57 protein-coding genes and 1 tRNA gene (2 of these 58 only partly in view) are annotated in these 57,671 nt (G+C 41.4%); 25 read left to right on the top strand and 33 right to left on the bottom strand.

Going from position 1 to position 57,671, the window contains the following annotated elements; all coding sequences use genetic code 11:
* A protein-coding gene (locus tag ACMVDV_RS15545; protein WP_416158713.1) for an EAL and HDOD domain-containing protein crosses the window boundary here: on the bottom strand, nt 1–725 show its 5' portion. 550 nt of this gene lie to the left of the window's left edge; only the first 725 of its 1,275 coding nucleotides appear in the window; its start codon is at nt 723–725; its stop codon lies beyond the left edge, outside the window.
* A 260-nt stretch (nt 726–985) separates the two neighbouring features.
* On the opposite strand from ACMVDV_RS15545, the gene ACMVDV_RS15540 reads away from it, so the two are divergent.
* Together ACMVDV_RS15540 and ACMVDV_RS15535 are read left to right on the top strand one after the other, a co-directional pair.
* Nucleotides 986–1,552 carry a PhnA domain-containing protein gene (locus ACMVDV_RS15540; RefSeq protein WP_304183997.1) on the top strand — a complete coding sequence of 189 codons (567 nt, stop codon included), beginning with the start codon at nt 986–988 and terminating at the stop codon, nt 1,550–1,552.
* A gap of 150 nt (nt 1,553–1,702) precedes the next feature.
* Nucleotides 1,703–2,515, top strand: coding sequence for an META domain-containing protein (locus tag ACMVDV_RS15535; RefSeq protein ID WP_416158712.1), 813 nt, complete (start codon nt 1,703–1,705; stop codon nt 2,513–2,515).
* Nucleotides 2,516–2,566: 51 nt separating this feature from the next.
* Here ACMVDV_RS15535 and ACMVDV_RS15530 read toward each other — a convergent pair whose 3' ends face one another.
* Complete coding sequence (locus ACMVDV_RS15530; RefSeq protein ID WP_416158711.1) at nt 2,567–3,406, bottom strand: 23S rRNA (adenine(2030)-N(6))-methyltransferase RlmJ; 840 nt, start codon at nt 3,404–3,406, stop codon at nt 2,567–2,569.
* A gap of 248 nt (nt 3,407–3,654) precedes the next feature.
* Here ACMVDV_RS15530 and zapB point away from each other — a divergent pair, with 248 nt between their 5' ends.
* The 9 genes from zapB to ACMVDV_RS15485 all read left to right on the top strand — a co-directional run bounded on the left by zapB (nt 3,655) and on the right by ACMVDV_RS15485 (nt 11,009).
* A complete protein-coding gene (gene zapB, locus ACMVDV_RS15525; protein ID WP_304183991.1) occupies nt 3,655–3,885 on the top strand; it encodes a cell division protein ZapB in 231 nt (76 codons plus the stop codon).
* Nucleotides 3,885–4,184, top strand: a complete 300-nt coding sequence (locus tag ACMVDV_RS15520; RefSeq protein WP_304183990.1) for a cell division protein ZapA — start codon at nt 3,885–3,887, stop codon at nt 4,182–4,184. The genes zapB and ACMVDV_RS15520 overlap by 1 nt, the downstream gene beginning before the upstream one ends.
* Nucleotides 4,185–4,291: 107 nt before the next feature.
* Nucleotides 4,292–5,308, top strand: coding sequence for an MBL fold metallo-hydrolase (locus tag ACMVDV_RS15515; RefSeq protein WP_416158710.1), 1,017 nt, complete (start codon nt 4,292–4,294; stop codon nt 5,306–5,308).
* Between the two features lie 54 nt (nt 5,309–5,362).
* Entirely contained in the window at nt 5,363–6,853 is a 1,491-nt protein-coding gene (locus ACMVDV_RS15510) for a LysM peptidoglycan-binding domain-containing protein (RefSeq protein WP_416158709.1), read from the top strand.
* A gap of 71 nt (nt 6,854–6,924) precedes the next feature.
* The gene (locus tag ACMVDV_RS15505; RefSeq protein WP_416158708.1) at nt 6,925–7,413 is read left to right on the top strand and encodes an FKBP-type peptidyl-prolyl cis-trans isomerase; all 489 of its coding nucleotides are present in this window, start codon (nt 6,925–6,927) and stop codon (nt 7,411–7,413) included.
* 9 nt (nt 7,414–7,422) lie between these two features.
* Nucleotides 7,423–8,151, top strand: a complete 729-nt coding sequence (locus ACMVDV_RS15500; protein ID WP_304183983.1) for an SDR family NAD(P)-dependent oxidoreductase — start codon at nt 7,423–7,425, stop codon at nt 8,149–8,151.
* Nucleotides 8,148–8,990: an amidohydrolase family protein gene (locus tag ACMVDV_RS15495; protein ID WP_416158707.1), complete on the top strand. Its 843-nt coding sequence runs from the start codon at nt 8,148–8,150 to the stop codon at nt 8,988–8,990. Before ACMVDV_RS15500 ends, ACMVDV_RS15495 begins: the two co-directional genes overlap by 4 nt.
* Nucleotides 8,991–9,038: 48 nt before the next feature.
* A complete protein-coding gene (locus ACMVDV_RS15490) occupies nt 9,039–10,613 on the top strand; it encodes a S41 family peptidase (protein ID WP_416158706.1) in 1,575 nt (524 codons plus the stop codon).
* A gap of 18 nt (nt 10,614–10,631) precedes the next feature.
* Nucleotides 10,632–11,009, top strand: a complete 378-nt coding sequence (locus ACMVDV_RS15485; protein WP_304183977.1) for a hypothetical protein — start codon at nt 10,632–10,634, stop codon at nt 11,007–11,009.
* 161 nt (nt 11,010–11,170) lie between these two features.
* Here ACMVDV_RS15485 and ACMVDV_RS15480 read toward each other — a convergent pair whose 3' ends face one another.
* From ACMVDV_RS15480 to ACMVDV_RS15465, 4 genes are all read right to left on the bottom strand, one after another.
* Nucleotides 11,171–12,346, bottom strand: a complete 1,176-nt coding sequence (locus ACMVDV_RS15480; protein ID WP_304183975.1) for a mandelate racemase/muconate lactonizing enzyme family protein — start codon at nt 12,344–12,346, stop codon at nt 11,171–11,173.
* 26 nt (nt 12,347–12,372) lie between these two features.
* Nucleotides 12,373–13,140 carry a class II aldolase/adducin family protein gene (locus tag ACMVDV_RS15475; protein ID WP_416158705.1) on the bottom strand — a complete coding sequence of 256 codons (768 nt, stop codon included), beginning with the start codon at nt 13,138–13,140 and terminating at the stop codon, nt 12,373–12,375.
* A gap of 155 nt (nt 13,141–13,295) precedes the next feature.
* Nucleotides 13,296–13,619 (bottom strand): c-type cytochrome, encoded by a 324-nt coding sequence (locus ACMVDV_RS15470; RefSeq protein WP_416158704.1) that lies wholly within the window; start codon nt 13,617–13,619, stop codon nt 13,296–13,298.
* Nucleotides 13,620–13,795: 176 nt separating this feature from the next.
* Nucleotides 13,796–14,335, bottom strand: a complete 540-nt coding sequence (locus tag ACMVDV_RS15465) for a DUF2058 domain-containing protein (RefSeq protein WP_416158703.1) — start codon at nt 14,333–14,335, stop codon at nt 13,796–13,798.
* Nucleotides 14,336–14,820: 485 nt separating this feature from the next.
* On the opposite strand from ACMVDV_RS15465, the gene ACMVDV_RS15460 reads away from it, so the two are divergent.
* Nucleotides 14,821–15,963: an MFS transporter gene (locus ACMVDV_RS15460; protein WP_304179620.1), complete on the top strand. Its 1,143-nt coding sequence runs from the start codon at nt 14,821–14,823 to the stop codon at nt 15,961–15,963.
* On the opposite strand, the gene ACMVDV_RS15455 is transcribed toward ACMVDV_RS15460, so the two are convergent.
* Nucleotides 15,930–16,430 (bottom strand): prolyl-tRNA synthetase associated domain-containing protein, encoded by a 501-nt coding sequence (locus tag ACMVDV_RS15455; protein ID WP_416158702.1) that lies wholly within the window; start codon nt 16,428–16,430, stop codon nt 15,930–15,932. The two genes, ACMVDV_RS15460 and ACMVDV_RS15455, sit on opposite strands and share 34 nt — an antisense overlap.
* Nucleotides 16,431–16,817, bottom strand: a complete 387-nt coding sequence (locus tag ACMVDV_RS15450; protein ID WP_416158701.1) for a hypothetical protein — start codon at nt 16,815–16,817, stop codon at nt 16,431–16,433. It lies immediately after the preceding gene.
* Between the two features lie 175 nt (nt 16,818–16,992).
* Here ACMVDV_RS15450 and ACMVDV_RS15445 point away from each other — a divergent pair.
* Nucleotides 16,993–17,068 (top strand) — tRNA-Ala (locus tag ACMVDV_RS15445).
* Nucleotides 17,069–17,319: 251 nt separating this feature from the next.
* Here ACMVDV_RS15445 and ACMVDV_RS15440 read toward each other — a convergent pair.
* Entirely contained in the window at nt 17,320–18,567 is a 1,248-nt protein-coding gene (locus tag ACMVDV_RS15440; protein ID WP_416158700.1) for a glutamate-5-semialdehyde dehydrogenase, read from the bottom strand.
* Complete coding sequence (proB, locus tag ACMVDV_RS15435) at nt 18,564–19,670, bottom strand: glutamate 5-kinase (RefSeq protein WP_304179611.1); 1,107 nt, start codon at nt 19,668–19,670, stop codon at nt 18,564–18,566. Before proB ends, ACMVDV_RS15440 begins: the two co-directional genes overlap by 4 nt.
* Before the next feature lie 910 nt (nt 19,671–20,580).
* Here proB and ACMVDV_RS15430 point away from each other — a divergent pair.
* Nucleotides 20,581–22,443, top strand: coding sequence for a cation:proton antiporter (locus ACMVDV_RS15430; RefSeq protein WP_416158699.1), 1,863 nt, complete (start codon nt 20,581–20,583; stop codon nt 22,441–22,443).
* A gap of 176 nt (nt 22,444–22,619) precedes the next feature.
* On the opposite strand, the gene ACMVDV_RS15425 is transcribed toward ACMVDV_RS15430, so the two are convergent.
* From ACMVDV_RS15425 to cutA, 15 genes are all read right to left on the bottom strand, one after another.
* Nucleotides 22,620–23,243, bottom strand: a complete 624-nt coding sequence (locus ACMVDV_RS15425; RefSeq protein WP_304179218.1) for a tetratricopeptide repeat protein — start codon at nt 23,241–23,243, stop codon at nt 22,620–22,622.
* 146 nt (nt 23,244–23,389) lie between these two features.
* The gene (locus ACMVDV_RS15420; RefSeq protein ID WP_416158698.1) at nt 23,390–24,703 is read right to left on the bottom strand and encodes an adenylosuccinate synthase; all 1,314 of its coding nucleotides are present in this window, start codon (nt 24,701–24,703) and stop codon (nt 23,390–23,392) included.
* Nucleotides 24,704–24,919: 216 nt separating this feature from the next.
* The gene (gene hflC / locus ACMVDV_RS15415) at nt 24,920–25,798 is read right to left on the bottom strand and encodes a protease modulator HflC (RefSeq protein ID WP_416158697.1); all 879 of its coding nucleotides are present in this window, start codon (nt 25,796–25,798) and stop codon (nt 24,920–24,922) included.
* A 5-nt stretch (nt 25,799–25,803) separates the two neighbouring features.
* On the bottom strand, nt 25,804–26,970 hold the full coding sequence (gene hflK, locus ACMVDV_RS15410; RefSeq protein ID WP_304179214.1) for an FtsH protease activity modulator HflK: 1,167 nt from the start codon (nt 26,968–26,970) through the stop codon (nt 25,804–25,806).
* 106 nt (nt 26,971–27,076) lie between these two features.
* Nucleotides 27,077–28,360, bottom strand: a complete 1,284-nt coding sequence (gene hflX, locus ACMVDV_RS15405; RefSeq protein ID WP_304179212.1) for a ribosome rescue GTPase HflX — start codon at nt 28,358–28,360, stop codon at nt 27,077–27,079.
* A gap of 16 nt (nt 28,361–28,376) precedes the next feature.
* Nucleotides 28,377–28,640 carry an RNA chaperone Hfq gene (hfq, locus tag ACMVDV_RS15400; protein WP_064668197.1) on the bottom strand — a complete coding sequence of 88 codons (264 nt, stop codon included), beginning with the start codon at nt 28,638–28,640 and terminating at the stop codon, nt 28,377–28,379.
* 80 nt (nt 28,641–28,720) lie between these two features.
* Entirely contained in the window at nt 28,721–29,638 is a 918-nt protein-coding gene (gene miaA / locus ACMVDV_RS15395; protein ID WP_304179207.1) for a tRNA (adenosine(37)-N6)-dimethylallyltransferase MiaA, read from the bottom strand.
* 10 nt (nt 29,639–29,648) lie between these two features.
* Complete coding sequence (gene mutL / locus ACMVDV_RS15390) at nt 29,649–31,505, bottom strand: DNA mismatch repair endonuclease MutL (protein ID WP_416158696.1); 1,857 nt, start codon at nt 31,503–31,505, stop codon at nt 29,649–29,651.
* A gap of 38 nt (nt 31,506–31,543) precedes the next feature.
* Entirely contained in the window at nt 31,544–32,887 is a 1,344-nt protein-coding gene (locus ACMVDV_RS15385; RefSeq protein ID WP_416158695.1) for an N-acetylmuramoyl-L-alanine amidase, read from the bottom strand.
* Between the two features lie 37 nt (nt 32,888–32,924).
* A complete protein-coding gene (gene tsaE / locus ACMVDV_RS15380; RefSeq protein ID WP_416158694.1) occupies nt 32,925–33,386 on the bottom strand; it encodes a tRNA (adenosine(37)-N6)-threonylcarbamoyltransferase complex ATPase subunit type 1 TsaE in 462 nt (153 codons plus the stop codon).
* Nucleotides 33,387–33,514: 128 nt separating this feature from the next.
* Nucleotides 33,515–34,855 (bottom strand): acetyl-CoA carboxylase biotin carboxylase subunit, encoded by a 1,341-nt coding sequence (accC, locus tag ACMVDV_RS15375; RefSeq protein WP_416158693.1) that lies wholly within the window; start codon nt 34,853–34,855, stop codon nt 33,515–33,517.
* Between the two features lie 27 nt (nt 34,856–34,882).
* Complete coding sequence (accB, locus tag ACMVDV_RS15370) at nt 34,883–35,344, bottom strand: acetyl-CoA carboxylase biotin carboxyl carrier protein (protein WP_304181608.1); 462 nt, start codon at nt 35,342–35,344, stop codon at nt 34,883–34,885.
* A 32-nt stretch (nt 35,345–35,376) separates the two neighbouring features.
* A complete protein-coding gene (gene aroQ, locus ACMVDV_RS15365) occupies nt 35,377–35,829 on the bottom strand; it encodes a type II 3-dehydroquinate dehydratase (RefSeq protein WP_304181606.1) in 453 nt (150 codons plus the stop codon).
* A 227-nt stretch (nt 35,830–36,056) separates the two neighbouring features.
* Nucleotides 36,057–37,886 carry a protein-disulfide reductase DsbD gene (locus ACMVDV_RS15360; RefSeq protein WP_416158692.1) on the bottom strand — a complete coding sequence of 610 codons (1,830 nt, stop codon included), beginning with the start codon at nt 37,884–37,886 and terminating at the stop codon, nt 36,057–36,059.
* Nucleotides 37,886–38,206 carry a divalent-cation tolerance protein CutA gene (gene cutA / locus ACMVDV_RS15355; protein WP_304179030.1) on the bottom strand — a complete coding sequence of 107 codons (321 nt, stop codon included), beginning with the start codon at nt 38,204–38,206 and terminating at the stop codon, nt 37,886–37,888. Before cutA ends, ACMVDV_RS15360 begins: the two co-directional genes overlap by 1 nt.
* 208 nt (nt 38,207–38,414) lie before the next feature.
* Between cutA and ACMVDV_RS15350 the strand changes: the two genes are divergently transcribed.
* From ACMVDV_RS15350 to ACMVDV_RS15300, 11 genes are all read left to right on the top strand, one after another.
* Complete coding sequence (locus ACMVDV_RS15350) at nt 38,415–38,891, top strand: FxsA family protein (RefSeq protein WP_304179028.1); 477 nt, start codon at nt 38,415–38,417, stop codon at nt 38,889–38,891.
* A 151-nt stretch (nt 38,892–39,042) separates the two neighbouring features.
* Complete coding sequence (locus tag ACMVDV_RS15345; RefSeq protein ID WP_054204533.1) at nt 39,043–39,330, top strand: co-chaperone GroES; 288 nt, start codon at nt 39,043–39,045, stop codon at nt 39,328–39,330.
* Between the two features lie 47 nt (nt 39,331–39,377).
* Nucleotides 39,378–41,024 (top strand): chaperonin GroEL, encoded by a 1,647-nt coding sequence (groL, locus tag ACMVDV_RS15340; protein ID WP_064668205.1) that lies wholly within the window; start codon nt 39,378–39,380, stop codon nt 41,022–41,024.
* Between the two features lie 174 nt (nt 41,025–41,198).
* Nucleotides 41,199–41,612 (top strand): nucleoside diphosphate kinase regulator, encoded by a 414-nt coding sequence (gene rnk, locus ACMVDV_RS15335; protein ID WP_304179023.1) that lies wholly within the window; start codon nt 41,199–41,201, stop codon nt 41,610–41,612.
* A gap of 110 nt (nt 41,613–41,722) precedes the next feature.
* The gene (locus ACMVDV_RS15330; protein ID WP_416159102.1) at nt 41,723–41,851 is read left to right on the top strand and encodes a recombinase family protein; all 129 of its coding nucleotides are present in this window, start codon (nt 41,723–41,725) and stop codon (nt 41,849–41,851) included.
* A gap of 482 nt (nt 41,852–42,333) precedes the next feature.
* The gene (locus tag ACMVDV_RS15325) at nt 42,334–43,767 is read left to right on the top strand and encodes an ABC-three component system protein (protein WP_416158691.1); all 1,434 of its coding nucleotides are present in this window, start codon (nt 42,334–42,336) and stop codon (nt 43,765–43,767) included.
* A complete protein-coding gene (locus ACMVDV_RS15320) occupies nt 43,767–44,480 on the top strand; it encodes an ABC-three component system middle component 1 (RefSeq protein WP_416158690.1) in 714 nt (237 codons plus the stop codon). Before ACMVDV_RS15325 ends, ACMVDV_RS15320 begins: the two co-directional genes overlap by 1 nt.
* A complete protein-coding gene (locus ACMVDV_RS15315) occupies nt 44,477–46,855 on the top strand; it encodes an AAA family ATPase (protein WP_416158689.1) in 2,379 nt (792 codons plus the stop codon). The genes ACMVDV_RS15320 and ACMVDV_RS15315 overlap by 4 nt, the downstream gene beginning before the upstream one ends.
* Nucleotides 46,856–47,207: 352 nt before the next feature.
* The gene (gene rnk, locus ACMVDV_RS15310; protein WP_416158688.1) at nt 47,208–47,621 is read left to right on the top strand and encodes a nucleoside diphosphate kinase regulator; all 414 of its coding nucleotides are present in this window, start codon (nt 47,208–47,210) and stop codon (nt 47,619–47,621) included.
* Nucleotides 47,622–47,858: 237 nt separating this feature from the next.
* The gene (locus tag ACMVDV_RS15305) at nt 47,859–48,257 is read left to right on the top strand and encodes a VOC family protein (RefSeq protein WP_416158687.1); all 399 of its coding nucleotides are present in this window, start codon (nt 47,859–47,861) and stop codon (nt 48,255–48,257) included.
* Nucleotides 48,258–48,383: 126 nt separating this feature from the next.
* Nucleotides 48,384–48,668: a hypothetical protein gene (locus ACMVDV_RS15300; protein ID WP_416158686.1), complete on the top strand. Its 285-nt coding sequence runs from the start codon at nt 48,384–48,386 to the stop codon at nt 48,666–48,668.
* 45 nt (nt 48,669–48,713) lie between these two features.
* Here the strand turns inward: ACMVDV_RS15300 and ACMVDV_RS15295 are convergent, their stop codons facing one another.
* From ACMVDV_RS15295 to ACMVDV_RS15260, 8 genes are all read right to left on the bottom strand, one after another.
* Nucleotides 48,714–50,606, bottom strand: a complete 1,893-nt coding sequence (locus ACMVDV_RS15295; RefSeq protein WP_416158685.1) for a methyl-accepting chemotaxis protein — start codon at nt 50,604–50,606, stop codon at nt 48,714–48,716.
* A 187-nt stretch (nt 50,607–50,793) separates the two neighbouring features.
* The gene (locus ACMVDV_RS15290; protein WP_416158684.1) at nt 50,794–52,284 is read right to left on the bottom strand and encodes an NAD(P)H-hydrate dehydratase; all 1,491 of its coding nucleotides are present in this window, start codon (nt 52,282–52,284) and stop codon (nt 50,794–50,796) included.
* A gap of 220 nt (nt 52,285–52,504) precedes the next feature.
* A complete protein-coding gene (gene speD / locus ACMVDV_RS15285) occupies nt 52,505–53,317 on the bottom strand; it encodes an adenosylmethionine decarboxylase (RefSeq protein WP_304179013.1) in 813 nt (270 codons plus the stop codon).
* A gap of 88 nt (nt 53,318–53,405) precedes the next feature.
* The gene (locus ACMVDV_RS15280) at nt 53,406–53,819 is read right to left on the bottom strand and encodes an OsmC family protein (protein ID WP_416158683.1); all 414 of its coding nucleotides are present in this window, start codon (nt 53,817–53,819) and stop codon (nt 53,406–53,408) included.
* Nucleotides 53,820–53,901: 82 nt separating this feature from the next.
* Nucleotides 53,902–54,249, bottom strand: a complete 348-nt coding sequence (locus ACMVDV_RS15275; RefSeq protein WP_149980484.1) for a DUF3802 family protein — start codon at nt 54,247–54,249, stop codon at nt 53,902–53,904.
* A gap of 139 nt (nt 54,250–54,388) precedes the next feature.
* Complete coding sequence (astD, locus tag ACMVDV_RS15270; RefSeq protein ID WP_416158682.1) at nt 54,389–55,858, bottom strand: succinylglutamate-semialdehyde dehydrogenase; 1,470 nt, start codon at nt 55,856–55,858, stop codon at nt 54,389–54,391.
* A gap of 15 nt (nt 55,859–55,873) precedes the next feature.
* Entirely contained in the window at nt 55,874–56,890 is a 1,017-nt protein-coding gene (gene astA, locus ACMVDV_RS15265; RefSeq protein ID WP_304179006.1) for an arginine N-succinyltransferase, read from the bottom strand.
* An 88-nt stretch (nt 56,891–56,978) separates the two neighbouring features.
* Nucleotides 56,979–57,671 carry the 3' portion of an aspartate aminotransferase family protein gene (locus ACMVDV_RS15260; protein WP_304179004.1) on the bottom strand. The gene runs 513 nt beyond the window's last position, so only the last 693 of its 1,206 coding nucleotides appear in the window; its start codon lies off the right edge, out of view; its stop codon occupies nt 56,979–56,981.

Genomic DNA, 57,671 nt, shown 5'->3' with positions numbered 1-57,671 from the left:
GCAACCCGCTGATGCACTTCGTCAAAGTTAAGGTCTTGGCGCGACGTACAACGCAGTAAATCAAACACAGCAAATTTAGATGGCTCAACATTATGGTAAGTGAGCATTTCTGGACGCGCGAAAAAGAAACCTTGAAAGTAATCACACCCAGCGTTTTTTAAAATCATAAATTGTTCATGGGTTTCAATACGCTCAACTATGATTTTTACATCAGGAAAACGACGTTTTAGCTTTTTTAACAGCATATTGGTTTTAATGATGGGCGCTTCAACTTCAAGCTTTATATAGTCAACTAAATGTAATAATGGCTCCCATTTATCGTCTCCATCATAATCATCGAGAGCAAAAGTATAGCCATCTTTTTTTAGAGCCGTAACTCGATTGGTCACTTTATCGATGTTGCCGGCTCGTTCAACAATTTCTATTACCGCGCTATCTGGTTGCAATAATTTAGGGAAATCGTCTAACAGAGCATCTGAAGAAAGGTTTATAAAAGCGCGTTGGTTCGCAGTAAGTTTACTTATGCCAATAAGCATTAAAGCGTTAAAAAACAACCGCCCAGTCGCTTGACCATCCGTTGTGCCAACAGGGAATGCGTTATTGCTCGAATCTCGATAAAGTAATTCGTACGCATAAATGCCTGTGTCAGCATTAAAAATGGGCTGCCTTGCTATATATTGGGTAACAAGGTTTGGTGCATTCGCTATTATCTGCGTATTCAGCATATTATTTCCTGCTAATAATTCTAGCGACTCATGCCAGCTAAATTGTTGTTATTTTATCGACTCAGTATAGTAAAGTTTTTTCAGCTTACCTAAACTTAACCATCAAGCAATAAAGCTCATTCGGCTATATGTCAGCAAAATCACCTTAACCTAACACAACCACTATACCCACACATAAATGATGGATATGTTCTAATTTGCTCTACAATTGAGTATAATAACGGCTTACCTTTGAGTTAACCTCCCAAAAAGAGCCCGATATGAGCATAGAACAAGCCTTAGTTGAACGCAGCAATAACCAATGTGAGTTATGCGCTGCGACTGAAAATCTTTCTGTATACGAGGTGCCACCTGTCACTGAAGCTCATTCAGATAAATGCATTTATACCTGCCAAACCTGTAAAGACCAAGTTGAAAACAGCACTGATATTACCCCAATTCATTGGCATTGCTTAAACGACAGCATGTGGAGCCAAACACCTGCGGTGCAAGTGGTTGCTTATCGAATGCTAACCCGTTTAGCTGCTGACAATGGTTGGGCACAAGATGCGCTAGATATGATCTACCTTGAAGAAGATACGCTAGCATGGGCTAAAAAAGTACTTGCCGAAAATGATGACATTAAACATGTTGATAGCAATGGCGTTGTACTGCAAGCCGGCGATACAGTCACACTGATTAAAGATTTAGATGTTAAAGGTAGTAGCTTAACCGCGAAACGTGGTACTGCTGTTCGTAACATTGGCTTAACCAGTAATCCTGAACATATAGAAGGACGTGTTGACGGCCAGCGTATTGTTATTTTAACAAAGTTTGTAAAAAAATAACCGCATATTTGCTTTACAAAAGGTGCATTGATGCGCCTTTTTTTGTGCTTAAATAACAGCTAATACAATTAAGCTGTGATTAAGTAAATACGCTGTACACTTAGCACAGTTCAAAAATCCACCGATTCAATTCTGATCAAGGAATAAGCCATGCTATTACATAAACCAAATGCAATGTTAAAATCGATTGTTGGTGTTAGTCTATTAGCCAGCAGTGCTGTTGTGCTTTCAGGATGTCAAAACCAACCTGAACCAATCAAACAAACTATTGAAGATGCAGCTATGGCCACTTTAACCACACAAGTTAGCTACCTTGATCGCAGCATGCTACGTCCTGGTTCACAACTCACTGTGACTTTAGCTGACGTGTCAAAGATGGATACTGAAGCAGAAATAATTAATCAACAAACAATTGATATCAATGGTGCACCACCTTATACGGTAGAGCTTAGCTATGATAAAAGTAAAATGGATCAGCGCCACCGCTACAGTGTGATGGCACGGATCACCAATCAAGACCAACTATTATACGTAAGCACTACACATAACAATCCATTTGAGCAATCACAACAAGCTGCACCTTATGAAGTAATCGTGTCTAAAGTTGCGCCGCAAAAGCCTAATGTCGATTTAGTAAATACCTATTTCAAAGCAATTACGTTAAATGGCGAAAAAGTCACGGTTGACACAAAAGAACCCTTTATTCAATTTAGCGCTGATAACAAAAGCCATGGCTTTTTAGGTTGTAATAACTTTACTGGTAGCTATCAAGTAGAGCAGCAAACACTTAAATTTAGCCCGCAAGCCAGCACAAATAAAATGTGCTTTAAAGGTATGGAACAAGAAGCGGCGATGTCAGCTGTGTTACAAAATACTGCGCAATGGGAAATTAAAGGTGAATCTCTCAGCTTGAAAGATCAACAAGGAAAAGAGCTTGCTACTTTTAAAGCAACTTACTTTTAAATAAAGCACTTAGCTATTAATAAAACGCCCAGCTCTGCTGGGCGTTTTAGTTTATTCTTCGACCAATTGTTCGCTACGGTAAAAACCAGACGAGTCACTTAACAGACTTACCAGTTCAGGTAATATTTTATTCATGGTTTGTTTAAGCTTCCACGGCGGGTTAATTACGATCATTCCCGATGCGGTCATACCGTGCACCTCAGTATCCGCCTCCGTTGCCAGTTCAAATAATTGTATATTACGCATACCTGAGGCTATTAACCCCTGTTCCATCCGCTCAATTCGCTCTCTATCAACCACTGGGTACCAAATCATATAAGTGCCGGTAGAAAAACGCTGATAAGCCTTGGTGAGGGTTTTAACAACGGTATCGTAGTCGTCTTTAATTTCATAAGGAGGGTCAATGAGTACACATGCTCTGCGCGAAGCCGGTGGTAATAACCCCACTAGACCCGCAAAGCCATTCTCACCACGTACTCGTATTGAACGTTTACCGCTCATATTTTCTTGCAGTAATACTAAATCTCGCGGGTGCAATTCAAAAAACCAGCCCTTGTCTTGGCGACGCAAAAAATGCTCGGCAATTTTTGGTGAACCTGGATAAAAAGCTAACTGCTCAGTGTCATTAAATGATTTGATCAACTCGATATAATCATTTAGCTCTTGATGTTTGCTGTTATGTTGATAAAGCTTAGCAATACCATCAAGATATTCTTGGGTCTTTTGCGCATCTGCGCCTGCTAATTCGAAAAAGCCAGCCCCTGAATGAGTATCGATATAGTCCAATGGCTTATCTTTGAGTGTCTGGTAACTTAATACCTGAGCTAGTACCAAATGTTTAACCACATCAGCTGGGTTGCCAGCATGAAATGAGTGTCTATAACTAAGCATAATGTTATTTCGCTATAAATGGTTTATTTAAATAAACCCATTGAAGTTGGCTATATTCTACAACATAAAACCCGCAGGGTCATAAATTGCTGGTCATTAAGTGAATCACTTATGAACAAATAAGCCGCTAGCCTGAACAGCTCATTAACATTAAATAAAAATCAGCTAAAACACACGTAAATGCTGGCATATAAAGCAACTTTGCTTTACATTTGCATGACAATAATCACAGTTTTATGAGCGCCTTAATGAATAACGATACCCTTTCTCAACTAGAACAATTGATCGACCAATTAATTGGTCAAAATTCCCAACTACAAGCTCAGGTTAACGAGCTTAAAGATAAAAATAGTAAGCTAATCGATGAAAATGAAATTCTTCAACTTGAAGTGCTTGAAAGTGAAGAAAAACAAAAAGACACCAGTACAACTTTAACTGGTTTACTCGAGAAGCTACAAAGCGTCCAACAGGCTAGCTAATGTCTGAGCTGCAAAACCAGCGAGTCACCGTTGAGTTGCTTGGTAAAGAGCAGCAATTTGCTTGCCCTGCTGGACAAGAAGATGCCCTCATTGCATCGGCCAAATACTTAAATGACTTGGTTGAACAAATGAAGCAACGCTCAACAGTACGCAATGATCAAAAAGCCTTATTAATGGCCGCCTTGAATATTAGCCACGAGTTACTTGAAGCAAAAACGCAGCAAAACGTTGAACAACAACAACAAGATCAGCTCATTGATAAACTAAGTGCTTACTTAGGACAATCAGCAACTAAATAAAAAAGCGCACAGTGCGCTTTTTTATTATCTCGTTAATTCCAGTATCAATTACAAACAAAATCAGCTAACTTGCCTATTTTATTGTTGGCGACTCAGGCTCTGTCACTATGACCCACTATTTTTATACTCCCGTGAAGTTAATTGCGTTTTTACTGCTAAGTTATCTTGCTTTTGCAGCCAACACCGCTACCGCAACACAATGGCACACTATCTCCGCTAACGTACAATTTTTAGAGCAATCGAGCGCTTTACGCTTTTATGACTCAAACCAAGTGCTTATTCAAGGTGATAAATGCGCGTTAATGTTTGATGCCAGTGGCGACTTTGCCGCTGTTGAAGCCACCGTTACGCAACTAAAAAGCACCTTAAAAACCCCCTTGTGTTACTTAGTTGCCAGTCACTTCCATGACGACCATTTACTGGGCATGGCTATTTTGCAGCATCATTTCCCCGATGCTCAATTAATTGTCCATCAACAGCTTGCTGCTGAGTTTAAGACATTGCAAAAAACCTATACCGATAAACTTGATAATTATGAAAAAAGCATTGAACTGAGCTTGCAGCGCGTATCAGAACAACCAGCAGCGCAACAGCAACAATGGCGCGACAAACTCAACTTAGCAACACAACGATTACTGCGTTGGCGCCAATACCAACTTCAAGCACCTAACATACAAGTCGCGGAGCCACTAACGCTGGAACTTGGTAATTACCCCGTGACTATTAACGCCTATCAAGCTCATACCAATGCTGACTTAACGCTCAGCGCCGAAAACAATGGTATTTTGGTTGCTGCGGATATCGTTGACTGGCTGCCATACCCTGGCCATGGTAATTTTGCTAATTGGTTAAAAGTACTCTCTCAATTGCACCATGATAAGCGTATTAAGGTGATTCTTCCCGGCCACGGAGGCGCCCTTAAAGCCGATGATTTACGTCAACCCTTACGTTTTTTACAGGCTATTCAGGCTCATGTGGCAGCCCACCCGCAACAAGATTTATTGCAATTAGAACAAAGCTTTAATCCGCAGTTCGCTAAGGATTATCAAATCGACGAGATCAGCCAAAAAGCTTACCCACTGTTCTTGCAGGCTGGACTTAAACGAGCGAAACAGTCAAAATAGCGGCTGCACGTGGATGTGCTAGACTTTTAAAAGGATATTAATTTAGTGATTTTTATGCGCAGTTATCTCTTAGCCCTATTAGTGATGTTAGTTTTGCTCTCTGGTTGCCAGAGTACTGAACAACCGTTACAGCCAAGTGATACGCCGCAAGCTCCGATTATTTTTAATCACTTTAAAGCAACAGCAAATACCCTGCCACCACTGACTAACAGCGAGCAGAATAAACAAAAAATCCAATTAACAGCTCCATCGCAGCAAGTAACCAAGCAGCCTCAAGCGAACAATCGCAATCAAGATTTATGGCAACACATTGCTAATAACTTAACCATTGAGGTGTATCTAAATAAAGCCCTCAATAAGCGTATTGCGTGGTACAGCAAACAACCTAACTACTTGCAGATTGTCAGTGCTCGCGCCGCCCCTTATCTTTATCATATTGTCAGTAAAATTGAGCAACGTAAGTTACCGATGGAATTAGCTTTGCTGCCCTTTGTGGAAAGCGATTTTCGGCCAACCATTAGCTCATCAGAACAAGCAGTTGGCGTATGGCAACTAGTCGGAGCAACAGCCCATCACTTTGGTATTAAATCAGATCAGTGGTATGACGGGCGCAAAGATGTATTAGCATCAACTGATGCTGCACTAGCCTATTTAGAATACTTGCATAAACGTTTTGATGGTAATTGGTTGCATGCATTAGCGGCCTATAATAGTGGCGAAGGACGCGTAAAACGCGCCATTGCCGAAAACAAAAAACGCGGCAAAAGCACCGATTACTGGTCGTTAAAATTACCCAAAGAAACCTCTGAATATGTGCCAAAACTAATGGCACTTAGCTACTTAGTGCAACATCCAAAACACGGATTGAACCGCCCAAAATTAGCGAATAAAGCACTAACCACTGAGCTTAATGTTGGCCAACAATTTGACTTTTCAGTGATCGCTAACTTATCAGGCATTGGTCGCAGCCAGCTGCATAAACTCAACCCTGGCTATTTAAAAAATCAAAGCTCCCCCAATGGTCCGCACACTTTACTGCTGCCACTACAGCAGCAAAGCTTATTAAGCAGCCAATTTTTTAAGAATAATTTTACTGGCGAATATACAGTGAAAAAAAATGATACCTTATATTCGATAGCTCGTCGCTTTGGCTTATCAGTTAAAAAGCTTAAAGCCATCAATAATAAGCATTCCAACTTAATCGGGATTGGCGAAACCCTGTTGGTTGGCCAGCCGCGCACCATGCCAGATTCATTAATGATTGAGTATCGGATCAGCCCTTACCTTGAACAAAACGAAGTGGCCATTCCCACTATTGCGATTCAGTATCAAGTAAAGCCTGGCGATACTATTTGGGGAATTAGCCAGCTATATGATGTGCCACACAGCGATTTAGCGCAATGGAATAAACTCACCGCCTCGAGTATTTTAACGCCGGGTACGCAACTAGTATTACATTTGCCGCAAGCAACCAAAACCGTTTCCCACATGCACAATGATGGTTTACTTTCTGAACTTGAAAAAACCTTAAAACAACCACACTAACCAGCAGTTTCACATCATCTGTATTTAGCGTAAAATTAGCTTTTCATTTTAGTTAAATTAAAGAGATCGGCATGCAAATTAGCAAAAACTCGGCAGTTGAATTTCACTACACATTAAGTGAAGCAGGCGAGCAACTAGAAACAAGCACAGGCAGTGAGCCATTAACTTATATTCATGGCCTAGCAGGCATGCTGCCAGGTCTTGAAACGGCTCTTGAAGGTAAAGCCGCTGGTGATAGCTTCAGCGTAACGCTTGAGCCAAGTGAGTCGTACGGTGAACGAGTTGATGATCTAATTCAACGCATTCCACTTAAACACCTGCAAGGTGACACTAAAGTGTGGAAGCCAGGCATGACAGCGATGGTTAGCTCTAATCAAGGTCGTCATCAAGTAACGATCGTAAAAGTAGGTCGTTTTAATGCTGATTGTGATTTAAACCACCCATTTGCTGGCAAAACGCTAACGTTTGATGTGCAAGTACTAAGCGTGCGTGAAGCAACCAGCGAAGAATTATCTCATGGTCATGTACATAGCGAAGGCGGCTGTGGCCACAACCACTAAGGAATTACCATGTCAAAGGTTGCTATCGTAACAGGCGGCAGTAAAGGCATTGGCCGTGCTGTTGTTGAGCGTTTTTTAAATAATGGCTATCAAGTACATAACCTGGATCTTGAAGCTGCCGATTTAGGTATTTGGCACCACTGTGATGTCAGTAATGTCAATGCTGTAAAGCAGCTTATTGCAGACATTGCTAGTCATTCAAAACGCATCGATGTACTGGTCTCGAATGCTGGTCGGCATTTAAGCGCCACCATTGAGGATACAGATGAAGCAACCTTTGATAGTTTGTTTGCACTTAATGTAAAAGGGGCTTACGCGGCAATTCAAAGCGTATTACCAAGCATGAAAGCACAGCAAAATGGGGCGATTATTTTAATCGCCTCAGATCAAGCTATTATTGGCAAAAGCAATTCATTTGCCTATAACCTGACCAAACATGCCTTAGCCTCAATGGCAAAAACCACCGCACTGGATTACGCACAATATAATATTCGCGCTAATGCAGTCTGCCCAGGCACCATAGAAACCCCGCTTTTTCATAATGCTATCGACGCATATTGTGCTCGCAGTGGCGCCGATAAAGCGACCATCGTTGCCGAAGAAGCTGCTTTACAACCGTTAGGTAGACTCGGCCAAGCTGATGAAGTAGCCGCATTAGTTAACTTTTTAGCCAGTGATGATGGCAGTTTTATCACCGGCAGTTTGCAAACCATTGACGGTGGCTACACTGCGCAATGAGTGAACGTATTATAGACCCTCATGTACACTTTTTTAATTTAGTCCAAGGGCAATATGATTGGCTACAAGGCAACAATCCAGTGCCTTGGCCAAATTTAGCGACGATTAAAGCCCCCATCACCGCAGCTCAACTACAGCAACAAACTCAGTTTGAACTTGCGGGGCTTGTACATATTGAAGCAGGCTATGATAACCAACAGCCAATCAACGAGTTATATTGGTTGGCTGAACATTTAGCGGGGCAAAATTATAAAGCCGTCAGCTTTGCCCATATTAATAATCACCCTGCAGATTTTGATGCTGCCATTACTGCGTTAACGCACCCAAGCTTAGTAGGCATTAGAGATATCACCGAAGGCGCTGATGCTGCACGCTTAAAGCATGCTAGATGCTTGGATAACTTAGCACTATTAGCCAGTAAGCAACTGATATTTGAAGCGCAATTTGCAATTGAAAACCTCGCAATTACCCAACAAATGGTGAATTATTGCCAACAACTCCCACATTTGCAGCTCGTTATAAACCATGCAGGCTTGCCTAATTACTTGCCAGATTGGCAACAAGGTATAAGCCAATTAGCGCAAATAGCCAATTGCAGGATCAAGTTTTCAGGATTTGAGCTATTCTCTGATCTAGTTAAAACCCAACAGCAACAGTGCTTTGATTTTATTATTAAGCACTTTGGTCTACAACGGGTGATGTTTGCCAGTAACTTTCCAGTGTGCCAAATCAATGCCAGTTATCAACAATGTTGGCAAAGCCATTTTAAACGTTGCACGAGTGACAATATGTGGTCACAACTTAGCTACAAAAACGCTCAGCACTGCTATCAAGTTTAATTAAAACCCGCTATATTTAAGCTATGTTGTATAAAACAAAATATCAATATGGCTATTTCATCAACAAATAAACTCGCGTTAGGGCTTATTAATTGCTCTTTGCTAGCACTGCTCAGCGGCTGTGGTGGCGGTAGTACAATGACCGACAACAATAACAGCAATGGTGATGGCGACACTGGTAACAGTATCAGCTGGACCCAAAGTGTATTTCAACCCTCTAGTAATTTTTATCAACAATGCCAAGCATTAAACGAAAAACATTGGCTGCGCTCATGGAGTAATGAAACCTATCTTTGGTATGACGAAATTATTGATCGCGATCCAGCGCTAACACCAACTGTCAGTGAATACTTTGCATTACTCAAAACAGAACAAATTACCGACTCTGGCGCAAACAAAGATAATTTTCATTCCAGCCTGCCAACTGCAGAATGGGAAGCACAAAGCCAGTCTGGGGTAACCTTTGGTTATGGTTTTAAAGTTAAAATAATAAGCTCGAAGGCACCACGCCAAGGGGTGATCAGCTATACAGAGCCTAACTCCCCAGCTAGTGCGCAAAATCTTGCTCGTGGCTTTGAAATTTTAGAAGTAGACGGCGTTGATTTTGTTAATGCGACAACTCAAACAGAGGTCGATATCCTCAACGCAGGTTTAAACCCAACTCGCACCGGTAAAAGTACTACTTTCGTATTCAAAGATATTAATACCGATGAAACCCGCGAGGTCACCCTAAACTCGCAAACAATCACTTCACAGCCTGTCACAAATGTGAAAACACTCGCCGATGGTACAGTGGGTTACTTTCAATTTAACAGCCACAATGCAATTGCTGAAAAACCGCTTTATGATGCCTTTAATAATCTCAAAGCAAGTAATGTCACTGACCTGATCATTGATATTCGCTACAACGGGGGTGGTTTTTTACAAATGGCCAGTCAAGTTGCTTATATGATCGCAGGCTCCGCGAACACCAACGGTAAAATTTTTGAAAAAACCATTTTCAACGACCAACACCCAACTTTTAACCCCGTTACTGGGCAGCGCTTAGAGCCGGTGATGTTCACCGATGAATTTGTTGGTTTTGCTGATAACCCAGCTTTAATGCCGGGTACGCCATTACCAAGTCTTAACTTAGAACGCGTTTATTTACTAACCACTAGTAGCACTTGCTCAGCCAGTGAAGCAATTATGAACGGTCTACGCGGTGCGGATATTGAGGTAATTCAAATTGGCTCTGGTACCTGTGGTAAACCTTATGGTTTTTACCCGACAGATAACTGTGATACCACGTACTTTAGTATTCAATTTACCGGTGAAAACAACAAAGGTTTTGGGGAGTACGCAGATGGCTTTGCACCACAAAATACCACTGACAATGCCCGTTTACCTGTTCGTGTAGAGGGTTGTGCTGTAGCAGACGACTTTAGCCACCAGCTAGGTGACCCTGAAGAAGCGATGCTTAAAGCAGCATTGGATTATCGTGCAAACGGCAGTTGCCCGGCAGCCAGTTCAACCGCCAGTAAACAAGGCTTTGCACCCGCTCGCTTTAGCGACACACCAGCCGTACAGGACAGCCGTGCAGCAACCTTGGCTGAACAAAACAAAATATTACCAAGGCAATAAGCTATTAAGGCCACTACAATGCTAAACAAAAAAGTATTATTCATAATAGCGGCATTACTGCTATATGGCTGTACAACGGGAGAAACAGCAACGCCCAAATTACAACATGCACTACTAACCAAACCACAAAGTGAACTCATCGCACAGGGTATTGCTCGCCTGATGCGTACTGAGAATATTGCAGTCGCTGATGATGTATTTATGCAGCGTAGTTTGATGGTGGTCGATAACGTTACTAAAACCGATGAACTTGGTAACCCAATTATGGGCAAACAACTCAATATGCCTGACCGTTATGAGCTGCTGATCAAAAATGATCTTTGTTTTGTTAGGCATTTAGACAGTAAGGCCACAGAGCCATTGCCGGATGTGAAATGTAAGGTGAATTATAAATAGCTTCTAGGTTCTAGGTTCTAGGTTCTAGGTTCTAGGAAAATTTTAACGTGTTGAATTTGTAGGAATAACTTTAAGCTTGCCAAAGGTCAAAGTAAATCAACGCTACGAGCAACGAGCTAAATTTAGCTCGCTGCTCGTAGCTCGCGACTCGTAGCCGTAACTTATTTTATTTCAACCCTTTGCGAGCGCATCACGACTTCGTCGTTCAGCTCAATACCAATCCCTGGCTCTTCAGACACTTCAAAGAAACCATTTTTAGGTTGTGGATCTTGTAAGCATAACTCTCGGTTCCACTTTTTAATTGCGTAAGTGTGATGCTCATGAATTAAGAAGTTTGGAATAGCGGTTTCTAAATGTAATGACGCTGCGGTTGCCACTGGGCCACCACAGACGTGAGCCTGAATACGCACGTCAAAAATATCGGCGTAATCACACACTTTTTTGGTTTCAGTAAAGCCACCACATAAACCAATATCAGGTTGTAGCACATTAATGCTTTGATCTTCTAAATAAGGGCGAACTCCCCAGCGATTATATAAGCGCTCGCCACCAGCAATTGGCACAGCAACTTTGTCAGCCACTTTTGCATGCAGTGAATGATTTAAGTAATTCACTGGCTCTTCATAGAACATACAATCAAATTCTTTAGCGATTTCACCAATTTGAATTGCAGATGTAACACCCGGTAAGCTGTGGCATTCGAAAATGATGTCTACTTCATCACCCACCGCCTCACGAATTGCTTGCATACGCGCGCGGTATAATTTCATTTCAGCGCGGGAAATGATATTTGTGCGGTCGTAATAAGTATTGCCATCTTTATCATACTGGATCGGATCAACTTTAACCGCATCGTAACCTTCCGCCACCGCTTTTAATGCCGCTTCAGCGTATTGTTGTGGGTGAACCAGCGCTTTAAACTCAGTGTCCCAGTCAAACTGTAATTGTGATGCATAAGTACGTAGCTTGTCGTTTACCTTACCGCCAAGCAGCTGATACACAGGTAAACCCAATGCTTTGCCTTTAATATCCCACAGAGCAGTATCTATCGCGCTCATTGCGGCATAAACCACTGGACCGCCGCCTAGCCCCCAGAAGCTTTCACGCAGCATACGTGACCATAACTTTTCGGTTTGAAATGGGTCGTGACCAATTAAAAAGGCGTCAGCCATTTCCTTGATCATTGCAGCGGCGGCACTGTGACCTAGATCATACGCAAGGCCAGCTTCGCCAACACCACTAATACCTTCGTCAGTATGAATACGGACAAATACAGGCGTCCAAGCTGGTCTGTCTGGACAATGGATATCAAACACTTCAACGCGATTAACTTTCATAAAATTCCTTATTAACCAGAGCTTGGTTATTTTGCAAAATTAGGGTCAAGTCGATAAGCTTTACGTAGCATTGCAGGCCATGCTAATTGCCCGCCGGTGCTGCCACTGTGCACTACATTCGCTTGATTATAAATATTATCTATTATCGCTTGCGGCACTGCTGTAACCGCTTGGCCACTGGCTTGCAGAGCTAACTGAATTTCACAGGCCCGCTGTAAATCATAAAAACGCATAAACGCATCACCCACCGTTGGCCCCACAGTTAAACCACCATGGTTTACTAACAACATATGATTAGTATTAGCGAGATCATCTTGCAAGCGTTTTTTCTCATCGTTATTAACTGCTAAACCTTCATAGCCGTGATATGACAATGACGGCAGTGAAAACATTGAATATTGGCTCAGTGGTAACAAACCATTTTGCTGCGTGGCAACGGCGATGGTTTCTTTAGTGTGTAAATGAATAACACAATGGGCATCTTCACGCACTTCGTGAATCGCGCTATGGATCGTAAAACCAGCTGGGTTAATCGTAAATGGTGTGTCATCTAAAATATTGCCGTCTAAATCCACTTTAACTAAATTAGATGCAGTTACTTCATCAAATGTGAGGCCAAACGCATTTACTAAATAATGATCCGTACCCGGTAAGCGCGCTGATAAATGTGTATAAATCAAATCACCCCAACGAAAATGCTCAACCAGCCGATAACAGGCGGCTAAATCAACCCGCAACTGCCATTCTTGGGCTGATACTTTATTTTTTAAATCAAGTTGTGGTAATTCAAACATTATGGGGCCTTATTTAAACGCATTAAAAGCATAACACGAAATAGATGGATAGAAGTCTAAAGTAGTGTGCGAGGATGATCAATCTTTAAAATAAAACAGCCACACCATTTGGTGTGGCTGGTTACTTAGTCACTCAATGACAAGTAGTACAAAAATTATTTTACGTTTGCTAAATACTCAGCAATTGCTGTCATTTCTTCTTCAGATACATTGGCAACCATTGCTTTCATAGCTGCGCTCATGCCATTGCTGCGCGCGCCCGATTTAATGTCTTTCATTTGTGCTACTAAGTAGTCTTTATTCTGACCATTTAGTTTCGGGTACAGTGCCATGATCGGTGCTTTACCTTCAGGACCATGACAAGTCTGGCACATTTTTGCAGTGTAAAGCGCAGCACCATCGGCAGCTAGGCTATTAAATGACACACTCGCAGCCATAGTGAGACTTGCCCCTAAGAGTAATTTTGTTATCTTGCTCATTGCATTCTCTCTTCTTTTTTAACGGTTTATAAAAATTATTGCTTTAATTGTAGACCATAATAACGGATCTTTGCACATTACTAATGTACGTTATTTATACACCGAGCAGATCACCTCATACACCCAAACTACCTCAAGATGTGAGTTTCAGTAACTTGAGGTGGTTTCGCTATTTACTACCAAACTAAATCATCTGGCACTTCAAAATCGGCATATGGATCATCGGCATCTTTGCCTTTATCTTCAGGCTCAACATGAAACACGATATACTTTTCATCAACTTCTGCCACTTTACGCGCAGGTTCATCTTCAAGTACAAAAAACTGCCCTTCTAAAACACAAATAGCGAGCCTGCCACCTGATAATGCTTTTTGCGTTTTTTCGTTTACGTCGAGCTCTTTTACTTTATTTTCATAAGTAAAATTAAAAGTACGCTCACCACGAATAGAATCTTGATTATGATGTTCTAATATCTGCTTCACGCGGGCAACTTGCTCACGCTGTTTTAGCTCAGCTTGACGAGTCTGGTTTAACTCTTCTGCTTTTTTCTGCTGCTCTAGCTTTGTTTGCTGAATATGCTTTTGCAGATCACTGGGGTTACTCGTTGCCCCTTTCTTTGGCTTCTTTTGTTGCTTACGTTTTTCACTTTTAGCAACTTTAGCTTTATGTGAGGTGGTTAGTCCTGCTTGTAGCAATTGGTCTTGTAATGAACCCATGGCTTTGTTCCATTAAAAACTGATATTAGCTTTATTTTATACCCAAACCACCTCAAGATGCGAGTTTCAGTTGGAATTAAAAGCGATTTAGGCAAGGCATTGATTGCAAGTAATAGTGGGTCTATTGCTAAAATCAATAACGCAGTATAAATCGCTTTTAAACCAACCCGTTGGGCGTTTCACAGGCACTTACTCTCAGCGTTGTTACTTCTTAAAAGGGACTGCCATTCTTGCAAAGTAACGCCTTGATATTAAGCCCCTGTGAAACGCTGAATTCTGCATCTTGAGGTGGTTTGGTTATAATCACCAATTAAAACAAATCATAGTGCTGTGGTCATTAATCTAGCAAAGTGTTGTGATTAAAAACCTGATTTAGCGCAATAAATGTATATTTCTAGAATAAAAGTAACCACTTAAAGAACGCATTGAGGTTGAATTTAATATCAATCAGGTTAAGCTGTGGTTTTTGTAGTAGGGCCAATAAAATGCGTTTCGGTCATTTATTAATTTGCTCGCTGTTTATCTTTTTTGTGCTCTATGCACCGCAGCCATTATTAAGCTTATTTGCCGAGCAATTTTCAGTTAGTCCTGCAACCGCTGGTAGTTTGATGACTGCGACCATGATCCCATTAGCCGTTGCGCCTTTGGTATATGGTTTATTGCTTGCTAAACGCAATCCTCTCACTATTCTTCGCTATGCAATGTTATTACTTGCCCTTACTTGTATCGCTTTTGCTTATGCGCCTAGTTTTGAGTTATTACTGCTATTACGATTTTTACAAGGTTTAACCTTACCTGCCGCACTGACCGCGATGACCACTTACATCGGCAGTACTTATCAAACTGATCAGTTACAAAAAAATATGACCTTCTATATTGGCAGTACAATTGCTGGTGGTTACTTTGGCCGAGTGTTAGCGGCTGTATTTGCAGACTTTTGGACTTGGCAAAGCTTCTATTTTGTTATTGCCGCTGGTTTAATTGGCTTTGCATTGAGTATTCCACGTAATCAAATAGCCATTGTTAGCAACACTCTTTCACCATTAAATTATTTAAAACAGCTCGCGAATGCTGCAGTATTAAAATTATATGGCGCGGTGTTTTGTATGTTTTTTTGCTTTGCTGCACTATTAAATTATTTGCCATTCATTTTACAAGACACTTTTTTAATTACTAATACTCGCGATATAGGCTTAGTTTATAGCGGTTACTTGATTGGCGCCCTCGCCTCTATTGCCACTCCTTGGTTATTAAAAAAGAGTATTTCACCGTGGCATTTATTATCTGCAATATTTATTTTTTATAGTATAACGCTGGTATTTTTGATGAGTTCACAATTGGTGGTATTTTTGCTGGCGTTCACTGGCTTTTGTGCTGCGATGTTTATCATTCATTCAACAGCGGCACCGCTGGTTAATAAAATCAGTATCGCCCCAGCCAGCGTTACCAATGGCGCTTATGTGTCGTTTTATTACAGTGGCGGCGCGCTAGGTTCATTTATACCAGGCTTGGTTTATCAACAATATGGCCATGTCGCATTTATGGCCTCATTGTTATTGGTGTGTTTATGTGGCTTAATTTTGGTTACTGCGGGCTATTTAGCGGGCAAAAAAACCACCTTAGGCTGATGCCCTGTTGCTATAAAAAAGCGCTCTAAATCCGCTTTTTGCAGCAACCAAGTTTGCGTATTCTCAAACGGGTGACAGTGGAATAACTCACCAAACCATATATCTTGGTCTAACCATAACGTGACATGGTTTTGCTTGTCATTCATCAGCGCCAACATCGAGACACAGCCAGGAGCGACTTTTAAAAAGCGCGCTAAGCGCTCATCAGAGGCAAACCCTAATCGTGATAACCCTTGGTATTTTGCCAATGCTTTTAAATCTAATTGTTTGTCATGGGCTGTGATCACTAAAAAATGCTTTTTTCCTTCGTTATCACGCAGAAATAAATTTTTCAGCCGCGTACCTGGACGCTCTATCATTAGCTCATCAGCAGTAAGACTGCCATGCAACGCCGGATGTTCAATCACATCATAGCGAATCTCTAAATGTAGCAATAGCGCTGCTAACGTTGTTTTATCCGCCAACATTTATAAGCAACGCCCCCTTAGTTTCACGCTTAAATCTCGCCACACAACATCGTTTATCTCGTACTTGTCGTTACAGTATTGCGTCATTTTTAGCTCTTGTTGCAATAACTCTACGGCTTGATCTTCCAACTCTAACTTTAAGCTGTTTGATTCTTCAAAATACTCTTGTTCAGCAAAGTTTTTAAATTCACTGCGCGTGAGTGGTCGATCTAAGTTTAAACTTTTTCGACTATTAGCTTTAACCGACACCACATAGGCAAAAATTTTATTACCTTGGTCATCTAACTTAGTATGTAACTGCTTATTATTAATTTCAAAAGGCGGCTCATCAGTTTGACTTGCGCACCCGCAAAGCAAAACGAGCAGGATCCATGCGTATTTTTTCATTTTTTAAGGTCTTTTTACTATCCAGTGACTGCTAGTCTATCAAAAATAGCTTACTTGCGTGAAAATTCGCAAAATATATAAAAAATGCTTGACCAAATTTATAAATCTCATTAAAGTTCGTCCCGCTTGAAAGGGAATCTCAAGTGGGTTACGACATTCGTAACTTTAGGAATGTGGGGCTATAGCTCAGCTGGGAGAGCGCCTGCCTTGCACGCAGGAGGTCAGCAGTTCGATCCTGCTTAGCTCCACCACTTTCCTACTCTTCAATTTTTATCTCTATGGCTCTCATGCCAAATTTAATTTTTAAATCTTCCTTATTTTAATCAAAAAACTGTTTATTTTATGCTCGTTATTTTTAGCTATCAGTTGTGCGCTGCATTATACCAATCGACTTAAATATTTAATCATGCTAGCGCGCTAAATAAAGCGCTAACATATTATATTTACGATCAAAAATGCCGAGTATAAACTCGGCATTTTAATTAGGTTATTCGACTACTAATTATTCGCGTATTTGGCCTTCACCGTTCACTAAGTATTTTTCTGTCGTTAGCGACTCTAAGCCCATTGGCCCGTAAGCGTGTAGTTTTGACGTTGCGATACCAATCTCAGCACCTAAGCCTAACTGCGAGCCATCTGAGAAGCGTGATGATGCATTTACCATCACTACCGAGGCATCAACGCTACGTTGGAACAACTGTGCCGCAGCGTCATTTTTAGTGCAAATAACTTCGGTATGATTTGAACCAAATTGTGCAATATGATCAATGGCACCAGCAAAATCAGGCACTACGCGAATAGCAATTTCTAAATCAAGGTACTCTTCACCAAATTGTTCTGGTGTAAGTACGGTTGCGTCATCAAAATATTGTGCAGCTTGGCTATCGGCGTTAATTTTTACCCCTTCTTGGCGCAATACAACGGCACACAAGTTTAAAAACTCATCGGCAATATCTTGGTGTACTACTAAACCTTCTAAGGCATTACATACACCAGTGCGCTGAGTTTTACCGTTCAGTAGTAAGTTAATCGCCACTTCTAAATCAGCGTCTTTATCCACATATAAATGGCATACGCCCTTAAAGTGTTGGATCACTGGAATGGTACTGTTATCCGTTACAAAATTAATTAAACCTTCGCCACCACGTGGAATGATTAAATCAATGCTGTCACGTTGCTGCATCAATTCCATTAATAATCCGCGGTCTGGATCTGGAATAACGGAGATTAACGCTGCAGGTAAATTATGCTGCTCTAATACTTGATGCATTACGCTGGCAATCGCTTGCGAGCTTTTCAGCGCCTCTTTACCACCACGCAAAATAACGCCATTACCTGATTTGAAGCATAACGCTCCGGCGTCAGCGGTTACATTTGGCCGTGCTTCATAAATCATACAGACCACACCCAGTGGTACGCGCATTTTACGAATTTTAATACCGTTAGGACGCTCGGTGATATCACGTAATTGACCCACTGGATCGTCAAGACTGACGATCACTTCAATGCCTTCGGCCATCGCTTCTATGCGTTCATCATTTAGCGTTAAACGGTCTATCATTGACGCTGCTAAGTTATTATCACGGGCTGCGGCTAAATCACTTTCATTTTCTTTAATAATAAATGCTTTTTGCTGGCGCAATGCTGCAGCCATATCCAGTAGCACCTGATTTTTAGTCTCGGTATCGAGTAAGGCTAACTGGTGCGCAGCTTTTGCTGCCTGACGTGAAATATCTGTAATTAAACTCATGACTTCTCCAATAATGCGATATCTTTCTCTGAAATAACGGGACCGATCGAATCTTGCATCTTGTCGCTAAATTCGCTTTGTTCGTTATCAGCTATAAAATTCAATAAACAACTGCTGTAATTTGCAGTTGCTTTGGCTAATCGAGTGCCGTCGCTGCTACGTACCAAAATGGTATCGCCAATTGCAAACTCACCATGCACGGCAACAATTTCATCGCCACGGATACAGCCAGTTTCACCTTCTAAAGATTCATCGTATGAACCCGCTACAACCACTTCACCTTGCTCACTTGCAGTATGAGTCATCCAATGTATGGCTTCTTGCATTGGCTTTTCATACGGTAAGAAAATAGTGCCTGGGTTTTCACCATCGAGCAGTTTTGTAAACGTCTGCTCTTTAAAACCATTAATGATATAAGTAGTAATACCATGTGAGGTGGCTTTTTCAGCAGCTTCTATTTTCGTTTTCATACCACCGGTGCCAACTGCACTGGTAGCACATCCTGCCATAGCATAGATTGAATCATCAATTGATTTAATTTCAGGCAGTAACACGGCATCATCATGTAGGTTAGGGTTCTTATCATAAAGCCCATCTACGTCTGAAAAAATCATTAATGCATCAGCATCTGCGGCCGCAGCCACCATCGCTGATAAATTATCGTTATCCCCCACTTTTAAATCATCGGTGGTCACCGTATCATTTTCATTCATGATAGGCAGTACACCATGGTCAAGTAAGGTAAACACGGTTTCTCGAATACTTTGATAACGCTCACGGTCACGTAAGTCACCATGAGTTAATAAAATCTGCGCCGATGGGAAATCAAAAAAGCGATCCCACATGGCCATCATTTCGGTTTGCCCTGCCGCTGCCATGGCTTTTTTCATCGCCACAGTGCGCTCTTGGGTCTTTGGAAATAAATGCGCGCCAGCAGCAACTGAGCCTGACGAAACTAAAATTACTTCAATTCCTTGGCTACGACAACGAACAATAAACTGAGCGATGGTTAATAAATAGCGTGAGCGACAGCCATCTTGATCAGGTGCAATCAATGCGCTACCTACTTTTAATACGATACGTCGCCAATTTAACTTTTGCATAAATGTTCAACTTTCCATTTTAACTGTGTCTTATCCTAGTTGGATAAGTATGAAAACAATCACCTAGCATTAAACTAGGTTACGAGTTAACAATCTGTACTTTCCTTTCACTCATTTTAAATCAGTACTTTTCAACACTCAGCCAAATACATTCACTCAGTATGTTAACTAAGCAGTAGGTATAGCATAACTTTAGCTCAATCATTAAGACTGAACAGTTATAAAGTAAATAAAAAGTGTTGTTTATGCATCGCTGTAAAAAGCTGTGTGAGGCTTTTTTATTAACAACATACATAGAGCCTCTAGAGTCTGATACACCAACAGATAGGGTGATGACTCAAGGACCGAGATTTGCTCACCACGATGGGCGTCAAATATTGAGTAAGTAACAGTTCAACTCAAACTATATAAATCACCACAAGGTAATTTATGTTCAAATTAACTAACTACTAAAAATGAGTAAAAATATACAAATTGTGTTCAAAACAATTAAAAATTAATTTTTAAGCATATAGATATAGTAACCTCAATCTAAGTCATTGAAATAACCAACAACTTAAAAATAACTATATGTATTCGCTTAGACCTAAAAAATAACTAATTAGATGACTAATTGTTTGAACACTAACTATAATACGCTAATATTGGCCTAGAGATCAAGGCTACATTTCAGCCAATCGGCTTATAATTGCAACTAAACAATTTTAAAACTATTACTTTTCATAAGGTTAAACTAACATTCATGCATTGTGATTATTTCAAAAGCAGTTAATTATCATTTCTTCCACAAATAAGTTCATAAACAGCTAAAATTTTATTAGGAAAAAATAACACACACGTGTATACCCCTGTATTATTGGTTTCATTAGCTATATCCTAATCGCAGTAATAAATAAGGAATACTTCATTTATGTCAGCTATTTATATCGCAGGGATCGCGCTATGCTCGGTTCTCGCCCAATGGATAGCCTGGGGTTTTCGTGTCCCAGCTATTTTATTTTTATTACTTACAGGCCTACTACTAGGTCCTGCTACTGGTATCTTAGACCCAGATGCATTGCTTGGTGATCTACTGTTTCCAGTGGTCTCACTCAGTGTTGCGGTGATCTTATTTGAAGGTTCATTAACGCTGCACTTTCGTGAACTTAAGGGGATTGGCAAGGTGGTCCGAAACCTATGCTCAATAGGTATGATTGCCACCTGTATAGTGATAAGTCTGAGTGCATATTGGATTTTAGAGCTGAACTGGCGTGTTGCCGCAGTACTTGGGGCTGTGTTAGTGGTGACTGGACCGACTGTAATAGCCCCGCTATTGAATGCAATGCGACCGACTCAAGATATAGACCGTATCTTGCGTTGGGAAGGCATTGTTATTGACCCAATTGGTGCTTTGTTCGCGGTGTTAGTATTCGAAGCGGTCATGCTGGTCGGCCAAGGTGAAGTGTTTTTACACACGATTATTGCATTATTTAAAACTCTAGGCGTGGGCTTGTCGATTGGCGTGGTTGCTGGCTGGTTAACTACGTTATTGATCCGTCGTGAATGGCTGCCATTTGAATTACATAAATTCGGCATCTTAGCGCTAGTACTGATTAGCTTTACAGTTTCAAATCATTTAAGCCATGAATCCGGTCTATTAGCGGTAACGGTGTTCGGTATTTGGCTCGCAAACCAAGATGATTTAGAAATCGATTCTGTGCTTGAGTTTAAAGAAGATCTTTCTATGATCTTAATTTCTACTCTGTTTATCCTACTTGCCGCGCGCTTAGAGCTCGCTGATTTAATGATGCTGGATGCTGATGTATTTATCTTTTTAGCGATAGTACTGTTTGTCGCGCGTCCGCTGTGTATTGCTATTTCAACTTATGGTACTGAACTGCCGATAAAATCTCGCTTGGTGTTAGCATGGATCGCGCCGCGCGGTATTGTTGCCGCCGCGGTGGGCTCTGTATTTGCGTTGAGTATGATGGAAGCCGGTGTCGCAGATGCCGAAAAAATCGTGCCGCTGATCTTTACCGTAATCATTATTACTGTGGTACTACAAAGTTTAACTGCTATTCCTATTGCCAAGTTATTAGGGGTACGTCAACCTTCGCCAAACACCATTTTACTCATCGGTGCAAACCATGTGGCTCGCGCAATCGCGCGTGGCCTGAAAGAGCAAAATATTCCCGTGTATTTATCAGATCCTGCTTGGGAAAACTGCCGTATGGCACGTATGGACGGCCTCGCTTGTTACTATGGTAACCCGCAATCTGAACATGCCGAACGTTATTTACCACTGACCACAATTCGTAGTGTCATGGCGTTATCACCAAATCGCCATCATAACGCGTTAGGTGTGCAGTACTTTTCGCATTTATTGAATGAGAAAAACGTATTTTCACTGCGTTCTTCAACCTCACATGCAAAAGCAAATAAAGACAGTGCAACGTTTTTATCTCGGCAAATACTATTTGGAGACAACGGCTCGTATGCCCGCCTAAGTAGCCTAATAGCCAAAGGCGGTAAGGTCAGTGCAACACGTATTTCAGAAGAGTTTAGTTGGGAAAAGTATCAAGAAATGAATGGCGATGCGATCCCATTATTTATTCTCAATGGCGACAAAGATAGCGATGATGATTCACCGGTAAAACTGCGTCCATTTACCATAAATATGGAAAAACCACCGCAACAAGGTGAGCGTGTGGTTGCGATGCTGCCACCAAAAATGTCGGTATTAAAAGATCCAAATAATGGCAAAAGCAAAGAGCCGAAAGAAATAAAAGAGTAACCAAAAAGGGCTAGGTATGACACCTAGCCCTTTTAGTTTCAACTCGCCAACTTTACCCTTTCTAACTCGCTAACTTTACCCTTTCTAACTCGCTAACTTTACCCTTTATAACTCGCTAACTTTACCCTTTCTAACTCACTAACTTTACCCTTTATAACTCGCTAACTAACTCACACCTACATCGGCAAACGCGCACGTGCCACTACGCTATCTGGCATTTTTTGTGCAAGTTGGGCGAGTGAGCGCTCGATTTCTTTATGGGTTGCTTTATCAGCCACCATGGCGTGAAATAGCCAACGGTAAGCATCTTCATAATCACGAGGACTACCGAAACCTTGATTAAATAAGTTTACTAAGCGTAGTTGCGCTTTTAAATTACCTTGTGATGAGGCTTCGCGAAGGTAAGTTACAGCCAGTGCTTTATCTTTTTGCACTAAACGTCCGGTATCGTAGTAACGCCCGAGCTGCTCTAATGCCGCCGCTAAGCCTTGCTGAGCGGCTTGGCGCATATAATACACACCGAGTTCTACATTACGATCAACACACACCGCATAGGCCAGCATATCACCATATAAAAATTGATAAGAAGGCAGTGCCATTTTATTGGCTCGCGCTTCGATATCTTGCACTAACTGGCAATCATCTGCCTTTACACGGGCTAAATGGGTATTTTTATTGATCAGTGCTAACAGCTCTGTCTCAGTGTACAAAGGCACTGCTGCAAGCGGCTCCTCTGCTTTAGCATAGCTTGCCAATAGCATAGAGAGCGGTACTAATGATAAACAAGTTAACAAACGCATTTAGGTCACTTTAATTAAAAACCATCTTGCTAAAGTTTATACAAAGATCGTTCCAGAATGAAATTTATCCGCGCTTATTTGTGATAAAGCTGAAAAACAGCCACAAAAAAAGCTGCACTAGGCAGCTTTTTTAGTGCTATTAGTGATTATGCAAACGGGTTGCGTAATACCATAGTTTCTACACGATCAGGACCGGTAGAAATAATATCAACAGGCACACCGGTGATTTCTTCAATGCGCTTAATATAATCTAAAGCAGCTTGTGGTAACTGTTCAACAGAGGTCGCACCTACTGTGTTTTCAGACCAACCTGGCATTTCTTCATACACTGGGGTTACTTTCTCGTAACCTTCAGCGGCAAGTGGTGTTACGTTAGTAACAGTGCCATCTTCAAGTTGATAACCAATACAGATCTTAAGCGTTTCTAAACCATCTAAAACGTCTAGTTTAGTTAAGCAGAAACCAGAAATTGAGTTAATTTGCACTGCACGGCGCATTGCCACAGCATCTAACCAACCGGTACGACGCAGGCGACCAGTTGTAGCACCAAACTCATGGCCTACAGTACCTAAGTGCTTACCTACTGGGTCTTGTTTTTCAAGGCCATCGTAAAGCTCGGTAGGGAAAGGACCAGAACCAACACGGGTCGTGTAAGCTTTGATAATACCGAGTACATAATCAAGGTTTAATGGACCAAAACCAGCACCTGTCGCAACACCACCAGCAGTGGTGTTTGAAGAGGTTACATACGGGTAAGTACCGTGGTCGATATCAAGCAATGTCCCTTGTGCACCTTCAAACAAGATGTTGTCGCCAGCAAGACGAGTTTGATCAAGTAATTCAGTAACATCAACAACCATTGCTTTAAGGATATCGGCAACAGCCATGGCATCATCAAAGGTCTGTTGGAAATCAACCGCAGCTACTTTGTAGTAGTTAACTAATGTGAAGTTATGGTATTCCAATACTTCTTTAAGTTTTGCAGCGAATAGCTCAGGATTGAATAAATCACCGATACGTAAGCCGCGACGAGCAACTTTATCTTCATACGCTGGACCAATACCACGACCAGTCGTACCAATCGCTTTATTACCGCGTGCTTTTTCACGGGCTACATCTAATGCGATGTGGAAAGGCAAAATTAGCGGACATGCTTCGCTTATTAATAACCGCTCACGTACTGGTACGCCACGTTCTTCTAGCATGCCAATCTCTTTCATTAGCGCTTCTGGTGAAACGACAACACCATTACCAATCACACACTTAACATTGTCACGTAATACACCCGATGGAATAAGGTGTAAAACCGTCTTTTCACCGCCGATAACTAAAGTATGACCTGCGTTGTGGCCACCTTGGTAACGAACTACTAAAGATGCTTTGTCTGTAAGGAGGTCAACTACCTTACCCTTACCTTCGTCACCCCATTGGGTGCCTAATACAACAACGTTTTTACCCATTGTAAATTCACTTAGAAAAAATTAGGACGAGATTTTACCAGAAAATAAGGGCAAAGATCACCCCGTTTAGGTTATTTTTTCTGCTTGATCATTTAACGACCATTACAATAAAAATTAACTGGTTGAATAACTTTAAGTTATTCACAATAATCTGTCTTACTAAAAGAAAAACCCTGCATACACAGGGTTTGGATTTGTGTTAGATGTAGGAAACGATTACTGTACAGCAGCACCTTTCATATATCTAAAGAAGTCACTGTCTGGTGATAACACCATTACGTCTTGCTTATCTTTAAAGGTCTTTTTATACGCCTCTAATGAACGTACAAAACCGAAAAATTCAGCATCTTTATTATAAGCATCAGCATAAATGGCTGCCGCTTGTGCATCGCCTTCACCGCGTACAGTACGCGCATTACGCTCAGCATCAGCCAGCATTACCGTGACACGACGGTCAATTTCAGCACGGATTGTTTCGGCTTTTTCTTGACCTTCAGAGCGGTGCTCTTTAGCAACAGCAGTTCGCTCTGCACGCATACGCTGGTAAATTGAGTTACTCACCTCTGACGGTAAATTGATTTGCTTAACACGCACATCAAGTACTTCAATACCAAGCTCTTGAGCACTTTCAGACGCTTGCACTAACGCTTCTTCCATTAGCTCACTACGCTCACCTGAGACAATCTCACGGATAGTACGCGAACCAAAGTTAGTACGTAGGCCATTGTTTACTTTTTGCTTAAGTAGTGCTTCAGCGTATTGCTTATCACCACGAGCACGTAAGTAAAACGCGCTAAAGTCATTTACACGCCATTTAACGTATGAATCAACAATTAAGTCTTTTTTCTCGCTAGTTACGAAACGATCGGGCGTACCATCTAACGTTTGAATACGCGCATCAATACGACGTACTTGGCTAAAGAACGGCACTTTGAATTGTAAGCCAGGGCTGTACACAATTGCCTGATCATCGCTGTCTTTTTGTACTTTACTGAATAGCATTACAATTGCTTTTTGCCCTTCAGGTACTACAAATACTGACGAAAACGACAACACAACGGCCGCTAATAATAGAACTAAACTAAAGTTTTTCATTGCGCTTATCTCCCGTCGTTAAAGCGATCAGCGCCAAAGCGGTCTGAACCTGAGTTCACAGTGCTATTGCGCGATGTATTAACTTTATTGCGTAAGTCGTTAATATCACTTGAGCTAGGTAATGCAACACGGGTTGCTGTACCTTGCTTGTCCATGATTTTATCAAGTGGTAAATACATCATGTTATTACCGCCTTTAACATCGACTAACACTTTTGAGCTATTACCGAGCACTTCTTCCATCGCATCAATATATAAACGCTCACGGGTTACTTTTTTAGCCGCTTGATATTCAGGTAATAGCTTTTCAAAACGAGCCACTTCACCTTGCGCTTCTAAAATAATACGTTCACCGTAACCTTCCGCTTCTTGTGTCATACGAGTTACTTGACCACGAGCACGCGGTTCAATTTCACGGGCATAGGCTTCAGCTTCACGAATAAAACGTTGCTCATCTTCTTGCGCAGCAATGGCATCATCAAACGCATCTTTAACTTCAGCCGGAGGGCGTGAATCTTTAAAGTTAACGTCAGTAACGATTAAACCTAAATTGTACGGTTCAACGATTTTATTCAGTTCATCCCAAGTATTTTGGCGCACAACCTCACGGCCGTTAGTTAATACTTGGTCCATTTTTGAATGGCCAACAACATAACGTAGTGCACTTTCTAAGGCTTCTTCTAAGCTAGAGTCAGCATTAGTGACACTAAACTTGTACAAGAATGGGTCAATAACACGGTACTGCACTTGGAACTCAACGCTCACTACGTTTTCGTCTTCAGTCAGCATAAAACCAGACGTCGATAATGAACGAACGGCTTCAATATCAACTGGAATTACCGTTTCAATAAACGTCATTTTCCAACGCAAACCTGGATCTGCGATGCGGTCAAACTGACCAAAATGTAATACGATGCCGCGTTCAGCTTCTTTGACGGTATAAATACCGCTCAATGCCCATACAATTGCAGCAATAATTAGCACAAATGAAAGACCAGCTCCACCAAGTCCGCCGCCACTTTTGCCGGATTTATTACCGCCAAATAAGCCGCCAAACTTACCGCTGAACTTGCGAAACACCTCGTCTAAATCAGGTGGGCCTTGATCACGTCCGCCTTTTTTGTTCCACGGATCTTTGTCATTGCCATTATTACCCGGTTCATTCCAGGCCATAGCTATACTCCATTGTTATCTAAATAATTTAGGTAATTACGTTAAATCTAACAAAAATACCGCTGTTCTCATACTAAAAATGACATTGTGCGGTAGTTTTTTCGAATTACGAAATAAAAGCGTCGATTTCAGGACCAAACTCTTTTCTTAAACGGTTCCATTCTACCATAGGCAGTCGAGTAGCTAACAACCATTGACCCTGTTCATCAAAATCTTCTTGATGTACTGCATTTAAATTAAACAACGCGGCACGTAAACGGCCAAACTGTGGTGCTAATCTAAGCGTATGTACAAACATTTTCTTTGCTAACAACTCACTGATAGCCTGTGATAATAATTCGCACCCGGCACCACTGTGAGCCGACAGCCAAACTCGAATTGGCGTGCCTTCATCATCACGGTCAATACGCGGTTCAATATCTTCAAGGGCATCAATTTTGTTGTATACCAACAATTGCGGCACTTCATCCGCTTCAATTTCTTTAAGAACCGATTGTACTTGTTCTATATTCTCTTTGCGACGATGATCCGCGACATCCACCACATGAAGTTGTAAATCAGCTTCTCGAGTCTCTGTCAGGGTTGCTTTAAATGCGGCAACTAAATCATGGGGCAAGTGACGGATAAAGCCTACGGTATCCGCTAAAATAATCGCGCCAACATCTTCAATTTCAAGTTTACGTAAAGTCGGATCAAGGGTCGCAAATAACTGGTCAGCCGCATAAACATTAGAGTTAGTGATGCGATTAAACAACGTCGATTTACCCGCATTAGTATAGCCTACCAACGACACCGTAGGAATTTCATTACGGTTACGAGCACGGCGACCTTGTTCACGTTGCACTGCCACCTTTTCTAAACGGGCACGAATACTTTGAATACGCACTCGCAACAAGCGTCTATCGGTTTCTAGCTGAGTTTCACCTGGCCCGCGTAGACCAATACCGCCTTTTTGCCGCTCAAGGTGCGTCCACCCGCGGATCAAGCGAGTTGACATATGACGCAGTTGCGCAAGCTCAACCTGCAACTTACCCTCATGGGTACGTGCACGCTGCGCAAAAATATCAAGAATAAGCGTCGTTCTATCAAGCACTCGGCATTGGCAAACGCGCTCTAAATTGCGTTCTTGTGACGGTCTGAGTTGATGATTAAAAATGACGACATCTGCGTTGTGGATTTTGACAATCTCAGCGATCTCTTCAGCCTTTCCGGTACCGACGAATAGTTTCGGATGTGGTGCTTGACGGCTGCCTTGCACAACCGCCAAACTGCTAACACCAGCAGAAGATACCAACATTTCTAATTCATGAAGATCTTCACGATCCCCTTCTTTTGGAAAGTCGATATGAACTAAGACTGCCTGTTCGCCGGCTTCATAACGGTCAAACAAACATTATGCTCCTAATTTAAAAATTTCCAGCTTCTGGCTCTTCACCGTCTTCACTTCCTTGAATACCTTGGAAGTTAACAGCACGAGCAGGAACTACAGTAGAAATCGCATGTTTATACACCATTTGATTCACGGTGTTTTCGAGTAAAATAACAAATTGGTCAAATGACTGGATCTTACCTTGTAGTTTGATGCCATTAACCAAAAAGATTGATACTGGAATACGCTCACGACGTAGCGCATTCAAAAATGGGTCTTGTAACGATTGGCCTTTTGCCATGTTATTTTCCTTCGTTCTAGGTGTTATTATAATTAAGTGGCTGAACTTATTTAACAAAGCTAAAAAACATTCAACTACTACTAGCTTAGCGAACTTACAACACGTTGCAAGTTTTCTTCATCACCCGTTGTTAACCACGTTACATCGGGCCAACCTCTTAACCACGTCAATTGACGTTTAGCAAGCTGTCGTGTTGCTGCAATACCGCGAAACACCATTTCATCGTAATCAGTTTCGCCAGCAATGTAATCCCACATTTGTCTATAACCCACGCAACGAATAGAAGGTAAGTTTGGGTGTAAATCCTTACGTTGATATAGGGATGAAACTTCATTTTCAAACCCCTGCTCAAGCATTATTTTAAATCTTTGTGCTATACGTTCATGCAAATCGGCACGATCATCCGGTGCAATAGCAAATTGATGGAACGTATAAGGTAAACTTGGCTGCTTACTTTTTTGCAGCTCAGTCATCGTTTTACCCGTTAAGCGATAGACTTCTAACGCGCGATTGATACGTTGCGAGTCATTTTCGCTCATTTTTTCTGCCGCTTGCGGATCAATTACTGCAAGCTCTTGATAAAGTGCCGGCCAACCATACAACTGAGCTTGCTGCTCAAGCTCCGCCCTCACTATTGGGCATGCTTCTGGTAATGGCGATAAGCCATCGATTAATGCTTTAAAGTACATCATTGTACCACCAACTAATACAGGCACTTTACCTTGTTGGTGAAATTGGTCAATCTTTTCAATCGCATCACGACGAAAATCAGCAACAGAGTAACTTTCACTGGGATCAATTAGATCAATTAAGTGATGTGGCGCAAGCGCCAGTTCTGCTGCGTCCGGTTTTGCCGTACCTATGTTCATATCTTTGTACACTAAGGCTGAATCGACGCTGATTATTTCAGTTTTTAAATGCTGACATAAATCAATAGCTAATGCAGTTTTCCCTGCAGCAGTTGGGCCCATTAAAAAAATGACCGGTAAATTACTCAACTCAAAGACCTTAATCTAGTTGTGCTAAAAAATAACTTAAATCTATTTTAACCGCTTTTGCAGTTAAACGCTGAATTGTTTGCGGATTATTTTGCATCCGCGCGACATCCTCAGCAAATGCTTGGCTGGCATAAAAACGTGGCGGTATTTGCCCGCGCTGCCAGTGCAACCAATCTTCAACACTGTCAAGCTCAGCGTGTGTTGCTTTTAATAAGGCATCTATTGCTTGGCTCACATCAAGCAGATATAAACTCTGCGGCAGTTTTTTAACCATCACAAATTGCTTTTCAATCAGTAATTCAAAGCCCAATAAGGTAAACCACGATTGCTGCTGAGTTAAACGCACGCTATCTTCTTTACTAATATTGACGCGTACCGGTAACAGTAAAGCTTTACCTTCTAAGTTGCCTTGCTCAGTAATTCGTTCAAGCCAATCATCCACTAATAAATATTTAAAATGTGAGCAATACAATTGCTGTTGGTGACTAAACACACAACCGCCATCACTTTGCAGCAACAACGGCTGCCCTGTTTGACGCTGATCAAACACCGCTAATTCGGCGGCAGTGGCAAGTGGCTGGTCAAAGTGGCTGGCATGTTGCTCATTAACACCTTGATAGAAGGCGCTGACATCATGATGATTGGCGCGACTAGCTTGATTTGCTTTGCCGCTTGAGCCTGAATACCCGCCGCTCCCTCGCGAGGCAGGCGACTGAGCAGCACTGTGGCTATGCTCAATTGGTTGCAGATTTGACTTCGGGTAATCAAACAACTCGCCAGCAGCCTTGTTAGAGTGCTGTTGTGACGCTGTAGTGTTAGGGTATTCTGAAGCCGCGTGTTGTGAACTTGGCTGATGATCAACAACGGCAAACTCATCTTGCAGTGGTACTACGACCTGTTTAATGGCTTGCAAAATAAAGTCATGTACTAAGCGACCTTGATGAAAACGCACTTCGTGTTTCGCAGGATGCACGTTTACATCAACTTGGCGCGGATCAATGTCGATATAAATAACAAAGCCCGGTAACTCCTCCTGCCCCGCTACCTCTTCAAACGCTTGGCGAATGGCATGTAAAATCAGCTTATCGCGCATCATGCGGTTATTTACATAGGTATATTGCGTGGTATTACTCGCTCCTACTGGTAACACCCAGCCATGTAATTGCAAACCAGGCTCGCCTGACTCAATATACAATCCCTGCTCAGCAAAGGCTTTACCTGCAACCTGAGCGACTCGAGCAATAGCCTGTGCTGGATCCGTTTTAGCACGATACTGGCGCACCACTTTATGGTTATGAGTGAGGGTGATCGACACATCAAAACGACTCAGCGCTATGCGCTTGATCAATTCATCAATATGGGTAAATTCGGTTTTTTCAGTACGTAAAAATTTGCGCCTGGCGGGGGTATTAAAAAATAAGTCTTTGACTTCAATGGTGGTGCCATCTGGGTGCGCTGTAGGTTTAACTTGCACCGCCATATCGCGGCCTTCTGCAAACGCTTGCCATGCGGCTTCCTGCTGCTGCGTTTTTGAGCTCAACGTTAAGCGTGATACCGAACTAATTGATGCGAGTGCTTCGCCGCGAAAGCCCAACGAACAAATATTCTCTAAATCATCAAGGGACTTTAATTTACTGGTAGCATGGCGAGAAAGCGCCAACGTGAGCTCATCTTTAGCAATGCCTGAGCCATTATCGCGAATGCGAATAAGCTTATGACCGCCGCGCTCAATATCAATTTGAATACGGGTAGCGCCAGCATCTAAGCTATTTTCGACTAACTCTTTAACCACTGAAGCTGGGCGTTCTACCACTTCACCGGCGGCTATTTGATTAGCTAACCGCGCGGGTAATATTTCAATACTCATATTTTTATAACCCGATTAAATACGTATGTTGCTACGAATTAGCTTTGCGGAATATCTAATTCTTGACCAATAAACAAGGTATTAGATTTTAATTGATTAACTTGTTTCAGCTGATTTACCGACACTCCGTAGCGACTGGCTAACAAGCTTAGCGACTCCCCAGGGCGCACTTTATGCTTGGTCGGGTATTGCTCTTTTAATGATGCAAAGAGTGAATCATCCGGTGGATTTTTCAAATAATAACTTTTAATTGAGGTAAATATCGCTTTTGCTAAACGCTCTTGGTGATTGGCGTTTTTTAATAAACGCTCTTCGCGCGGATTAGAAATAAACCCAGTTTCGACCAAGATTGATGGTATATCTGGTGATTTCAATACCGCAAGGCTCGCCGCTTGCGGCTCTTTCTTATGTAATTTAGCGACCTTTTTAAGCTCTTGCACCATACCTTCAGCAACGCTAAAACCGGTTTTCATAGAATGATCCATGGACATATCCAGCAGCGCTTGCGCTAAATATTTTTCGCTGGCAGTATCTTTAATAACCCCAGCGGCGCCGCCGAGTAGCTCAGAGTGTTTTTCTTTATCTTCTATCCATTTACCGATTTCTGAATTTGCACGACGTAGTGATAACACCCAAACAGAAGCGCCATTGGGCTGCGGGCTGGTAAACGCATCAGCATGAATTGAAACCAAGAAATCAGCCTTTTTTTGTCTTGCTCGGCTCGTTCTGGTATTGAGTTTGACAAAATAATCGCCGCTGCGCACCATCCGCGAAATCATCCCGCGCTCGGCATCAATCATCCGTTCTAAGCGCTTGGCAATTTGTAGTGTGATATCTTTTTCATAAGTACCAGAGGGGCCAATTGAGCCGGGATCTTCACCGCCATGACCTGCATCAATGGCAATCACAATATCCCGTTGCTGATTAAGCTCACGCTTTTTAACCGCAGCATTGCTACTGGCAGCTGCTGGCTCAGCTTGATTTTTATCATATAAATCGACAACTAAACGGTTTTTATAAGGTCCGGTAGGTGCTAAGGCAAATATCACGGGTTTGACCGGCCCTGTGAGTTCAAATACAAACCTTACGCCTTTGCTATTTTTTGCTTTTGAGTAACGTAACTTACTGACAATCTGATGTTTATTTGGAATCGCAGGCAAATCTTTTAGTTGCTCTGTATTTTCTAAATCAACCACTAAACGCAGTGGATTTTTCAGCATAAAATAACTGAAGTCGGGCTTATCCGTTAAGTCGAATACTACGCGAGTACTGTCTGGCGATGGCCAAACCCGTACACTATTGATAGTATTTTGCGCATAGAGGCTAGCGCTGATTGCTAACAGCAAAAAACCGCACACCCACTTTATGACAGCTCGACTCATCGGTATCACTACACCCTTTATTTGTTGTTATTCAATATTATTTGAGTTTATTCACAATACTATCGCCACGCGGGCTAATACTTTGGATCTCAATTGCTCGTGCATCGCCGACATAACGTAAAGTAATGTCTAAATCGGGTGTGGGGATAAACTCGCCGCCTTTTTCAGGCCATTCCACCACACAAATTGCAGTCGGCGAAAAATAATCACGAATACCCATGTATTCTAATTCTTCAGGATCGCCTAAACGATATAAATCAAAATGATAAACATTGGCCGTTGCCAATTCATAAGGTTCCACCAGCGTATAAGTTGGACTCTTAACCTTACCTTGATGACCAAAGCCTTGGATCACACCACGGGTTAAAGTGGTTTTACCTGCTCCTAAATCACCATGTAAATAAATAACTGCACCTTGCTCCATTAATCCCGCAAGTTGGTTGCCCATTTTAACCGTTGCAGCTTCATCAGCGAGTTGAAAACCAACACTGTGCGTCATTCTTACCTCATGGATAGTATTAAAAACGATAACTTGTTAATCATACCAGATTATTTTGCTAAGGCGAGAATCGACACTTATAGACACAAAAAAACCGGCAAAGTTGCCGGTTTTTTTTTAATTTAGCTTTATAAGCCTAATTTTCTTTCAAGATAGTGGATATTAGTGCCACCATTTTGGAAGTTCTCATCCGCTAAGATGCGCTTATGCAGTGGAGTATTAGTTTTAATACCGTCAATCACAAGTTCATTCAATGCGTTACGTGCACGAGCAATTGCTACATCACGGTTTTCACCGTAAGTGATCAATTTCCCAATCATTGAATCGTAATGTGGTGGTACTGTGTAGTCAGCATAAATATGGCTGTCCCAACGAATACCTAAACCACCCGCAGGGTGGAAACGCGTAATTTTACCCGGTGACGGAATAAACGTTTCAGGGTCTTCAGCATTAATACGACACTCAATCGCATGACCACGAATAACCACATCGTCTTGCGTGAATGATAGCGGCTGACCCGCTGCAATTTTTAGCTGCTCTTTGATCAAATCAACACCAGTGACCATTTCTGTTACTGGGTGCTCAACCTGAATACGGGTGTTCATTTCAATGAAATAGAACTCACCATTTTCATATAAGAACTCAAACGTACCTGCACCACGATAACCGATTTCGATACATGCACGGGTACAACGTTCACCGATAAACTTACGCACTTCTGCAGTAATACCTGGTGCTGGCGCTTCTTCAACTACTTTTTGATGACGACGTTGCATAGAGCAATCGCGTTCACCTAAGTGAACGGCATTACCTTGGCCGTCAGCCAGTACTTGAACTTCGATATGGCGTGGATTTTCAAGGAATTTTTCCATGTAAACCATGCTATTACCAAAGAATTGTTTAGCTTCTTGTTGCGTTAATGCAATTGAATCAATTAATTCGGCTTCGCTACGAACCACACGCATACCACGACCACCACCACCACCGGCAGCTTTGATGATCACCGGATATCCGATGCGCTTAGCGATTTGCATGTTGCGGTCTTTATCGTCTGATACCGGACCGTCTGAACCTGGTACGCATGGCACACCCGCTTTACGCATAGCTTCGATTGCAGATACTTTATCGCCCATTAGGCGGATCGTATCGCCGCGCGGACCAATAAACACAAAACCACTTTGTTCAACTTGATCAGCAAAATCAGCGTTTTCGGCAAGGAAACCATAACCAGGGTGAATAGCAACGGCATCAGTCACTTCAGCTGCCGCGATAATACGCGGAATGTCTAAGTAACTTTCAGTGGCAGCCGGTCTACCAATACATATTGTTTCATCTGCAAGCAATACATGCTTAAGATCGCGATCCGCCGTTGAATGCACAGCAACCGTTTTGATCCCAAGCTCTTTGCAGGCGCGCAAGATACGAAGTGCAATTTCACCTCGGTTTGCAATGACTACTTTATCTAACATAAGAGTTGGCCTTATTAGGTTACGCTATTATTCAATGATGAATAAAGGTTGATCAAATTCTACTGGCTCGCCATTTTCAACTAAAATCGCTTTTACTGTGCCCGCTTTATCTGACTCAATTTGGTTCATCATTTTCATCGCTTCGATGATACAAAGCGTGTCACCTACTTTAACTTGTGAACCCACTTCAACATATGCTGGTGCTTCTGGAGAAGCTGCTGAATAGAAAGAACCAACCATAGGTGATAATACCTGATGACCAGTAGGACCTGCTGGTGCTGGGGCTTCAGCACTTGCAACGGGTGCAGCTGCTGGGGCTGGAGCCGGTGCTGGAGCATACTGTGGTGCATAATGAGGAGCGTAAGCAGGACCTGCACTCATGTTATTACGATTGATACGTACTGATTCTTCACCTTCAGTGATTTCTAATTCAGCAATACCTGATTCTTCTACTAGTTCAATTAGTTTTTTGATCTTGCGAATATCCATGAACGACCCGCCTGTTAGTTTGTTAGTTAAAATTAATTCGCGTTTTGCAACCGATTGACGGCAGCTTCAAGTGCTGCGCGATAACCCATTGCGCCTAATCCACATATCACGCCCTGCGCCACATCAGAAAAATATGAATGATGACGAAACGCTTCCCGCGCGTGCACATTAGTTAAGTGCACTTCAAAAAACGGGATATCAACTGCCAGCAATGCATCACGTAAAGCCACGCTTGTATGCGTAAATGCTGCAGGGTTGATAATAATGTAATCCATAGCCTGCCAAGCGCTGTGTATACGCTCAATTAAAGCTTGTTCACTATTACTTTGAAAATGCGTTAACTCGACATCTAGACCATCAGCAACCGTTGTTAGTTCGCTCATAATCTCACTAAGCGTGTGTGAACCGTATTTTTCTGGCTCACGCTTACCTAGCATGTTCAAGTTAGGGCCATTTATAACTAAAAGTTTAAATTTTGCAGCCATAATACGCGATAATCCTATAAATAATGAGTTAAGCCATTTTGATTAGAAATCCCCGTAAAATGTAGAGGGGAAAAACTAAAATAGCAACTATTTCTCACGTTAACCACCTATTATAGCCAGTTCGATGTAAATAGCAGCAAAATACTGGTCTAATCACTAGTGAATATAACAGAAACAAAAACGCCACTCATATAAAGTGGCGTTTAAAATAGTGATGTGAAAAATGTCTATTTAGCGCCATTTCTCACTTTTGCTAAATGCTCAGCAAAGTCTTTTGCGTTTAAAAAGCCCGTCACACGCTGCGCTGCAAGCTCTTCACCTTGTGTATCAAAAAACAAAATGCTTGGTAAACCAAATACCGTAAACTCTTCCATTACCGCGATTGTCGTGTCGTCACTTTCGGTCAAGTCTATTTTTAATAGTGCAAAGTTTGCAAACTCGTCTTGCACTTTAGCGTCAGGAAAGGTGTATTTCTCGAACTCTTTACACGCAACACACCAATCTGCATACAAATCAACCATCACTAAACGGCCATCGCTGTTTGCATCATTTATTGCTTGTTTAAGCTCAGCTAAGTTAGCAACTAATTTAAAGCCGCGTTCTTGTTGCTCGCCATTTGCGGCACTAACAACTTGTGCTGTTGGCCATATATAGTTTTTAGTTACGCTGGCACCGCCAATCACTAATAAAGTGGCAACAAACCACAAGGCCGTTTTTAACTTACCTTGTGTTTGAGCACTCTGCCAATGATGTAAATACAGTGCGGTAGCTATTGCGAGTAAACCGGCCATTAACAAAATAATCTCAGCATCAACAATACGCTCAAGCAAGATTAGTGGCACTACCAGCATAATAAAACCAAACAGGGTTTTAACTTGCTCCATCCAACCACCCGCTTTTGGTAATAATTTACCGCCAGAGGTGCCTAATAACAGCAGCGGAATGCCCATTCCTAAACTCAGCACATACAAAGTTAAGCCGCCCACTAAGTAATCACCACTTTGCGCTACAAATAATAATGCCGCAGATAAAGGTGCAGTGGTGCAAGGAGACGCGATTAAACCAGACAACACGCCCATTAAAAATACGCCAATGTAGTTGCCGCCTTTTTGATTATTACTCACTTGGGTTAGCTTGTTCATCATGCCGCTTGGTAGTTTTATTTCATACCAACCAAACATCGACATAGCGAGTAAAACAAATAATAAACTAAAACTAATCAATACATAGGGGTGCTGCAAATAACCTTGCACTTGGCCGCCTAACGATGCCACCACTAGCCCCAGCGCCGCATACGTAACCGCCATCCCTTGGATATACACAAATGACAGTGCAAACGCTTTTTTAGTAGAAAGGTTTTTTTGCCCTGCAATTAAACTCGACAATATCGGGAACATCGGAAACACGCAGGGTGTAAATGCCAGACCAATACCGACCAAAAAGAAAATCGCTAAGTTCGCTAACAAACCTTGCGAGGCCAGTTTTTCAGTAAAATTTAACTCTTTTTCTGGCTCACTCTTTACAGTGCTATCATCCGCTACTGGAGCTGGCGACTCTGCGCTAAGTGCAGCTAACGCATTGCCAGCGGTTGCGTTATCAGTTGCAGGAGTTTCACCGGCAATCGTGCTCAATGGAATAGTAATGATCTCTGGCGGGTAACATAGTCCTGCTTCAGCACAGCCTTGATAGCGTACTTTGATTACGCCATCTTTAACAATATTCCTTAACTTGCTAACCACACTCAGTGAATCAAAAAACACTTCGGTTTTGCCAAAGAATTCATCTTCAATAACCACGCCCTTACCGAGCTCTGGCACTTCAATATCGGCACCTTTGCCAATAATTTCCAGCTTGTTTTTATAGAGGTAATAACCCGGCGCAATATCCCAGCCAATAAAAAGTGTGCTGCCTTGCTGATCAAAATCAAATGAAAATGCTTGATCAACCGGTAAAAATGTTTGCTCTGCGGGCTGTAGTAAATTACTCAATAAGTCTTTATTCGCAGCTTGAGCCGGCAACAGTGAAAGCGCGCAAAGCAATAAAAGAAAACAACGCATTAATTAAGTACCTCATCCATCCAATTAAAATAGGCTAAATTGCCAGTGGCTACGTCAACAACCTGAATTTCAGGGATGTCATAACTATGTAATTGCTTGATAGTTTGAATCACTCCATTCATTTTTTCTGACTTCGTTTTAATCAATAATTTACACTCGGTTGCATAAGCAACCTCTCCTTGCCACATATAAACAGATCCCACATTTGGCAGAATGTTCACACACGCTGCTAGCTTAAGCTTAACTAATTGCTCAGCCATGGAGCGTGCCTCACTTACATCTGCGCAAGTGGTAAAAATAAGTCGAAAATGAGTCGTCATATTGAACCTTTGGTTGATTGCTCTGCCCAACGCCATAGTAGCTGATAGCTAAGGCAAAGTGTAGTTAACCTAAACTGCGGATAATAAATCTATCTCCAGCGTTCAGGTTAGTTTGCTAGCAGCTTTACCACTAGCCTTGAAAAAAGACCTTGGAACCCATATTTATATTTCATCAACTCACTTGAGTGATCATTATTTAGAGAGCTTTATGTTTAGATTTTTGTTTTTATTATTTATTCTCGTGCCAATTATTGAAATTGCGTTGTTAATTCAAGTAGCTGATGTGATTGGCGGATTTGCCACTATTGCACTGGTTATTATAACCGCGATATTTGGCGCAAAATTAGTTAGAACACAAGGTATGAGTGCACTGCAAAATGTGCAAACACAAATGGCGCAAGGGCAAATGCCTGCCAAAGAATTATTTACTGGTTTATGTGTGATTATCGCCGGCATATTATTGCTAACACCGGGCATTATGACCGACGTATTCGGCTTTTTATTATTAACCCCGGCCATTCGCAATAAACTAGCTGCAGGCCTTGCCAGTCAAGCAACAGTACGTATGAGCGCAGGTATGCAACAAGGTCCAACAGCATTTGATCAGTCCACTCATTCAGAGCCAGAACCTCGCAAAATGAGCGAGCCGACCACTATTGACGGTGAGTACGAGAGAAAAGATTAAATATTTTAAATTTTTTCTCTTGGATTTTGCCACAACACCCCCATTAATGAGTACAACTAACTATAGTGATTAAGCGTCAATGGTTTAATCAACTTGGTACACACAAAACTTTTTTCTGTCCTGTTCAGAAACTGTTAGGAGAACTAAAAAAATGAACATTCGTCCTTTACATGATCGCGTGATCGTTGAGCGCCTAGAAGAAGAAACCAAATCTGCTGGCGGTATTGTATTAACTGGTTCTGCGGCTGAGAAATCAACCCGCGGTAAAGTTGTTGCAGTGGGTAATGGCCGTACTCTAGATAACGGTGATGTGAGAGCATTAGAAGTTAAAGTCGGTGACACTGTGTTATTCGGCTCATATGTTGAAAAAGCTGAAAAGATCGAAGGTCAAGAGTACCTGATCATGCGTGAAGACAATATTTTAGGCATTGTAGGCTAACACTACTTTTCGTTTAACAAACATTTAGAATTCAAAGGAAATTAATCATGGCAGCAAAAGAAGTACTTTTTGCAGGTGACGCACGCGCTAAAATGCTAGCTGGCGTAAACATCTTAGCAAACGCAGTTCGTGTAACTTTAGGTCCTAAAGGCCGTAACGTAATCCTAGACAAATCATTTGGCTCTCCAGTGATCACTAAAGATGGTGTATCAGTGGCTAAAGAAATCGAACTTGAAGACAAGTTTGAAAACATGGGCGCACAAATGGTTAAAGAAGTTGCATCAAAAGCAAACGATGCAGCTGGCGACGGTACAACTACTGCAACCGTATTAGCACAGTCAATTGTAAACGAAGGCTTAAAAGCAGTTGCAGCGGGTATGAACCCAATGGACCTTAAGCGCGGTATCGATAAAGCAATCATCGCAGCCGTTGCTGAGCTAAAAGAACTTTCAGTACCCTGTGCCGATGCAAAAGCAATCGCACAAGTAGGTACTATTTCAGCTAACTCTGATAAAGAGATTGGTGACATCATTGCAGAAGCAATGGAAAAGGTAGGCCGTAACTCTGGTGTAATCACTGTTGAAGAAGGTCAATCACTGGAAAACGAACTAGATGTTGTTGAAGGCATGCAGTTTGACCGTGGTTACCTTTCTCCGTACTTCATCAACAACGCTGAAAAAGGCGCAGTTGAGCTAGATAACCCATTTATTCTACTTGTAGACAAGAAAGTATCTAACATCCGTGAGTTACTACCTACATTAGAAGCCGTTGCGAAAGCAAGCAAACCATTACTTATCATTGCTGAAGACCTTGAAGGCGAAGCGCTAGCTACATTAGTAGTTAACAACATGCGCGGCATCGTTAAAGTATCAGCAGTTAAAGCACCTGGTTTTGGTGACCGTCGTAAAGCTATGCTACAAGATATCGCGGTATTAACGGGCGGTACTGTAATTTCTGAAGAAATCGGCCTAGAGCTTGAAAAAGCCACCGTTGAAGACCTAGGTACAGCTAAGCGCGTAGTTATCACTAAAGATGATACAACTATCATCGACGGTGCTGGCGAAGAAGCTGGCATCAGCGGTCGTGTTGCACAAATCAAAGCACAAATTGAAGAAGCAACATCAGACTACGATAAAGAGAAACTACAAGAGCGTATGGCTAAACTTGCCGGCGGTGTTGCAGTAATCAAAGTAGGTGCTGCGACTGAAATCGAAATGAAAGAGAAAAAAGACCGCGTTGAAGATGCACTTCATGCAACTCGCGCTGCGGTTGAAGAAGGCGTAGTGCCTGGTGGTGGTGTTGCACTAGTTCGTGCAGCAAGCAAACTTGTTGATTTAGTTGGCGACAACGAAGATCAAAGCCACGGTATCAAAGTAGCACTACGTGCTATGGAAGCACCACTTCGTCAAATCGTTACCAACGCAGGTGACGAAGCGTCTGTTGTTATTAACGCAGTTAAAGGCGGCACGGGTAACTTCGGTTACAACGCAGCAACTGGCGAATACAACGACATGATTGAAATGGGTATCCTAGATCCAACGAAAGTAACGCGCTCTGCATTACAATTTGCGGGCTCGATTGCTGGCCTTATGATCACCACAGAAGCAATGGTAGCTGAAATCCCAAAGGATGAAGCTGGCGGCGCTGATATGGGTGGCATGGGCGGCATGGGTGGTATGGGCGGAATGATGTAATTCATCCCCTAACCATCTAGCTCAAATAAAACCCAGCTTCGGCTGGGTTTTTAGCTTTAAGGGCAACGATAAAGTAGTAAATAAAATGACTCCAGCGTATTGCAGTACCTGAACTGCGAAGCAAACCATACTCAGAGTTAATTTTATTTATAAGACATAATTAAGGATATTAAGATGAATAAAAAGCCTGAACTGATCATCTCATCACTCGATGCAGATAGATTGTATGATTTAATGGAATCATTACCAGCTGGAAGTTTTGCTGACCAAAAAGAACTTGAAGCTGAGCTTGGTCGTGCAACAATCGTTGAGCCAAAAGATATGCCTTCGACAGTGGTTACTATGAACTCAACCGTCAACTTTATCGTTGAATCGACCCAAGAAGAATTCACTAAGACCTTAGTGTATCCAAAAAATGCTGATGCAAGTGCTGATAAAATATCAATTTTAGCACCAGTAGGTAGCGCCTTACTTGGTCTATCGCAAGGTGATGAAATCGAGTGGCCAAAACCAAGTGGCGGTCTCATAAAAGTAAAAATAAAAGCAATCACTTATCAGCCAGAACGAGCCGGTGAACTGCACCGCTAATAGTAATTAAAAACCCAGTGCAAGCTGGGTTTTGTTTTTAAGGGAATTTGCGAGTTACGAGAGTAAAGTTAGCAAGTTGATAGGCTCCACCGTTTAATTACAAAACACAAATAGCAATTAATCTACTAACAGATAGAGGTATTAAAGTTGTATGTCTCGACTTATCAGTTGCAGATCTATCAAGCTCTGAAGGTAAGTTGATGCTGCAAATGTTTTCAGCTTTTGCAGAGTTTGAGTGAAACAGAATTAGAGACCGAATAAAAAGGACTTAAACGAGCGAAAGCTCAACGTAAAAAGCAGGATAGGAAGAAGTTCTTAAAACTACTGCTTCTGTAGAATCAAAAGTCGCTGAAGTATTAGGCTTGGGGATTGCAACAGTGAAGAGGCATTGGAATAAGTAGATACCTAATAATATTTACGTTATTTCAACGTGATATGCGTATACGTCAGCAGTGAGAACGCTACGTATTTCTGTCATCGAAATCGATCTAAAACCTTCGGGTTGCTCAAGAGATAATTACAGAGGTTTATTTACTTGTTTTTTGTTCGTTACATTATCCCCCCATTCGTTTACCCATACTGTAACATTAGATCCTCTTAGAATAATTAGATTAACTACTTCCTCTAATATAAAAAGTGATAGATTAAGCTGAATCAAGAGTTTATATTTATTCTTGTGCTATATTGTTACCAATAAATTTGTTGTCGAAATGGAGTTTTAATGGCTTTTGATGCGTCACCTTCTTGGAGCGGTTTTAACTATCAAGGCAAAGTAGCACTTTACTACGCTTTAACACTTATCAATGAAGCCTCTGTAGAGACTGATTTTTCTAACAACGCTTTAATGCTTGAAAAAACTGAAGATTTTGAAATATTGCTTAATGGAAATTCTGTCTCAATTCATCAAGTTAAAGCCTATAATTCTAGCGCTTATAGTCAGTATTCTGATGCTCTACTTGAAATAACTCTAGAACTATATAAACATCCAAGAGTTATCGGGGAAATTCATACTTGGAAGCCAATAAACTCGAAACTAAATTGCCAAGACTTTGAAGCATCTATTAAGGATGATTTGAAGATTCTCCTAGATGAATATCTAAACACCAACCCAAAGGATGGAAGTTCGATAATCGAAAAAGCGGCATCTACAGATAGAAATAAACCTAAGAAGGCGGCTATCTTGAAAACAGCCCTTCCAGAACTTACTGCTATACAGTTATTTCATACTTTAAATTCTATTTATAGTGGGCAAAACAATGCAATAAATCGCCTGAATAATCATATATATAAAGATGGTAATAGGTTTTGCGATCTTGATAAAATTAATGAAATAATAAAGTCTGAAATTTCATATGCACTGGAAATTCGAAATATTACGTGTACACCTCAGCAGCTTGAGAAAACATTTCATTATTTTTTAGGTATGATGGATAAATATATTATTCAGCGCCATAAGACGAAGCAACAAGAAGAAAAAATATCAATAGCATTTACTGAGCTCATTGAAGCTCTAGAAAATGATCATGAAGATATTGGGTTAGAATATCTTGCATATGAATTTAAAAATAAATTTGCTCATCAAATAGATGAATATTTAAGTGATCCCGATGATTACACAAGCCCAGAAGACAACACTCTTTGTAATTTAAAAGAGGCAAGTAAGTTTCTTTTAAAACTTAGCCCAATGGATTTATGGAAGTATTACAGAAGCTTCTGTCCCCATATTGATTTAGCACATGACAATAACACTACGAATGCTCTGGCAACTGATCTTGATGGTATTCGATATGTACTTATAAAAATCCTTCATGAAATCAACTTTGATCGAGTTTCACACAATCCATCAAAATATAATTTTAGTTATCGCACAACGATACCTCCACACAAGAGCTTTCTTCCTACGACTATCACCCATACAGCTAGAGTTACGCAAGTAGAAAGAAAAATAATATCAAACCCCAACATGTGTGAGACTTTGTTTGAGGTTGAAAATCTAATTTACAGTGGTTTAGAGCCCCATACATTTTATCCAAAATCAATGGTACATACGGAAGCACCACAAGCTGAAGATGAAGATCCTCGAACTAAAAGAGATGATATTTTGAAACAGATTACACTTGTCCCCATACCTATGGCAAAGGAGATGTTAAAATAATGATTAATATTATCAACAATATACTAATCAGCAACGGATATAAAAAAATTGAACTCGTACTACAACAAGATGTTGCTGACATCTACCTATTTTGCCCACTAACTGAAAGTAAACGAGAAGAATATTTTGTTACAATACAACTTCATACACAATCTGATAGTACAGCTGAACATCTACTGGAAAACCAAGTGCAGGACTGGTTCGAAACAATCAGTCGTTCAGGCAAAGTAGATCAAACTTTCGAGAAAAACTGTACAATGCTTCTCTGTCACGAAGAAAATGAAATTAGTATAAAAACAATACTGAAGATTGAAGAAGATCAGTATAATTTTAAAAAAAATGTAATCGCATGCTCTCAACAAGAGGTACTATCTTTACAAAACTATTTGACTCAAAAACAGGTTAAAAATGTCACCACTAAAGTCATAAATGACATAATTAATGTAGATAATGGTAGAGGTTTCCTTAATTTTAAAAAGAATAACAAGCTTCAAAAAGACTATTATTCTCTAATTTTAAAGATTGCACTCAAGCTCCCTTTTATTACTTATACTCCACAAGAACAAGAACTTAGTAATCTACTCAATGAGATTGATAATTCATTATCACCAGAGTTAGCTTCAATCTACACCCAATTAACAAGCTCAGATGTAGAGTGGACTGAAACTAATTCTGTCCAGAACATTGAAATAATTTGGGGGAAATCAGTATGATTAACCTAAATAAAATTACCTTTAGGAACTTTAAGATATTTGGCGATGAGCCATATACCATTAATTTTGAGAACTATCGCCTAATCTTACTTGATGGGCCAAATGGGTATGGGAAGACATCAGTCTTTGATGGTATTGAATTAGGGCTGACTGGGAATTTGACTCGCCTCGTATCCTTAGAGGGTCGCCAAAACCCTATAGATGTTGTTGTTGCGCATCAAGGAAAAGGACACGTCGAAATAGAGTTAGAGTTTAAAGACAGTGATTGCAAAGTAAAAATATTTAAAAGGAAGATGAAGAAGTCAATCTCAAATAGCTCAAGAAAAATATCCAAATTTGCAGAGCTTTGGGAGCTTTATGAGATAGTTGATGGACAGCCAGTGCTCTCAAATCAATCAGTATTAAATCAGTACTTCGATAGTAAAGATTTTAGGCGAGACTTTCTATTATTTCATTATGTACAGCAAGAAGAGACATCTCGATTTTTAAAGGGTAACAACGAGACTCAGCGTGCTGAAGAGCTAGCACAACTTTTTGGCGATACTCGTGAGGCAGATGAAAAGCTCAACAAACTTAAAGACATTCTCGGAAAAGTGAAAAAGTCGAAGAATGCTAAAAATACAGAAATTGATAATATTAAGCTACTGTACAAAATCGATGAGAGTACAAGTATAACAACAGGAGCGAGTGAGCCTCATTCATATACTCTTCCATGGTTAGCTGAAACCAACAAAAGCCCTTTCTGGGACGCTATCCAAATACCAGAGTTGAATCAAGAAAAACTTAATAGTTCTTTGGCAGAGATAACCAACATTAGAAATTTCCTTATGCATCAACGTTACTTTCTTAGAAGTAGAAAGTTTGAAAATGCGATTTGTGAGAGTGAAGTACTTGAGTCTTATGTAGGCTACTATAACTCTATCAATAACTATGATTTACATGTCACAGAACACCAAAAATATCAAATCATCAAGAGTTTTGAAGTCATCCTCAAAAGTGGCGATCTAAAACAGATATCTTCCAATAAGAACACTGATACAACTTTTAAAGCGTTAGGGTTTGAAGACTGCGATGCATTTAGAATAGCGCTTCAATCTCTTATCGACGAAGAAAGCAAAGCAAAGGGGCTTGGCTCCATTTATTCGGAACTTATCAAACATCATAATTCCATGTCTATTGGGCTTCAGAAAATACCAGACGAGTCTTCATGTTTGCTTTGTGGACAAGATTACTTTTCTCATGACTCTTTATCTAAAGCAATATCTCAGCATGGAAATTTACTCCGTTCAGAATTGACGGGGCAAGATAAGCTTCTGGTGGCTTCCAGAGATACTTTTAATAACAAATATATTTTCCCCTTAATTAAAGCGTGTGCGATTTATCTAGAAAAAATATCACTTCCATCTCAAGAAGAGCTGCTTGCTCTTTCTAGAGCACGATCCATGAGAGAGCGCTTTGTCAGACTCAGAGATTGGCTTCGATCTGAGGGTATTTTACATGATGATTTGTTAGTAAGCACTTTTCCAGTGGAAGGGGGGAGAGATAATATTATTGAGAATGTAAATTACCTTTGCGAACGCATACGCTCGGCTATCGGTACAGCCCCTGATCGTTATTATGAAACCAATGGTTCAAATATATTCGATAGAATCTACAGGGATTATTTTAATAGCAAGTATCTCAAACTGAATCAGGTGAATTTTTCCCAGCTAAATCAGAAAGAATTATATATCAAGAGCCTTTACTTCAGTTCCTTGAAAGAAATATCCGATAAATTTCCCAAGCTACTAAGGGAGAAGGAGTTATTAGAACAAGCTGCTACTGATATCAGTGAGCTAATTTCTAGTTTACAAAGTAAAATTAAACAGTACAGAAAGAAACTTATTACTGACATTGAAATCCCTTTTTATATCTACTCAGGAAAAATCCTCCAATTTCATCAAGCTGGACTTGGTCATGGAATTTTTATCAAAGACTCAACTGGCGATGATGAGTTAAAAAATGTGCGGCTTGTTTCTAATTGGGAAAGCGATCACGACATTCTCAATACCATGAGTTCAGGACAGATATCGGCAGTTGTTATCGCATTGACTTTGGCTTTGCATAAAGTATACGCGTCAAACTTTGCCAGCGTGATGATCGATGACCCTGTTCAGACAATGGATGATATAAATATGTCCTCATTGGTTGAAGTATTGCGAAACGATTTCAAAGGAAAACAAATCATCCTATCGACGCATGAAGCTAAAGTAGCTAGATATTTTACTTATAAGTATTTGAAGCACAGTGAGAGTGTGAAAATTGTCAATTTAATGCAACGGAAAGAACACGTCCCGAGTAATAAATTTCATTATAGAGCTATTACTGCCAACTAAGATAATCATGTTAAATGGCTTAGACGCTTACTCCCTAACGAAGTTAAGAAACGTTGCTCTAATTATTTTTAGGTTTATGCAGGCCAAAAAACTCAGGATATGAAAGGGGCATTTAAAATCAGCATAAATATATAATTAAATTATCAATGACTTAAAATAAAAATATAGTCTAATGTAATTCATCTCCTAACCATCTAGCTCAAATAAAACCCAGCTTCGGCTGGGTTTTTAGCTTTAAGGGCAACGATAAAGTAGCAAATAAAATGACTCCAGCGTATTGCAGTACCTGAACTGCGAAGCAAACCATACTCAGAGTTAATTTTATTTATAAGACATAATTAAGGATATTAAGATGAATAAAAAGCCTGAACTGATCATCTCATCACTCGATGCAGATAGATTGTATGATTTAATGGAATCATTACCAGCTGGAAGCTTCGCTGACCAAAAAGAACTTGAAGCTGAGCTTGGTCGTGCAACAATCGTTGAGCCAAAAGATGTGCCTTCGACAGTGGTTACTATGAACTCAACCGTGAACTTTATCGTTGAATCGACCCAAGAAGAATTCACTAAGACCTTAGTGTATCCAAAAAATGCTGATGCAAGTGCTGATAAAATATCAATTTTAGCACCAGTAGGTAGCGCCTTACTTGGTCTATCGCAAGGTGATGAAATCGAGTGGCCAAAACCAAGTGGCGGTCTCATAAAAGTAAAAATAAAAGCAATCACTTATCAGCCAGAACGAGCCGGTGAGTTACATCGCTAATAGTTAGTATCATTAAAAACCCAGTAAAAACTGGGTTTTGTTTTTAAAGATAATAAGTTTAAAACCTAGCGCAAGCCACTCGAAAGTCCGGATTTATCCGGAAAAGCTGCCTGATTAAAGTCAGAGCGACTGATAAATCTAGCACCGCACTTAACGTACCAGCCTTTTGTCCTCGGGTTATATTTCCTGCCATGTTAAAAAGTACCTTTCAGCACGGCATTATTGCAAGGTAGGACAATGACCAATATAAAACAGCATATAGGTAGCATGGCATTAGTTGTAAAGAACTACGATGACGCCATCGCATTTTACACTCAAAAACTGGGGTTTGATTTAATTGAAGATACTGATCAGGGTAATGGCAAACGCTGGGTATTAGTATCACCACCTAACTCTAATGGCACTAATTTACTGCTCGCGCAAGCAAGTACTCAACAGCAGTTAGGGGCTGTGGGCAACCAAACTGGCGGTCGGGTGTTTTTATTTTTACATACCAATGACTTTTGGCGAGATTATAAAACGATGCAAAAAAATGGCGTTACCTTTAATGAACAGCCCCGCGTAGAAGAATACGGCACCGTTGTGGTATTTGAAGATTTATACGGTAATAAATGGGACTTACTGCAATTGAATTAAAAGCAGTCTGTGAGAAGCCAATTATCGCGATAAATCACGACCTACATGAAGTTATCAGCGCCTATTAACTTGATATTGTTCAATTAACCCACATTAACTAACTATTAGTAACCATATTGAAAACAAATGGATTTATTAGCTAGGGTTGGTCTTGGAACAGTACTGCTGCATTGGCTTGTAGTAAGCATATTATTGCTGCTTGTATTTTGGGCCATGATGAAAATGGTCGCTTGGGGTAAAACCATGTCACGAGGGGCTTTTTTATTTTTGTCGTTCTTTCCGCTGATTTCGTTATTCCCTATTCCACCCCCACAATTTGAGAATGTACAAAAAGCCAAACAAGAGCAACGTAAACGCAAAGAAGACTCCGGCGATCCACCTGAAGAGGACGAAGCTGAAGCATCGCGCTGACATTCTCAGCTAACGATGCTTGAAAAACACTATCAATGAATCACATTATTGCTGACTAATTTGATATAAACGCTGTGCTTGGCTATTTGAATCTTTGCTGACGCTGCGGAACTCTTCAGCATCACTGGCATTTTGCACAGAGATCTCACGAATTCGCTCTGCCAAGTTTTTCACATTTTCGGTTACCTGTGATTGCTCTTCAGTGGCTACGGCAATGCTTGATGAACGCTCTTTAATATCATTAAACGCAGTAACAATACTTTCATACTGTGCACGTGTTGTTGCTGAACGCTCGTTCACTACTTCAGAATATTCACGGCATTGCCCAATAACGTTAACCCCTCTGCTCGCAGCTTCCTGTAATTGGCTGATCATGGTTTCGATCTCACCAGCCGATTGCTGAGTACGATGTGCCAAGGTTCTCACTTCATCTGCAACCACCGCGAAACCTCGCCCTGATTCACCAGCTCGAGCGGCTTCAATGGCAGCATTAAGCGCCAGTAGATTAGTTTGTTCGGAAATATTCATGATCACATCAAGCACCGAGCCCACTTGTTTTGAGTCTTGTGCAATCCGTGAAATGGCATCTGATGATTCCGTTAATTTATCAAATAATAACTGGATTGATTCGGCATTCTTCTCAATAACATCAAACCCAGAATTCACTAAATCAGCTGATTGCGTAGTAATATCTGCAACGCTCAAAACATCTTGTGAGGCTGATGAGGCTGCTATCGACATTTCGTTAATTGCCTCAGCCAACATATTGTTTTCTTCCATTAACTCTTGTGTACGAATTTGGCTGTTATTACTTAAGTTATCCATCGCTTCAGCATTATTTTTAACCGCAGCGGCTTCTGCTTGGATCTGTTCTAAAATCTTAATCAGATGATCGCCATAGTCATTAATTGCCACACATAAATGGCTCATTTCATCACTGCCACGCACGGCCAGTTTTGAATTGGTGCGCCCTTGTACTAACATCCTAACTTGCTCTGTGGTGGTGTTAATTTGCTGCACCAGGCGATTACCAAAAATCAGTAATACGGATACAAAAGCGAGAATAAGGGCGATAAATGAACTGTATAAGTAATAAGTGAGGGTATTAACGGTTTTCTTAGCAATTGCTGCGGGAATAATCACCCCTGAGCGCCAATTTTGCGCTGCCAATGAATAAGTTACCAAAATAGATTCGTCATTATTAACCACCCCACTGGCAAATTCAGCTACGGCTGTATTACTGTTTTGTAAAGCGCTGACCAACGGCTTTAAGCTACTGTCTTTACTGGCGACCTGAGTAAGGCTCATCATTGCTAAATTAGTATTGCGTATTGATGGAATCGATACCAGTTGCTCGGCGCTATCTAAAATAAAGTTATAGGTGCCTGTGGCATTGTTCTCTGCAAGCAATGAGCTTTCGATAGATGCCAGATCAACGTCTAAGGTGGCAACTCCCCAAAATTGGTTATCACGGATTATTTTTACGGAACAGGTAACCATAGGCACATTCGATACCGTGTCTACATAAGCTTCTGACCAAACGCACTCACCGCGATTAGCGTTAATGGCGTTTTTATACCAGCTTTCTTGTTGATACGCGCTGCTGTCTGGCTGGTTGTAATCATCTAAAAGTTGATATTGGCCATTGCCTGTTTTTGCCCAGAAAAGAGACGCTTTTTCTGCTGAGGGCAGCATTTTATTTGGCTCGGGCCAAATACCACCACCGGCAATACCTTTGCCACTTGCAATCAAAGGAGCAATATTTTCAATAAAGGCCGCTTGCTGCAATGGCAAGGTTTCTGCTACCACGGCTAAGCTTTGCGTTAAGGTGGCACTTTTAGCTAAATCTTTTGCTAATGATTCGCCGATCACCTTTGCTTGTAATTTTGCGCTGGATATAGCGTCATTTTTAATGATTGGCGTAACAACTAGCTGCATTATTCCTGACAGAATAATTAAAGCAAACAACAGCAGCAGAAAACTCCCTAGGTACATTTTTTTTTGTATCAACATCTTCTTTTTACCTCAGTAGTAAATAATAGCCGCGCAAATTAGAGTATAGGGACTGTGCTGTATTTAGCAAAACGAGTTCCGAAAAATAGTGAGTAAAAAGTATATTTAACCGCTATTTACCATTAATAAGCTGCCTGACAATTGCAAATAAATCACTTGGCAACATACCGCGCTCCCCTTCGCGTTCGGCCAAAATATCGGCTGCTTTAGCGTGCAATGTCACACCGTAACATGCGGCTTGATCAACAGCGAAACCTTGAGCAAGTAACGCACCTATGATGCCGGTAAGCACATCACCACTGCCACCCACAGCAAGCGCTGGATTACCATTTTCGCACAGCCAAGTTTGCTGCCCGTTGGCGATCAGACTACCCGCCCCTTTCAGCACGCAGGTACTGGTATAACGTTTAGCTAAAGCAGTGGCAGAATGAAAGCGATTTGCTTCAATCTCAGCGATTGAGACTTGCATTAGCCGTGAGGCTTCCCCAGCATGCGGGGTTATTATGCAATTTTTAAGGCGATACTCTAAACTATGTTTAGTCAACAAGTTTAAGCCATCAGCATCAATAACTAATGGTAAATTATTTGCTAAGCAATATTGTATAGCCTGCTGAAATGTCGTTTGCGCCCAACTATCCTGACCAAGACCTGGACCAATAATGACACAATTAGCCCAATCAAGAGCTGCGGATAAACTGTCGCAACTGACCATTAATTCAGGGCGACCACTACTAACGACGTGTACACTACTTTGATGAGTATAAACACGCACCATTGCAGCGCCTGTACGAAGTGCTGCTTCACTTGATAAACGAATGGCCCCGCTAGTACCTTGATTTCCACCGACGCATAACAGCTTGCCGTGGTTCCCTTTATGGCTATTGCGACTTCGTGCAGCAAGTGGTTTAAAGCTAGTAATATTGATGAGTGTTGCGCTAGCATTCGCTAACTTGGCAAATGGTTCTGCAATTCCTAGATCATTAAAAACGAGTTTGCCTGCAGCACTTCGCCCAGCACCGGTTACTAAGCCTTGTTTGATCCCCACAAAAGTAACGGTAATATCAGCTTGGATAGCGATGCCAAGTGGCAGCCCTGTGTCGGCGTCTATGCCTGAAGGTAAATCAATTGCCACTATTGTGCTAGGCTGCGCGTTGGCATCTTCAATCATCGTTAAAAATGGCCCACGAACTTGACTATTAATTCCGGTTCCTAACAAACCATCAATAATAATATCAGCATTATTAAGACGACCTTGCGTGTAACTTTCAACTTCGCCCCCCAATGCTTGCCAACGTTGCTGAGCTGTAAGCGCATTCCCACTGAGAGATTTACTGCTATCGGCTGCAAGTACTACAACTTCTTTACCGGCTTGCTTGGCAAGGCTTGCTACGATATAGCCATCACCCGCATTATTACCATAGCCGACCAGAATAAAGTAACGCTGGGCATTCGGAACGTGCTCGATACACTGCGAGAATACCGCATGCCCTGCGCGCTCCATCAAAGTGAACATACTAACGCCTGCCAAGGCCGCAGCCTTTGCTTCATGCTGCCGCACTTGCTGTGCCAAAAATAGTTGCTGTGCTAGGCCTTGATTCTGCATATTGATCCATAATAGGTGACGGGCTGTTTACTTAGACTATTAGCCACGGCTGCTAGCGTCAAGGAGTGTCGCCATCAACATTTTCAGGCTAATTTAGGAGGTAGATTTAGGAAGGATGGTGTTTTCATTTGCTTTTGTTGCCGCATGTAACAGCTTTAATGAAAAACGGCGCGCAATTTACATTGCACGCCGTTTTTTAAAACTAGCTAATTAAGCGAGCTTATTCTGTTTCTGGCAAGTTACGGCCGTAGAAGATTTCTTGCATTTCACGGGTTAACTTAGAACGAATTTCTTCTTCTTCCTGTTCAGATAAATCGCTGGTAGTGACACCAAATAAATAAGTATTTAGATCGGTTTCTTTTAGCATCATCTTAGTGTGGAACAAGTTTTCTTGATACACATTCACGTCCATCATTTGGTACGCTTCTTTGGTATCTTCGGTCATGTAGTTTTGAATTGAATTAATCGCGTGATCGATATAGTGCTTAACACCATCTACGTCACGGGTAAAACCACGAACACGGTAGTCAATTGTTACAACATCTGACTCTAAGCTGTGAATTAGGAAGTTTAACGCTTTTAATGGCGAGATAATGCCACAGGTTGATACTTCGATATCAGCACGGAAAGTACAAATACCATCATCAGGGTGCGCTTCAGGATAAGTATGAACACAGATGTGGCTTTTATCTAAGTGAGCAACCACGGTTTCAGGTAATGGCCCTGGTGCTTCATCAACTTCATAGGTCTGCTGCTGCTCAATTGGCTCTTCTGAGATCAGAATTGTTACACTGGCACCTTGTGGATCGTAATCTTGACGCGAAACATTTAAAATATTCGCACCGATAATGTCCACTACTTCACCTAAAATATCGGTTAGTCGATCAGCACTGTACTGTTCGTCGATATATTCAATATATTCTTTACGTTGTTGCTCGGTCTTTGCGTAGCAAATATCGTAAATACTAAAGCTTAAACTTTTGGTTAAGTTATTAAAGCCATGAAGTTTAATTTTATCGAAGGGTTTGTTCATGATAAACCAACCTATAAACAAGTGAAATCTGCCAGAGCAGAATGAAAAGTTCGCGGATTTTATACGAATTTCACCGCAGGAAAAAGCGTTATTTTCCCTGTTCTTGGATAACTTCGTGCGTGTGGGTAATTTCTACTGTTTTATCAAGCATTAATGCCACTGAACAATACTTCTCTGCCGACAGTTGCACGGCACGCGCAAGGTGCTTTTCAGAGACGTTGTCGCCAGTCACAACAAAGTGCAAGTTAATTTTAGTAAATACACGAGGGGCGGATTCAGCACGTTCAGCGCTTAATTGTACTTGTACATCGGAGAAGTTTTGTTTGGCTTTTTTTAAAATACTCACCACATCAACCGATGAGCAACAACCAACAGACATTAATACCATTTCCATTGGGCTTGGTGCAGCGCTATCGCTACCAGCATCAAACACAACATTATGACCAGAATTAGAACGACCCAGGAAGGTATCGCCTGCAACCCATTTTACATTCGCTTGCATTTTATGACTCTCAAAGAAGTTATTTCCCCTGATTGTAAGGAAGTCACACGCAGTTGCAAATTAAAAACGATAATTGGAATGGTTAGGCACTTTCAACTACGGCGCTATCAAAGAGGTTTTTTACCAATGCGGCAAATTCATCAATAAATGCATGTTGTTCAATGGTAACTTGATTACTGGTGACACTGCTGAGTACTTCTTGTAAATCGTATACTATACCATCAACTTCACGCACGATTTGGCTGCGTTGTTCAGTAGAAAGCTCAGTGTGTTGCTGACATAACAACATGACATTTTCAGCAATATCATCTTCAATCAGCTCCATAATAGTAGGAGCGCCTGGTTTTATTTCGCCGGACTTCTCAAATAATGCTAAATTTTGAGTAAGATACATGATCAAATCATCATATCCTTGCCTATCTAAAACCATAATGACCCACACCTAATTAAAACGACTGTATTGATTTAAGCAGAAAGTGCTTTTAATTGCTACCTTTGAGCATTAACCAATACAAAAAAAGCAGCCAAGGCTGCTTTTTTAGTTATTTATTACTATTTGACCAAATCGATTAATCGATTTTTAAGCCTGGGCTTAATGTTGCTGGCATTGCTACTTTTTCAAGTTCAACAGAGGCAACAGGGTATGCGCAGTAATCAGCTGCATAGTAAGCACTTGCACGATGATTACCCGATGCGCCAATACCACCAAATGGTGCAGCACTTGACGCGCCAGTGATTGGGCGGTTCCAGTTAACGATACCGGCACGAATGCGACGTAAGAAATGGTCGTAATCTGCCGCATTATCACTGAGTAAACCCGCCGATAAACCAAAGCTAGTGTCGTTAGCTTTATCAATCGCGCTGTCAAAATCAGTAAAACGGAATACTTTTAATAACGGCCCAAAGTGCTCTTCATCTGGGAAGTCAGCAACATCAGTACATTCAATAATACCTGGTGTTACAAAACCCGTATTTTCAGTGTGCTTAAGTTCAACTAACACCTTAGCGCCAAGCTCAACAAGTTGTTGCTGTGCTTTTACCATACCCGCAGCCGCTGCTGATGAGATCATCGAGCCCATAAACGGTTGCTCGGCATCATCGTAGTTGCCCACTTTAATGGCTTGCGTCGCACTAATTAAACCGGCTAAAATTACATCGCCTTGATCACCTGCTGGTAAAAATAATTTACGTGCGCAAGTACAACGTTGACCACTTGAGATAAATGCTGATTGAATAATATCGTGAATAACCGCTTTGGTATCAGCAACCTCAGTAATAATTAGCGGATTATTACCGCCCATTTCTAATGCTAAGATTTTACCTGGTTGACCAGCAAACTGCTCATGCAGAATATGGCCGGTGCGTGATGAACCGGTAAAGAATAAGCCATCAATACCTTTGTGAGCAGCAAGAGCCTTACCTGTGGCTACTTCACCTTGCACTAGGTTGATTACACCTGCTGGTAAACCGGCCTTTTGCCATAACTTAAGCGTTAGCTCAGCAACCGCTGGCGTTAGCTCCGATGGTTTAAACACCACGGTATTACCCGCTAATAACGCAGGTACAATATGGCCGTTAGGTAAGTGACCAGGGAAGTTATACGGGCCAAATACCGCCACTACACCGTGAGGCTTATGGCGGATCATCGCACGACCTTGCGGCATTGGGTTTTCTACGTCGCCAGTGCGCTCTAAAAAGGCTTTTTCAGAAATCGCAATTTTACCGACCATAGCACCCGCTTCAGTGCGAGTTTCCCATAACGGCTTGCCCGTTTCTTGGGCTATTACTACAGCAAGTTCTTCGCTGTGCTCTTGTAGCGTTTCGGCAAACGTTTTTACAATCGCTAGGCGCTCTGCAAATGATTTATCAGCCCAGCTATAAAATGCTGCACGCGCAGAATTAACAGCGCTGTCTACTTGCTCACTGGTGGCTGAGTTTGCTTGCCAAATAATTTCGTTATTGGCTGGGTTTACTGAATTAAATGCATCGCCTTGGCCTTGCGACCATTGACCATTAATAAATTGTGCAGGATGAGTCATGTACTTTCTCCTAAATTATAAACTTACCGCAGTAACGATATCGCCCGCTTGTAAGTGCAGTGCATCTGCCATTGCTTGCGACAAGGTGATATCTTCACTCGTTGCAGCAAAGTTTAGTTGTGCAACGGTTGCTCTAAAATCATTAAGTTTTTCATTCGCTAGCATCACAGTCGTCTCGCCGCTGTTTTCACCGATTTTTACGGTAAAGTTCTTAGCATTACGAATAGTTGCAATATTATCTACTTTTGCTTCTACCGTTGGGCCTGCGTCAAAAATGTCAACGTAGCCATTAAAGGTGAAGCCTTCACTTTTCAGTAGTTCAATCGCAGGGCGGGTATTATTGTGCACCTTGCCGATCACCGCTTGCGCTTCTTTACTTAATAAGTTGACGTAAATTGGGTACTTTGGCATGAGTTCAGCAATAAACACCTTTTGGCCAATACCGGTTAAGTAATCAGCTGTTGGAAAATCCATCGAGAAAAAGTGTTCTTCTAACCATTGCCAAAATGGACTACTGCCCTGCTCGTTAGAAACACCGCGCATTTCTGCGATTACGGTTTCAGCAAAGCGTTCTTGGTGCTGCTTGATGAACATAAAACGTGCTTTTGAAAGCAGCTTACCGTTATTATTTTTACGGTAACCATCTTTTAAAAACAGCGTACAAAGCTCTGTAGCCCCTGTGTAATCATTACACAAGGTTAAAATATCAACCGCTTTATAAACATTCAATGTACGAGATGAATGAATGGCTTTACTTAAATGATAATGATAAAACGCATCATCTAAACCGACCGCAGCTTCTATTGCAGAGGTACCAACGACCTCACCAGTTTCGCTATCTTCAAGAACAAACAAGTAACCTTCATCACCTGGATGAGATGCACTTTTTGCGAATGAGCTTATCGAATGGTCAATCTTCTTTTGTAATAACTCTTCGTTATTAGGCAAAGAGGTAAAACCATGCCCTGATTCGTGGGCAATTTTCAATAAAGCTGGGTAATCACATTGCTGGATTGGGCGAAGGATCATCATGAGTCCGCTTGCTCCCTTATAAATAACGGTAAATTAAGAATAGTAGGGCAAGCTTGCTACTTGCCCTTATTATGATCAGAGCTGTTGCTTAACCGTTCACAACGTTGGCTACGGCTTTTTCAAAACGTGCCATCCCTTCACGGATATCCGCTTCTGGGATCACTAAAGATGGCGTAAAACGCACCACATCGGCACCAGCTACTAACGACATTACGCCCTCAGCGGTACCTGCTACTAAAAACTCTTTAGCACGACCTTTAAACTGCTCATTAACCACGGCACCAATTAATAAACCTTGACCACGAATTTCCGAAAATACGTTGTACTTATCGTTAATTGCAGTTAATAGTTCATTGAATAATGCAGCTTTAGCTTTAACACCAGCTAATACTTCAGGCGTATTTACAGTATCAAAAGCCGCTTCACCAACAGCACATGCCAACGGGTTGCCGCCATAAGTAGAACCATGCGTGCCCACTTTAAGGTGCTTAGCAATCTCAGTCGTGGTGATCATTGCACCAATTGGGAAACCGCCGCCAAGTGCTTTAGCTGTAGTTAAAATATCAGGTACTACATTTAAACCTTGGTACGCATAAAGATCGCCAGTACGGCCAACACCAGTTTGTACTTCATCAAAAATAAGCAATGCGTTATGTTTAGTACATAACTCACGTACACCTTGAGCAAACTCATCAGTAGCAGAGATAATGCCGCCTTCACCTTGTAATGGCTCCATCATTACCGCACAGGTGTTATCAGAGATCAGTGCTGCAAAGGCCGC

Source organism: Pseudoalteromonas sp. ASV78 (genome assembly GCF_047806705.1).
Taxonomy (GTDB): domain Bacteria; phylum Pseudomonadota; class Gammaproteobacteria; order Enterobacterales; family Alteromonadaceae; genus Pseudoalteromonas; species Pseudoalteromonas prydzensis_A.
Note: the sequence above shows the minus strand (reverse complement) of the source record. Positions and strands in the feature narration are given on the sequence as shown.

What these genes read in the sequence shown, in the direction of transcription:
- ACMVDV_RS15510 (WP_416158709.1), top strand. Translation starts at nt 5,363, where the DNA reads ATGCGCAGTTATCTCTTAGCCCTATTAGTGATGTTAGTTTTGCTCTCT.
- ACMVDV_RS15440 (WP_416158700.1), bottom strand. Translation starts at nt 18,567, where the DNA reads ATGAGTTTAATTACAGATATTTCACGTCAGGCAGCAAAAGCTGCGCAC.
- ACMVDV_RS15325 (WP_416158691.1), top strand. Translation starts at nt 42,334, where the DNA reads ATGGCTTTTGATGCGTCACCTTCTTGGAGCGGTTTTAACTATCAAGGC.
- ACMVDV_RS15455 (WP_416158702.1), bottom strand. Translation starts at nt 16,430, where the DNA reads ATGTTGGCGGATAAAACAACGTTAGCAGCGCTATTGCTACATTTAGAG.
- hfq (WP_064668197.1), bottom strand. Translation starts at nt 28,640, where the DNA reads ATGGCAAAAGGCCAATCGTTACAAGACCCATTTTTGAATGCGCTACGT.
- ACMVDV_RS15430 (WP_416158699.1), top strand. Translation starts at nt 20,581, where the DNA reads ATGTCAGCTATTTATATCGCAGGGATCGCGCTATGCTCGGTTCTCGCC.
- tsaE (WP_416158694.1), bottom strand. Translation starts at nt 33,386, where the DNA reads ATGACGCACAGTGTTGGTTTTCAACTCGCTGATGAAGCTGCAACGGTT.
- ACMVDV_RS15485 (WP_304183977.1), top strand. Translation starts at nt 10,632, where the DNA reads ATGCTAAACAAAAAAGTATTATTCATAATAGCGGCATTACTGCTATAT.
- ACMVDV_RS15295 (WP_416158685.1), bottom strand. Translation starts at nt 50,606, where the DNA reads ATGCAGCTAGTTGTTACGCCAATCATTAAAAATGACGCTATATCCAGC.
- ACMVDV_RS15360 (WP_416158692.1), bottom strand. Translation starts at nt 37,886, where the DNA reads ATGCGTTGTTTTCTTTTATTGCTTTGCGCGCTTTCACTGTTGCCGGCT.
- ACMVDV_RS15480 (WP_304183975.1), bottom strand. Translation starts at nt 12,346, where the DNA reads ATGAAAGTTAATCGCGTTGAAGTGTTTGATATCCATTGTCCAGACAGA.
- accC (WP_416158693.1), bottom strand. Translation starts at nt 34,855, where the DNA reads ATGTTAGATAAAGTAGTCATTGCAAACCGAGGTGAAATTGCACTTCGT.
- ACMVDV_RS15505 (WP_416158708.1), top strand. Translation starts at nt 6,925, where the DNA reads ATGCAAATTAGCAAAAACTCGGCAGTTGAATTTCACTACACATTAAGT.
- ACMVDV_RS15320 (WP_416158690.1), top strand. Translation starts at nt 43,767, where the DNA reads ATGATTAATATTATCAACAATATACTAATCAGCAACGGATATAAAAAA.
- ACMVDV_RS15530 (WP_416158711.1), bottom strand. Translation starts at nt 3,406, where the DNA reads ATGCTTAGTTATAGACACTCATTTCATGCTGGCAACCCAGCTGATGTG.
- ACMVDV_RS15460 (WP_304179620.1), top strand. Translation starts at nt 14,821, where the DNA reads ATGCGTTTCGGTCATTTATTAATTTGCTCGCTGTTTATCTTTTTTGTG.
- ACMVDV_RS15305 (WP_416158687.1), top strand. Translation starts at nt 47,859, where the DNA reads ATGACCAATATAAAACAGCATATAGGTAGCATGGCATTAGTTGTAAAG.
- astA (WP_304179006.1), bottom strand. Translation starts at nt 56,890, where the DNA reads ATGATGATCCTTCGCCCAATCCAGCAATGTGATTACCCAGCTTTATTG.
- ACMVDV_RS15350 (WP_304179028.1), top strand. Translation starts at nt 38,415, where the DNA reads ATGTTTAGATTTTTGTTTTTATTATTTATTCTCGTGCCAATTATTGAA.
- ACMVDV_RS15450 (WP_416158701.1), bottom strand. Translation starts at nt 16,817, where the DNA reads ATGAAAAAATACGCATGGATCCTGCTCGTTTTGCTTTGCGGGTGCGCA.
- accB (WP_304181608.1), bottom strand. Translation starts at nt 35,344, where the DNA reads ATGGATATTCGCAAGATCAAAAAACTAATTGAACTAGTAGAAGAATCA.
- rnk (WP_416158688.1), top strand. Translation starts at nt 47,208, where the DNA reads ATGAATAAAAAGCCTGAACTGATCATCTCATCACTCGATGCAGATAGA.
- ACMVDV_RS15495 (WP_416158707.1), top strand. Translation starts at nt 8,148, where the DNA reads ATGAGTGAACGTATTATAGACCCTCATGTACACTTTTTTAATTTAGTC.
- astD (WP_416158682.1), bottom strand. Translation starts at nt 55,858, where the DNA reads ATGACTCATCCTGCACAATTTATTAATGGTCAATGGTCGCAAGGCCAA.
- speD (WP_304179013.1), bottom strand. Translation starts at nt 53,317, where the DNA reads ATGAACAAACCCTTCGATAAAATTAAACTTCATGGCTTTAATAACTTA.
- ACMVDV_RS15535 (WP_416158712.1), top strand. Translation starts at nt 1,703, where the DNA reads ATGCTATTACATAAACCAAATGCAATGTTAAAATCGATTGTTGGTGTT.
- ACMVDV_RS15500 (WP_304183983.1), top strand. Translation starts at nt 7,423, where the DNA reads ATGTCAAAGGTTGCTATCGTAACAGGCGGCAGTAAAGGCATTGGCCGT.
- ACMVDV_RS15300 (WP_416158686.1), top strand. Translation starts at nt 48,384, where the DNA reads ATGGATTTATTAGCTAGGGTTGGTCTTGGAACAGTACTGCTGCATTGG.
- ACMVDV_RS15425 (WP_304179218.1), bottom strand. Translation starts at nt 23,243, where the DNA reads ATGCGTTTGTTAACTTGTTTATCATTAGTACCGCTCTCTATGCTATTG.
- ACMVDV_RS15420 (WP_416158698.1), bottom strand. Translation starts at nt 24,703, where the DNA reads ATGGGTAAAAACGTTGTTGTATTAGGCACCCAATGGGGTGACGAAGGT.
- ACMVDV_RS15490 (WP_416158706.1), top strand. Translation starts at nt 9,039, where the DNA reads ATGGCTATTTCATCAACAAATAAACTCGCGTTAGGGCTTATTAATTGC.
- ACMVDV_RS15275 (WP_149980484.1), bottom strand. Translation starts at nt 54,249, where the DNA reads ATGGTTTTAGATAGGCAAGGATATGATGATTTGATCATGTATCTTACT.
- proB (WP_304179611.1), bottom strand. Translation starts at nt 19,670, where the DNA reads ATGCAAAAGTTAAATTGGCGACGTATCGTATTAAAAGTAGGTAGCGCA.
- ACMVDV_RS15280 (WP_416158683.1), bottom strand. Translation starts at nt 53,819, where the DNA reads ATGCAAGCGAATGTAAAATGGGTTGCAGGCGATACCTTCCTGGGTCGT.
- ACMVDV_RS15385 (WP_416158695.1), bottom strand. Translation starts at nt 32,887, where the DNA reads ATGAGTCGAGCTGTCATAAAGTGGGTGTGCGGTTTTTTGCTGTTAGCA.
- ACMVDV_RS15345 (WP_054204533.1), top strand. Translation starts at nt 39,043, where the DNA reads ATGAACATTCGTCCTTTACATGATCGCGTGATCGTTGAGCGCCTAGAA.
- ACMVDV_RS15315 (WP_416158689.1), top strand. Translation starts at nt 44,477, where the DNA reads ATGATTAACCTAAATAAAATTACCTTTAGGAACTTTAAGATATTTGGC.
- hflK (WP_304179214.1), bottom strand. Translation starts at nt 26,970, where the DNA reads ATGGCCTGGAATGAACCGGGTAATAATGGCAATGACAAAGATCCGTGG.
- zapB (WP_304183991.1), top strand. Translation starts at nt 3,655, where the DNA reads ATGAATAACGATACCCTTTCTCAACTAGAACAATTGATCGACCAATTA.
- mutL (WP_416158696.1), bottom strand. Translation starts at nt 31,505, where the DNA reads ATGAGTATTGAAATATTACCCGCGCGGTTAGCTAATCAAATAGCCGCC.
- ACMVDV_RS15290 (WP_416158684.1), bottom strand. Translation starts at nt 52,284, where the DNA reads ATGCAGAATCAAGGCCTAGCACAGCAACTATTTTTGGCACAGCAAGTG.
- ACMVDV_RS15470 (WP_416158704.1), bottom strand. Translation starts at nt 13,619, where the DNA reads ATGAGCAAGATAACAAAATTACTCTTAGGGGCAAGTCTCACTATGGCT.
- groL (WP_064668205.1), top strand. Translation starts at nt 39,378, where the DNA reads ATGGCAGCAAAAGAAGTACTTTTTGCAGGTGACGCACGCGCTAAAATG.
- aroQ (WP_304181606.1), bottom strand. Translation starts at nt 35,829, where the DNA reads ATGGCTGCAAAATTTAAACTTTTAGTTATAAATGGCCCTAACTTGAAC.
- hflC (WP_416158697.1), bottom strand. Translation starts at nt 25,798, where the DNA reads ATGAAAAACTTTAGTTTAGTTCTATTATTAGCGGCCGTTGTGTTGTCG.
- ACMVDV_RS15520 (WP_304183990.1), top strand. Translation starts at nt 3,885, where the DNA reads ATGTCTGAGCTGCAAAACCAGCGAGTCACCGTTGAGTTGCTTGGTAAA.
- ACMVDV_RS15465 (WP_416158703.1), bottom strand. Translation starts at nt 14,335, where the DNA reads ATGGGTTCATTACAAGACCAATTGCTACAAGCAGGACTAACCACCTCA.
- ACMVDV_RS15540 (WP_304183997.1), top strand. Translation starts at nt 986, where the DNA reads ATGAGCATAGAACAAGCCTTAGTTGAACGCAGCAATAACCAATGTGAG.
- ACMVDV_RS15515 (WP_416158710.1), top strand. Translation starts at nt 4,292, where the DNA reads ATGACCCACTATTTTTATACTCCCGTGAAGTTAATTGCGTTTTTACTG.
- rnk (WP_304179023.1), top strand. Translation starts at nt 41,199, where the DNA reads ATGAATAAAAAGCCTGAACTGATCATCTCATCACTCGATGCAGATAGA.
- ACMVDV_RS15475 (WP_416158705.1), bottom strand. Translation starts at nt 13,140, where the DNA reads ATGTTTGAATTACCACAACTTGATTTAAAAAATAAAGTATCAGCCCAA.
- cutA (WP_304179030.1), bottom strand. Translation starts at nt 38,206, where the DNA reads ATGACGACTCATTTTCGACTTATTTTTACCACTTGCGCAGATGTAAGT.